Origin of the sequence: Roseibium aestuarii (assembly GCF_008477545.1) — a bacterium.
GTDB classification, from domain to species: domain Bacteria; phylum Pseudomonadota; class Alphaproteobacteria; order Rhizobiales; family Stappiaceae; genus Roseibium; species Roseibium aestuarii.
This window is the reverse complement of the sequence record NZ_VORA01000007.1, coordinates 1-55588: the sequence shown is the minus strand read 5'-3', so window position 1 is coordinate 55588 and position 55588 is coordinate 1. Positions and strand designations below refer to the sequence as shown.

Annotated in this window: 55 protein-coding genes and 3 tRNA genes (1 of these 58 cut by a window edge); 34 read left to right on the top strand and 24 right to left on the bottom strand. The window is 65.0% G+C overall.

Annotated features, from left to right (window positions below):
• Window positions 1-354 carry the 3' portion of a response regulator gene (locus FR728_RS17585; RefSeq protein ID WP_149894061.1) on the top strand. It extends 447 nt beyond the left edge of the window, so 354 of the gene's 801 nt are visible here — the last part of the coding sequence; its start codon lies off the left edge, out of view; its stop codon occupies window positions 352-354.
• Between the two features lie 125 nt (window positions 355-479).
• Here FR728_RS17585 and ccrA read toward each other — a convergent pair whose 3' ends face one another.
• Entirely contained in the window at window positions 480-1784 is a 1305-nt protein-coding gene (gene ccrA, locus FR728_RS17580; protein ID WP_149894060.1) for a crotonyl-CoA carboxylase/reductase, read from the bottom strand.
• A gap of 310 nt (window positions 1785-2094) precedes the next feature.
• Between ccrA and FR728_RS17575 the strand changes: the two genes are divergently transcribed.
• Both FR728_RS17575 and FR728_RS17570 read left to right on the top strand, forming a co-directional pair.
• The gene (locus FR728_RS17575) at window positions 2095-4107 is read left to right on the top strand and encodes a protein meaA (protein WP_149894059.1); all 2013 of its coding nucleotides are present in this window, start codon (window positions 2095-2097) and stop codon (window positions 4105-4107) included.
• 166 nt (window positions 4108-4273) lie between these two features.
• The gene (locus FR728_RS17570; protein ID WP_149894058.1) at window positions 4274-5326 is read left to right on the top strand and encodes a MaoC family dehydratase; all 1053 of its coding nucleotides are present in this window, start codon (window positions 4274-4276) and stop codon (window positions 5324-5326) included.
• Between the two features lie 224 nt (window positions 5327-5550).
• Here the strand turns inward: FR728_RS17570 and FR728_RS17565 are convergent, their stop codons facing one another.
• Window positions 5551-6438: a site-specific tyrosine recombinase XerD gene (locus FR728_RS17565; RefSeq protein ID WP_208998908.1), complete on the bottom strand. Its 888-nt coding sequence runs from the start codon at window positions 6436-6438 to the stop codon at window positions 5551-5553.
• 63 nt (window positions 6439-6501) lie between these two features.
• Window positions 6502-6645: a hypothetical protein gene (locus FR728_RS19380; RefSeq protein WP_188318945.1), complete on the bottom strand. Its 144-nt coding sequence runs from the start codon at window positions 6643-6645 to the stop codon at window positions 6502-6504.
• A 183-nt stretch (window positions 6646-6828) separates the two neighbouring features.
• On the opposite strand from FR728_RS19380, the gene FR728_RS17560 reads away from it, so the two are divergent.
• The 3 genes from FR728_RS17560 to FR728_RS17550 are packed head-to-tail and all read left to right on the top strand — an operon-like array spanning window position 6829 to window position 10024.
• Complete coding sequence (locus FR728_RS17560; protein WP_244304729.1) at window positions 6829-7476, top strand: shikimate kinase; 648 nt, start codon at window positions 6829-6831, stop codon at window positions 7474-7476.
• A 59-nt stretch (window positions 7477-7535) separates the two neighbouring features.
• A complete protein-coding gene (gene aroB / locus FR728_RS17555; RefSeq protein WP_149894055.1) occupies window positions 7536-8684 on the top strand; it encodes a 3-dehydroquinate synthase in 1149 nt (382 codons plus the stop codon).
• Window positions 8681-10024 carry an HlyC/CorC family transporter gene (locus FR728_RS17550; protein ID WP_149894054.1) on the top strand — a complete coding sequence of 448 codons (1344 nt, stop codon included), beginning with the start codon at window positions 8681-8683 and terminating at the stop codon, window positions 10022-10024. The genes aroB and FR728_RS17550 overlap by 4 nt, the downstream gene beginning before the upstream one ends.
• Window positions 10025-10048: 24 nt before the next feature.
• On the opposite strand, the gene FR728_RS17545 is transcribed toward FR728_RS17550, so the two are convergent.
• Window positions 10049-10351, bottom strand: coding sequence for a BolA family protein (locus FR728_RS17545; RefSeq protein WP_149894053.1), 303 nt, complete (start codon window positions 10349-10351; stop codon window positions 10049-10051).
• A gap of 286 nt (window positions 10352-10637) precedes the next feature.
• On the opposite strand from FR728_RS17545, the gene FR728_RS17540 reads away from it, so the two are divergent.
• The 6 genes from FR728_RS17540 (at window position 10638) to FR728_RS17515 (ending at window position 16460) form a co-directional block, all read left to right on the top strand.
• Window positions 10638-11228, top strand: a complete 591-nt coding sequence (locus FR728_RS17540; protein ID WP_149894052.1) for a DnaJ domain-containing protein — start codon at window positions 10638-10640, stop codon at window positions 11226-11228.
• 71 nt (window positions 11229-11299) lie between these two features.
• On the top strand, window positions 11300-12286 hold the full coding sequence (cobS, locus tag FR728_RS17535) for a cobaltochelatase subunit CobS (protein ID WP_149894051.1): 987 nt from the start codon (window positions 11300-11302) through the stop codon (window positions 12284-12286).
• Between the two features lies 1 nt (window position 12287).
• Complete coding sequence (locus FR728_RS17530) at window positions 12288-12782, top strand: hypothetical protein (RefSeq protein ID WP_149894050.1); 495 nt, start codon at window positions 12288-12290, stop codon at window positions 12780-12782.
• Between the two features lie 5 nt (window positions 12783-12787).
• Window positions 12788-14707: a cobaltochelatase subunit CobT gene (cobT, locus tag FR728_RS17525; protein WP_149894049.1), complete on the top strand. Its 1920-nt coding sequence runs from the start codon at window positions 12788-12790 to the stop codon at window positions 14705-14707.
• A gap of 10 nt (window positions 14708-14717) precedes the next feature.
• Window positions 14718-15800 (top strand): esterase-like activity of phytase family protein, encoded by a 1083-nt coding sequence (locus tag FR728_RS17520; protein ID WP_149894048.1) that lies wholly within the window; start codon window positions 14718-14720, stop codon window positions 15798-15800.
• Between the two features lie 33 nt (window positions 15801-15833).
• Complete coding sequence (locus FR728_RS17515) at window positions 15834-16460, top strand: LysE family translocator (RefSeq protein WP_149894047.1); 627 nt, start codon at window positions 15834-15836, stop codon at window positions 16458-16460.
• A 372-nt stretch (window positions 16461-16832) separates the two neighbouring features.
• Here the strand turns inward: FR728_RS17515 and FR728_RS17510 are convergent, their stop codons facing one another.
• Together FR728_RS17510 and rpmB are read right to left on the bottom strand one after the other, a co-directional pair.
• Complete coding sequence (locus FR728_RS17510) at window positions 16833-17468, bottom strand: VUT family protein (RefSeq protein WP_377175576.1); 636 nt, start codon at window positions 17466-17468, stop codon at window positions 16833-16835.
• Between the two features lie 46 nt (window positions 17469-17514).
• Window positions 17515-17805 carry a 50S ribosomal protein L28 gene (gene rpmB, locus FR728_RS17505; protein WP_149894045.1) on the bottom strand — a complete coding sequence of 97 codons (291 nt, stop codon included), beginning with the start codon at window positions 17803-17805 and terminating at the stop codon, window positions 17515-17517.
• A 420-nt stretch (window positions 17806-18225) separates the two neighbouring features.
• On the opposite strand from rpmB, the gene FR728_RS17500 reads away from it, so the two are divergent.
• From FR728_RS17500 to FR728_RS17490, 3 genes are all read left to right on the top strand, one after another.
• Window positions 18226-19080 carry a DUF3108 domain-containing protein gene (locus FR728_RS17500; protein ID WP_208998897.1) on the top strand — a complete coding sequence of 285 codons (855 nt, stop codon included), beginning with the start codon at window positions 18226-18228 and terminating at the stop codon, window positions 19078-19080.
• 188 nt (window positions 19081-19268) lie between these two features.
• Window positions 19269-20225: an acetyl-CoA carboxylase carboxyltransferase subunit alpha gene (locus tag FR728_RS17495; protein ID WP_149894044.1), complete on the top strand. Its 957-nt coding sequence runs from the start codon at window positions 19269-19271 to the stop codon at window positions 20223-20225.
• A 356-nt stretch (window positions 20226-20581) separates the two neighbouring features.
• On the top strand, window positions 20582-21835 hold the full coding sequence (locus tag FR728_RS17490) for a L,D-transpeptidase family protein (protein WP_149894043.1): 1254 nt from the start codon (window positions 20582-20584) through the stop codon (window positions 21833-21835).
• A gap of 57 nt (window positions 21836-21892) precedes the next feature.
• On the opposite strand, the gene FR728_RS17485 is transcribed toward FR728_RS17490, so the two are convergent.
• From FR728_RS17485 to ispG, 3 genes are all read right to left on the bottom strand, one after another.
• Complete coding sequence (locus FR728_RS17485; protein WP_149894042.1) at window positions 21893-22633, bottom strand: DUF429 domain-containing protein; 741 nt, start codon at window positions 22631-22633, stop codon at window positions 21893-21895.
• Window positions 22626-23525, bottom strand: a complete 900-nt coding sequence (gene pdxY / locus FR728_RS17480; RefSeq protein WP_149894041.1) for a pyridoxal kinase — start codon at window positions 23523-23525, stop codon at window positions 22626-22628. The genes FR728_RS17485 and pdxY overlap by 8 nt, the downstream gene beginning before the upstream one ends.
• A 98-nt stretch (window positions 23526-23623) precedes the next feature.
• Window positions 23624-24868: a flavodoxin-dependent (E)-4-hydroxy-3-methylbut-2-enyl-diphosphate synthase gene (gene ispG / locus FR728_RS17475; protein ID WP_149894040.1), complete on the bottom strand. Its 1245-nt coding sequence runs from the start codon at window positions 24866-24868 to the stop codon at window positions 23624-23626.
• Between the two features lie 239 nt (window positions 24869-25107).
• Here ispG and FR728_RS17470 point away from each other — a divergent pair, with 239 nt between their 5' ends.
• From FR728_RS17470 to FR728_RS17460, 3 genes are all read left to right on the top strand, one after another.
• Window positions 25108-25881: a hypothetical protein gene (locus FR728_RS17470; protein WP_149894039.1), complete on the top strand. Its 774-nt coding sequence runs from the start codon at window positions 25108-25110 to the stop codon at window positions 25879-25881.
• 154 nt (window positions 25882-26035) lie between these two features.
• Window positions 26036-26818 (top strand): 3-hydroxybutyrate dehydrogenase, encoded by a 783-nt coding sequence (locus FR728_RS17465; RefSeq protein ID WP_149894038.1) that lies wholly within the window; start codon window positions 26036-26038, stop codon window positions 26816-26818.
• A gap of 545 nt (window positions 26819-27363) precedes the next feature.
• On the top strand, window positions 27364-28200 hold the full coding sequence (locus FR728_RS17460) for a pentapeptide repeat-containing protein (protein WP_149894037.1): 837 nt from the start codon (window positions 27364-27366) through the stop codon (window positions 28198-28200).
• A 64-nt stretch (window positions 28201-28264) separates the two neighbouring features.
• Here FR728_RS17460 and FR728_RS17455 read toward each other — a convergent pair whose 3' ends face one another.
• Window positions 28265-29059, bottom strand: coding sequence for a MipA/OmpV family protein (locus FR728_RS17455; protein WP_149894036.1), 795 nt, complete (start codon window positions 29057-29059; stop codon window positions 28265-28267).
• A 264-nt stretch (window positions 29060-29323) separates the two neighbouring features.
• Here FR728_RS17455 and FR728_RS17450 point away from each other — a divergent pair, with 264 nt between their 5' ends.
• A complete protein-coding gene (locus tag FR728_RS17450) occupies window positions 29324-29614 on the top strand; it encodes a YggT family protein (protein ID WP_149894035.1) in 291 nt (96 codons plus the stop codon).
• Window positions 29615-29715: 101 nt separating this feature from the next.
• On the opposite strand, the gene FR728_RS17445 is transcribed toward FR728_RS17450, so the two are convergent.
• The 4 genes from FR728_RS17445 to FR728_RS17430 form a co-directional block, all read right to left on the bottom strand.
• Entirely contained in the window at window positions 29716-29919 is a 204-nt protein-coding gene (locus FR728_RS17445; protein ID WP_149894147.1) for a Trm112 family protein, read from the bottom strand.
• 37 nt (window positions 29920-29956) lie between these two features.
• On the bottom strand, window positions 29957-30637 hold the full coding sequence (locus FR728_RS17440; protein ID WP_149894034.1) for an LON peptidase substrate-binding domain-containing protein: 681 nt from the start codon (window positions 30635-30637) through the stop codon (window positions 29957-29959).
• 100 nt (window positions 30638-30737) lie between these two features.
• Entirely contained in the window at window positions 30738-31760 is a 1023-nt protein-coding gene (gene trxA / locus FR728_RS17435) for a thioredoxin (protein ID WP_149894033.1), read from the bottom strand.
• Window positions 31761-31861: 101 nt separating this feature from the next.
• Window positions 31862-32383, bottom strand: a complete 522-nt coding sequence (locus FR728_RS17430; RefSeq protein ID WP_149894032.1) for a prolyl-tRNA synthetase associated domain-containing protein — start codon at window positions 32381-32383, stop codon at window positions 31862-31864.
• 260 nt (window positions 32384-32643) lie between these two features.
• Between FR728_RS17430 and FR728_RS17425 the strand changes: the two genes are divergently transcribed.
• The 5 genes from FR728_RS17425 (at window position 32644) to FR728_RS17405 (ending at window position 37494) form a co-directional block, all read left to right on the top strand.
• Window positions 32644-32718 (top strand) — tRNA-Gly (locus FR728_RS17425).
• Window positions 32719-32856: 138 nt separating this feature from the next.
• Window positions 32857-32931, top strand: a tRNA-Gly gene (locus tag FR728_RS17420).
• Between the two features lie 317 nt (window positions 32932-33248).
• A complete protein-coding gene (locus FR728_RS17415; RefSeq protein ID WP_244304727.1) occupies window positions 33249-33713 on the top strand; it encodes a c-type cytochrome in 465 nt (154 codons plus the stop codon).
• 246 nt (window positions 33714-33959) lie between these two features.
• Entirely contained in the window at window positions 33960-34403 is a 444-nt protein-coding gene (locus tag FR728_RS17410; RefSeq protein ID WP_149894031.1) for a YchJ family protein, read from the top strand.
• 622 nt (window positions 34404-35025) lie between these two features.
• Window positions 35026-37494: a GNAT family N-acetyltransferase gene (locus tag FR728_RS17405; protein ID WP_149894030.1), complete on the top strand. Its 2469-nt coding sequence runs from the start codon at window positions 35026-35028 to the stop codon at window positions 37492-37494.
• On the opposite strand, the gene FR728_RS17400 is transcribed toward FR728_RS17405, so the two are convergent.
• On the bottom strand, window positions 37491-39152 hold the full coding sequence (locus tag FR728_RS17400; protein ID WP_149894029.1) for an AMP-binding protein: 1662 nt from the start codon (window positions 39150-39152) through the stop codon (window positions 37491-37493). The two genes, FR728_RS17405 and FR728_RS17400, sit on opposite strands and share 4 nt — an antisense overlap.
• A gap of 260 nt (window positions 39153-39412) precedes the next feature.
• Between FR728_RS17400 and queC the strand changes: the two genes are divergently transcribed.
• From queC to queF, 4 genes are read left to right on the top strand one after another with little or no spacing between them, the layout of a single operon-like run.
• Entirely contained in the window at window positions 39413-40102 is a 690-nt protein-coding gene (gene queC, locus FR728_RS17395) for a 7-cyano-7-deazaguanine synthase QueC (RefSeq protein WP_149894028.1), read from the top strand.
• Window positions 40095-40475 carry a 6-pyruvoyl trahydropterin synthase family protein gene (locus tag FR728_RS17390; protein WP_149894027.1) on the top strand — a complete coding sequence of 127 codons (381 nt, stop codon included), beginning with the start codon at window positions 40095-40097 and terminating at the stop codon, window positions 40473-40475. Before queC ends, FR728_RS17390 begins: the two co-directional genes overlap by 8 nt.
• Window positions 40472-41248, top strand: coding sequence for a 7-carboxy-7-deazaguanine synthase QueE (gene queE, locus FR728_RS17385; RefSeq protein ID WP_149894026.1), 777 nt, complete (start codon window positions 40472-40474; stop codon window positions 41246-41248). The genes FR728_RS17390 and queE overlap by 4 nt, the downstream gene beginning before the upstream one ends.
• A gap of 36 nt (window positions 41249-41284) precedes the next feature.
• Complete coding sequence (gene queF / locus FR728_RS17380) at window positions 41285-41752, top strand: preQ(1) synthase (RefSeq protein WP_149894025.1); 468 nt, start codon at window positions 41285-41287, stop codon at window positions 41750-41752.
• Here queF and FR728_RS17375 read toward each other — a convergent pair.
• Window positions 41734-42093: an ArsR/SmtB family transcription factor gene (locus FR728_RS17375; protein WP_149894024.1), complete on the bottom strand. Its 360-nt coding sequence runs from the start codon at window positions 42091-42093 to the stop codon at window positions 41734-41736. The two genes, queF and FR728_RS17375, sit on opposite strands and share 19 nt — an antisense overlap.
• 139 nt (window positions 42094-42232) lie before the next feature.
• Between FR728_RS17375 and FR728_RS17370 the strand changes: the two genes are divergently transcribed.
• Window positions 42233-42583 carry a carboxymuconolactone decarboxylase family protein gene (locus tag FR728_RS17370; RefSeq protein WP_149894023.1) on the top strand — a complete coding sequence of 117 codons (351 nt, stop codon included), beginning with the start codon at window positions 42233-42235 and terminating at the stop codon, window positions 42581-42583.
• Between the two features lie 17 nt (window positions 42584-42600).
• On the opposite strand, the gene FR728_RS17365 is transcribed toward FR728_RS17370, so the two are convergent.
• Window positions 42601-43254 (bottom strand): SGNH/GDSL hydrolase family protein, encoded by a 654-nt coding sequence (locus tag FR728_RS17365; protein ID WP_149894022.1) that lies wholly within the window; start codon window positions 43252-43254, stop codon window positions 42601-42603.
• A gap of 192 nt (window positions 43255-43446) precedes the next feature.
• Between FR728_RS17365 and FR728_RS17360 the strand changes: the two genes are divergently transcribed.
• The 4 genes from FR728_RS17360 to FR728_RS17345 all read left to right on the top strand — a co-directional run bounded on the left by FR728_RS17360 (window position 43447) and on the right by FR728_RS17345 (window position 49358).
• On the top strand, window positions 43447-44697 hold the full coding sequence (locus FR728_RS17360) for an aminotransferase class I/II-fold pyridoxal phosphate-dependent enzyme (protein ID WP_149894021.1): 1251 nt from the start codon (window positions 43447-43449) through the stop codon (window positions 44695-44697).
• A complete protein-coding gene (locus FR728_RS17355; protein WP_149894020.1) occupies window positions 44694-47561 on the top strand; it encodes an FtsK/SpoIIIE family DNA translocase in 2868 nt (955 codons plus the stop codon). Before FR728_RS17360 ends, FR728_RS17355 begins: the two co-directional genes overlap by 4 nt.
• 80 nt (window positions 47562-47641) lie before the next feature.
• Complete coding sequence (locus FR728_RS17350) at window positions 47642-48325, top strand: outer membrane lipoprotein carrier protein LolA (RefSeq protein ID WP_208998896.1); 684 nt, start codon at window positions 47642-47644, stop codon at window positions 48323-48325.
• A gap of 19 nt (window positions 48326-48344) precedes the next feature.
• Window positions 48345-49358, top strand: coding sequence for an ATP-grasp domain-containing protein (locus tag FR728_RS17345; RefSeq protein WP_149894019.1), 1014 nt, complete (start codon window positions 48345-48347; stop codon window positions 49356-49358).
• A gap of 22 nt (window positions 49359-49380) precedes the next feature.
• Here the strand turns inward: FR728_RS17345 and FR728_RS17340 are convergent, their stop codons facing one another.
• Together FR728_RS17340 and FR728_RS17335 are read right to left on the bottom strand one after the other, a co-directional pair.
• A complete protein-coding gene (locus tag FR728_RS17340) occupies window positions 49381-50100 on the bottom strand; it encodes an alpha/beta family hydrolase (protein ID WP_149894018.1) in 720 nt (239 codons plus the stop codon).
• Between the two features lie 71 nt (window positions 50101-50171).
• Window positions 50172-50564: an alpha/beta family hydrolase gene (locus FR728_RS17335; RefSeq protein ID WP_341872946.1), complete on the bottom strand. Its 393-nt coding sequence runs from the start codon at window positions 50562-50564 to the stop codon at window positions 50172-50174.
• 47 nt (window positions 50565-50611) lie between these two features.
• On the opposite strand from FR728_RS17335, the gene FR728_RS17330 reads away from it, so the two are divergent.
• Window positions 50612-50971, top strand: a complete 360-nt coding sequence (locus FR728_RS17330; protein WP_149894016.1) for a hypothetical protein — start codon at window positions 50612-50614, stop codon at window positions 50969-50971.
• A gap of 93 nt (window positions 50972-51064) precedes the next feature.
• Here FR728_RS17330 and FR728_RS17325 read toward each other — a convergent pair whose 3' ends face one another.
• The 5 genes from FR728_RS17325 to FR728_RS17305 all read right to left on the bottom strand — a co-directional run bounded on the left by FR728_RS17325 (window position 51065) and on the right by FR728_RS17305 (window position 55514).
• Window positions 51065-52060 carry an MDR family oxidoreductase gene (locus FR728_RS17325; protein ID WP_149894015.1) on the bottom strand — a complete coding sequence of 332 codons (996 nt, stop codon included), beginning with the start codon at window positions 52058-52060 and terminating at the stop codon, window positions 51065-51067.
• A gap of 228 nt (window positions 52061-52288) precedes the next feature.
• Window positions 52289-52432: a DUF3563 family protein gene (locus tag FR728_RS17320; RefSeq protein WP_149894144.1), complete on the bottom strand. Its 144-nt coding sequence runs from the start codon at window positions 52430-52432 to the stop codon at window positions 52289-52291.
• A 127-nt stretch (window positions 52433-52559) separates the two neighbouring features.
• On the bottom strand, window positions 52560-53108 hold the full coding sequence (locus FR728_RS17315; protein ID WP_149894014.1) for a D-sedoheptulose-7-phosphate isomerase: 549 nt from the start codon (window positions 53106-53108) through the stop codon (window positions 52560-52562).
• Window positions 53109-53263: 155 nt separating this feature from the next.
• The gene (locus FR728_RS17310) at window positions 53264-55057 is read right to left on the bottom strand and encodes a capsular polysaccharide export protein, LipB/KpsS family (RefSeq protein ID WP_149894013.1); all 1794 of its coding nucleotides are present in this window, start codon (window positions 55055-55057) and stop codon (window positions 53264-53266) included.
• A gap of 380 nt (window positions 55058-55437) precedes the next feature.
• A tRNA-Met gene (locus FR728_RS17305) sits at window positions 55438-55514 on the bottom strand.
• Window positions 55515-55588: the final 74 nt, after the last annotated feature.

Genomic DNA, 55588 nt, shown 5'->3' with positions numbered 1-55588 from the left:
GTCCTGCAGAAGAGCATCTTCAACCTGACAATCCATGAGGCCGAAGATGGCCGGGCGGCGATCGAGAGCGTGAAGGCGAACCGCTTCCGTATCGTCTTTACTGATTTCAACATGCCGGGAATGGACGGAATCGAGCTGGCCGAACGCCTTGCAGCCTACACCAGCGACGCCAATGTGATCCTGATGTCCACCGAGATGAATGCAACCCTTGACCAGGCGGCCGAGCGCGTTGGGGCGAAGGCGTTCCTGCGCAAGCCGTTCTACCCGGCGGATGTCGACACGATACTGCACCACGTCTTCGGCCTGCGGCATGCCCATTTCTCAAAGCAGGTGCGAACCTTCGCAATGACCTGACACCGCCCTGGCCTTGCGCAAAAAAGATCCGGCCTGCGAGGAGAGGCCGGATCTTCAGGGGGAAGCGTCGGGCAGGACGTTTCCGGGAGGTCCGGGCGGTCGGCTGCCGATCCGCCCGGGAAGTCTCAGCGCTTGCAGGCCGCAAGCACGTCTTCATAGGTGCGCAGACCCGTGCTCGGCGCGCAGACCAGCACGGACATGTTGCCCGGAGCGTGCTGGTTCTTCCACATCTTGGTATGGGCCTTGGGGATCTGGTCCCAGGGGAACACTTCCGACATGTAGGGGTCGATCCGCCGCTCGATCATCAGCTTGTTGGCCGCAGAGGCCTGCTTCAGATGAGCGAAATGCGAGCCCTGCAGACGCTTCTGGTGCATCCACATGTAGCGGACGTCGAAGGTGCAATTGAAGCCGGATGTACCCGCGCAAATGACGACCATGCCGCCCTTCTTGCAGACCAGCGTCGAGACCGGGAAGGTCGCCTCGCCGGGATGCTCGAAGACGATGTCGACGTTGTTGCCCTTGCCGGTGATGTCCCAGATCGCCTTGCCGAACTTGCGCGCCTCGGCGAACCACTCCTTGTATTCCGGCGTGTTCACCTTGGGCAGCTGACCCCAGCAATTGAAGTCCTTCCGGTTGATCACGCCCTTGGCGCCCAGCCCCAAGACGAAGTCGCGCTTGTCCTCGTCGGAGATCACGCCGATGGCATTGGCCCCGGCCGTGGTGATCAGCTGGATCGCATAGGAGCCCAGCCCCCCGGAGGCGCCCCAGACCAGCACGTTCTGGCCCGGCTTCAGCTCATGGGGATGGTGCCCAAACAGCATGCGATAGGCGGTGGCCAGCGTCAGCGTGTAGCAGGCGCTTTCCTCCCAGGTCAGGTGCTTGGGTCGCGGCATGAGCTGCTGGGCCTGAACGCGGGTGAACTGGGCAAAGGACCCGTCCGGCGTCTCGTAGCCCCAGATGCGCTGGGAGGTGGAGAACATCGGATCACCGCCGTTGCACTCCTCGTCGTCGCCGTCATCCTGGTTGCAGTGAACCACGACCTCGTCGCCGACCTTCCAGCGCTTCACCTTGTCACCCACGGCCCAGACGATGCCCGAGGCATCGGAGCCGGCGATGTGATAGGGCGCGCCATGACCGTCGAAGGGGCTGATCGGCTCGCCGAGGCCGGCCCAGATGCCGTTGTAGTTGACCCCGGCCGCCATGACGAGAACCAGCACTTCGTTGCTGTCCAGCGTCCAGGTCGGCACGACTTCCAGCTGCATGGCCTGCTCCGGCGGGCCATGACGCTCGCGCCGGATGGTCCAGGCATACATGTTCTTCGGCACATGGCCGAGCGGGGGAATTTCCCCCAGTTCATAGAGGTCCTTCACCGGCGCCGTCTCCGCCGGGACAGGGGTGTTTTCGTTCGATGCGGCCGCGTCCACGGACATGGTCTTGATCTCCTCCCTTGAGGGCGGACCCCTGACGTTTACGTCAAGTGCCTGATACTGCAACGCAAAATGCAATTCGGCTCATGGGCCGCCTTTGCGCAACTATCCTGCGAAAAACGCGGCGCATCTATACGACTATTGCTTAACTTGCCTTTGCCGTCATTATTCTTTTTGCATCGCATATAAAAAGCCTTTGCCAAAAGGCGCGACCGGCAACACTCTTTGAGGAGAGGAGCAAGGCCGGAAACGCGACGCGGCTCCCCCGGCGGCCGGGAGGATTGCCGAGAGGCTGCATGGAGGAGAACGAGACATGACCGCATCCGATCAGACCGGATCCGCCCCCGCAAAGGCCCAGCGCGACAAGCCCTGGATCTTCCGCACCTATGCAGGTCACTCGACCGCCGCCGATTCCAACGCGCTCTACCGGTCCAACCTGGCCAAGGGTCAGACCGGCCTCTCCGTCGCCTTCGACCTTCCCACCCAGACCGGCTATGACCCGGACGATGGGCTGGCCCGCGGCGAAGTCGGCAAGGTCGGCGTGCCGGTCTCCCATCTGGGCGACATGCGCACCCTCTTCAGCGACATTCCGCTCGAGCGGATGAACACCTCCATGACCATCAACGCCACGGCCCCCTGGCTGCTGGCGCTCTATGTGGCCGCCGCCGATGAACAAGGCGCCGACCGTGCCCTGCTGTCGGGGACCACCCAGAACGACATCATCAAGGAATATCTGTCGCGCGGGACCTATGTCTTCCCGCCCGCGCCCTCCCTGCGGCTCACCACCGATGTGATCGCCTGGACCTACACGAACATGCCCAAGTGGAACCCCATGAACGTGTGCTCCTATCACCTGCAGGAGGCCGGTGCGACGCCGGTTCAGGAACTGTCCTTCGCGCTGGCCACCGCCATCGCCATCCTCGACGGGCTGAAGGCCGGCGGCGCGATTCCGGAGGCAGACTTCCCCGTCGCCGTCGGCCGCATCTCCTTCTTCGTCAATGCGGGCCTCAAGTTCATAACCGAGATGTGCAAGATGCGCGCCTTCACCGAGCTGTGGGACGAGATCTGCCGCGAGCGCTATGGGGTGGAAGACGAGAAATACCGCCGCTTCCGCTATGGGGTTCAGGTCAACTCTCTCGGCCTGACCGAGCCGCAGCCGGAAAACAACGTCTACCGCATCCTGATCGAGATGCTGGCCGTCGTCCTGTCGAAGAACGCCCGCGCCCGCGCCGTGCAGCTGCCCGCCTGGAACGAGGCGCTCGGCCTGCCGCGCCCCTTCGACCAGCAGTGGTCCCTGCGCATGCAGCAGATCCTCGCCTATGAGACCGACCTGCTCGACTATGGCGACATCTTCGAGGGTTCGAGCGAGATCGCGGCCCGTGTGGAAGAGCTCAAGACCCAGGCGCGCGAAGAGCTGGCCCGCATCGATGCCATGGGCGGCGCCGTGGCGGCCATCGACAGCAGCTACATGAAGCGTCAGCTCGTGGAAGCCAATTCGACCCGCCTGGCCGGGATCGAAAGCGGCGAACAGATCGTCGTCGGCGTGAACCGCTGGACCGAAAGCGAACCCTCGCCCCTGGCTGCCGGTGAAGATGGCGGCATCCTCACCGTGCCCGAGCATGTGGAGGAAGAGGCGGTCGAGCGGATCAAGGCCTGGCGCGCCCAGCGCGACAGTGCCGCAGTCGAAGCCGCACTGATCGATCTGGAAGCTGCCGCCCGCGAAGGCCGCAACATCATGGAACCCTCCATCGCCGCCGCAAAGGCTGGGGTGACGACCGGCGAATGGGGCACCGTGCTGCGCCGGGTCTTTGGCGAATATCGCGCCCCCACCGGTGTCGGCCAGGCGGTTCGCGACGACGCGGACGACCTCGCTCCCATCCGCGCCGAGGTGAACGCGCTGTCGACCCGTCTGGGCCGCCGCCTGAAATTCCTCGTCGGCAAGCCGGGACTGGACGGACACTCCAACGGCGCCGAGCAGATCGCCGTACGCGCCCGCGACTGCGGCATGGAGGTTGTCTACGAAGGCATTCGCCTGACCCCGGCCCAGATCGTCAATGCGGCGATCGAGGAAGACGTCCACGTCATCGGACTGTCGATCCTGTCTGGCTCCCACCTCGCTCTCGTGCGCGACGTGATGGATCGCCTGCGCAAGGACAAGGCCGACGACATTCCCGTCGTGGTCGGTGGCATCATCCCGACCGAGGACGCTGCTACCCTGAAGGCCATGGGCGTCGCCGCCGTCTACACGCCGAAGGACTTCCAGCTCACCGACATCATGGCCGACGTGGTCCGGATTGTCGGCGACCGGGCAGAACAGGCGGCGTGACGGCACTTTAAAACCAGGCGCACATCGTTTCCGTCGTCATTCCCGCGCCGGCGGGAATCCTGCACCCCGATGATGACGGCTTGAGCACAACGCCAGCGTCACGGTTTACTGGATGCTCGGGACAGGCCCGAGGATGACGATCGAGAGCCAGAGAATCGAGAAAAGCATGACCAAGACCAACACCGGCAATTTCTTTGAAGACTTCGAGGTCGGCCAGGTGATCCGCCATGCCACGCCGCGCACGGTGACCACCGGCGACGTGGCGCTCTACACCGCGCTCTACGGGCCACGCTTCGCCGTCCAGTCCTCCGATGCCTTCGCCGAGGGCCTGGGCTATGATCGCGCGCCAATCGACGACCTGCTGACCTTCCACATCGTCTTCGGCAAGACCGTCCCCGACATCTCCCTCAACGCGGTCGCCAATCTGGGCTATGCCGGCGGGCGCTTCCTCAGCCCCGTCTATCCGGGCGACACGCTCTCTGCCGTCTCCGAGGTCATTGGCAAGAAGGAAAACTCCAACGGCAAGACCGGCGTCGTCTATGTCCGCTCCACCGGCTACACGGCAGAAGGCACCGAGGTGCTGGACTACGTGCGCTGGGTCATGGTGAAGAAGCGCGACGAAAGCTCGCCGACCCCCGAAGCGGTGGTGCCCGAACTGCCCGAGAGCCTTGCCCCCGCGTCTCTCGGCAATGCGGTGCCGCTCCTCGACATGGACGGCTGGGACGCGGATCTTTCCGGCAGCCCCTTCCGTTTCGGCGACTATGAGGTTGGCGAAAGGATCGACCATGTGGACGGCATGACGGTGGAGGAGGCCGAGCATCAGCTTGCCACCCGCCTCTACCAGAACACCGCCAAGGTGCACTTCAACCTGCACACGGAAGGCCAGGGCCGTTTCGGCAAGCGCCTGATCTACGGCGGCCATGTCATCTCGCTGGCGCGCGCCCTCTCCTTCAACGGACTGGCCAGCGCATTCCACGTCACCGCGATCAACGGCGGGCGCCATGTGGCGCCGCTCTTCTCCGGGGACACGGTCTATGCCTGGTCACAGGTGCTCGACACTGCGGAGATCGAGGGGCGCGACGACGTGGGCGCCCTGCGCCTGCGCCTCGTGGCCACCAAGAACCGCCCCTGTGCGGACTTCCCCCTCTTCAAGGACGACGGCTCCTACGCTGAAGGCGTGATCCTCGACTTCGACTACTGGGCGCTGATGCCGAAATGACAGGGGCGGGGAGCCACGCAATTTCCTGAACCCGGAGCCGTCCCGGCCCTGAGCCGGGACCTCGTCCCTCACCCACTCCCCCAGCACCCCGCACAAAGGACTCCGGATCTGCGCTCACGCTCCGTCCGGGGAGGCCCGGGGGTCAGACGAGAGGGCAAGAGACCTGTGGACACCGAGTGCCCTTCCCCGACGGCCGTCCCGGCCCTGAGCCGGGACCTCGCCCCTCACCCCTTCGCCAGCGGATGGGCGCTCTGCACCAGTTCCGCCAGCCGTTCGTCCAGCACATGGGTGTAGATCTGCGTGGTGGAAATATCGGCGTGCCCCAGCAATTGCTGCACCACCCGGAGATCCGCACCGTTCTGCAACAGGTGGGAGGCGAAGGCGTGACGCAGCACGTGCGGCGACACCTTTGCCGGCTCAAGACCCGCCGAGATCGCCAGATCCTTCAGATCGCGACCAAAGGCCTGCCGGGTGAAATGACCGCTCGCGCCATAGGACGGGAAGAGCCAGGGACTTGTCGCAAAGGCCCCTTCCCGCGCCCGCAGCGCCACATAGTCGCGCATGGCCTGCTGCGCCGCACGCGACAGGGGCACGAGCCGTTCCTTGTTGCCCTTGCCGGTGATGGCGATCAGCCGCTCGTCGCGCCGTGCGGCGGAGACCGGCAGCGCGATCAGCTCGGACACCCGCAGGCCGGTGGCATAAAGAACCTCCAGCAGCGTGTAGGTGCGGCTGGCCTTGAGCGCAGCCCCCACACTCTCGTGCTCGACGCGGGCCGCCGCTTCCGCTCGGCCGATCAGCAGGTCGACCTCCGCAAGGCTCAGGACCTTGGGAAGGGCCTGCCGCTTCTTCGGGGCCGAGACGGTGCGCGTCGGGTCATCCTCGCGCACCCCATCCGCATAGAGAAACTTGAAATACTGCTTGAGAGCGGAGAGCCGCCTTGCCTGGGAAGTCGCAGCGAAGCCGCGCCCGGTCAGGTCGCCGAGATAGCCCGTCACATCGTCCCGGGTGGCCTTCGAAGGAGCCGTGCGGCCGAGAAACTCCGAAAAGTCTTCCAGATCCCGGCGATAGCTCGACAGGGTGTTTTCCGCCGCGCCGCGCTCGGCCGCCAGCATTTCCAGAAAGGCTTCGACCGTATGATCCACGCCTAAGGGACCTCCTGCAGGGATCCGGACGCCCTAGCGGCCGAACCCGTCCTTCTTCACGCGCACGACGATCTCCCGCTCGCCCGGATCGACCAGGTTGGCGAGAGTGAAGACCGCGCCGAAGCCCAGCCCTGCCAGAAGGGCAATCACCACGATCAGTCGTGTCAGCGTCGGCACGGTGCGCCTCGAAGGAAAAGAATCATCTGGGCGCAGTGTCCCGGCTTGGCAGCGAAGACGCAAGCGCCGGTCGCCCGCGACCGGGCAGGTCGCCTGAAACGCCACAGGGCCGAGAGTGAAATTCCCTCAAACTTTGCATGGCCTCCCCCGTGTGTTTTCGACGGAATATGTTACAAAGCCGCCATGATGACGGATAACCAAATTCTCCCTGCGGAACCGGCCGCTCAGGAGACGGGCGACCGCGCCGATGGGCCGCGCCTGTCCCGGGCCGAACTGCTTGAACGGCTCGGCACCCGCTCGATCGTGCTGGTGGGCATCATGGGCTGCGGCAAGTCCACGGTGGGGCGCCGCCTCGCCCAGCGCCTCAACCTGCGTTTCGTCGATGCGGACACGGAAATTCAGGAAGCCGCCAACATGACGATCCAGGAAATCTTCGCCGCCCATGGCGAAGCCTATTTCCGCTCCGGCGAGGAGCGCGTGATCGCCCGCCTGCTTCAGGAAGGCCCGCAGGTGCTGGCCACCGGCGGCGGCGCCTTCATGAGTGGCGCGACCCGCGACGCCATTGCCGAAAACGGCATTTCGGTCTGGCTCAACGCGGATTTCGACACGGTGATGGCCCGGGTGCGCAAGCGGTCCAACCGGCCGCTGCTGCAGACCCCCGATCCAGAAGGCACCATGCGCGAGCTGATGGCCAAGCGCTATCCGGTCTATGCCCGGGCAGACGCCGAGGTCCATTCGCGCGACGTGCCCCACGAAACCGTCGCCGAGGAGATCCAGGCTGCGGTCGAACAGGTGCTTCTCGCCGAAAGCCTTGCCCCGGCCGAGAGCTGAACGGCGCCCCGCACTCCCGAAGCCTCTCCCTGAACGCATTCTCCCGACAGGACCGTCCCATGAGCGACACCCTTGCCCCTGAAGCTGCCTCGTCCCAAGACCGCCGCACCGTGCGGGTGGAGCTGGGAGAGCGCAGCTACGACATCCTCATCGGGTGCGGCCTGCTGGCGGAGGCTGGCGCGCACATCGCCGCCGTCCTGCCCAAGGCACGCGTGGCCATCATCACCGACGAAACGGTTGCCGGCCTTCACCTGAAGCCGCTTCAGGCGAGCCTCGATGCGGCAGGCATCGGCCATGTGACCTTCACCGTTCCGGCGGGGGAAAGCACCAAGCGCTTCGAGATCTTCGAACGCCTCGTCGACGATGTGCTGGCCGCCAGGCTGGAACGGGGAGACGCCATCGTCGCCCTCGGCGGCGGCGTGGTCGGTGACCTGTCGGGCTTTGTCGCGGCCTCCGTGCGCCGGGGCATGAAGTTCATCCAGATCCCCACCACCCTGCTGGCCCAGGTCGACAGTTCCGTGGGCGGCAAGACCGGCATCAATTCGCGCCACGGCAAGAACCTGATCGGCGCCTTCTATCAGCCGTCCCTCGTGCTGGCGGATACGGCAGTGCTCGACACCCTGCCCTTGCGCGATTTCCGCGCCGGCTATGCGGAAGTGGCCAAATATGGTCTGCTGGGGGACGAGCCCTTCTTCTCCTGGCTGGAAACCAACTGGCAGGCCGTCTTCGTCGGCGGTCCGGAGCGGGACGAGGCGGTTGCCCGGTCCTGCCAGGCCAAGGCGGACGTGGTTGCCGCTGACGAATTCGAGGGCGGACGCCGCGCCCTGCTCAATCTTGGCCACACCTTCGGCCATGCGCTGGAAAGCGCCGTCGACTATGCGACCGAGCGGCTGGTGCACGGAGAGGGCGTCTCCATCGGCATGATGCTCGCCCACGAGTTCTCCCATCGCCTCGGCCTTCTGCCGCAGGACGCGGTGGACCGTGTGGAAGCCCATCTGACCGAGGTCGGCCTGCCGATCCGCATCCAGGCCATTCCGGGCCAGATGCCGCCGGCGGAAACCCTCTTGGACATCATTGCCCAGGACAAGAAGGTGAGCCGGGGACAGCTGACCTTCATTCTGGTGCGCGCCATCGGCGACAGCTTCGTTGAAAAGGGCATCGACCGTACCCAAGTGCTGGAGTTCCTGAAGGAGAAACTCGACGCATGAGCGACGCAACCATCTGGCTGGCGATTGCCGCCATCTTCATCCTGCTAATCCTGTCCGGATTCTTTTCCGGATCCGAGACCGCGCTGACGGCGGCCTCGCGGGCCCGCATGCACCAGATGGAAAAGAACGGCGACAAGCGCGCGAGCCTCGTCTCCAGGCTCATTCTCGCCCGTGAAAGGCTGATCGGCGCCCTGCTGCTGGGCAACAACCTGGTCAACATCCTGGCTTCCGCGCTGGCGACCACGGTCTTCCTCGAACTCTTCGGCGACGCTGGCGTCGCCATGGCGACCCTGGTGATGACGGCCCTGGTGCTGATCTTCTCGGAAGTGCTGCCCAAGACCTGGGCCATCTCCAATCCGGAAAAATTTGCGCTGGTCGTTGCGCCGATCGTGCGCACCGTCGTGGCCCTCTTCGGCCCGATCATGGCGGCCGTCGAGGTTGTCGTGCGCCTTCTGCTGCGCATGGTCGGCGTGAATGTGGACGACGACACCTCCGTTCTCTCTGCCCATGAGGAACTGCGCGGCGCCGTGGACCTGCAGCACATGGAAGGCGGGCTGGCCAAGGGCGAGCGCGACCGTATCGGCGGCCTGCTGGATCTTGCAGAGCTGGAAGTCTCCGACGTCATGGTCCACCGGACCAACATGGTGGCGCTCAACGCCGACGAGGATCTGGAGAAGCTGGTGGATGCCGCCCTGGCGTCCCCCTACACCCGCCTGCCGCTCTGGCGCGGCGAGAGCGACAATTTCGTCGGCATCCTGCACGCCAAGGATCTTCTGCGCGCGCTCCATGCCGCCGGTGGCGACAGCGAGAAGCTGAAGATCGCCGACATCATCTCCGCTCCCTGGTTCGTGCCCGACACCACCAGCCTGCAGGATCAGCTCAACGCCTTTCTCAAGCACAAGGCCCACATCGCCCTCGTCGTCGACGAATATGGCGAGGTGATGGGTCTGGTAACGCTGGAGGACATTCTGGAAGAAATCGTCGGCGAGATTGCCGACGAGCATGACGTGGAACTGGAAGGCGTGCGCCCTCAGGCCGATGGGTCGGTGATCGTCGATGGCTCCGTGCCGATCCGCGATCTCAATCGCGCCACCGACTGGAACCTGCCCGACGACGAGGCGACCACGATCGCCGGTCTGGTCATCCACGAGGCGCGGATGATCCCGGAAGAGCGGCAGATCTTCACCTTCCACAACTTCCGCTTCACTGTCCTGCGGCGCGAGCGCAACCGCATCACCCGGCTGCGCATCCTGCCGCTCGATCAGGCCCATGCGGCCGCAGCGCGCGCCGCATCCGTGCCGCCGCCGGCAGCCGCACCCGCCATCGCGCCAAAAGCGTGACAGGGCGCAGCCCGAGCTTTACCCTCAGCCCTGATCGGCCACGCGGGCGGCGCGGGGATCCGGCTCTTCCGGTGCGCGGGCCTCGATGGCCAGCGCGTGCACGCCTCCTTCCAGCTCTGCAGCCAGAAGCTCGTTGACGGCCCGGTGCCGGTTCACCCGGCTCATGCCTGAGAAGGCACCGGCCACGATGCGGACGCGGAAGTGGGTTTCCCCGCCTTCGCGCCAGCCGCCATGGCCCTTGTGCCGATCGGATTCGTCGATCACCTCCAGCAGGGTCGGCTGGAAGGCGTCGGCGAGTTTGGTCTGGATGATGTGCTTGGTGCTCATGCGCCTGTTTTGGGCATCGCCTCGCAACCCGTCAAGCGGTCTTGCGACGGGCTCACCCACTCCGCTGCCATGTTGATGCCATATGGATCTCCCATGAAGACCGTCTGGCGCGCGAGGGACCTGTTCCTTCCGGGCCATTCAGGTCTTTTTCGCCGCAGCGGCCTTGCCCTCTTCGGCCTTCCGCCCCAAAACCCTGCCAACGCCTGAGCGTGCGGCATCCAAAAACTTCCGGGATAGGACAAGTCCCGGCTTGTCCCTCCCCCATGAGCGAACGATATTGAGCGCCATGAAACTGGACTCCAAAATCTTCGACAGCATTCGCGTGAAGCCGAACCGGGAACGGATCGAGGAAGATCTGCATCCGACGTGCGACCACCCGGGCTGCGATCGCCCCGCGCCGCACCGTGCGCCGAAGGGCCGCAACCGCGAGGGCCAGTATTTCCAGTTCTGCGTCGATCACGTGCGCGAATACAACAAGTCGTACAACTACTTCGCCGGAATGGGCGATGACGACGTGCGCGCCTATCAAAAGGATTCCCTCACCGGCCATCGTCCCACCTGGAAGATGGGCGTGAACCGGGATGCCGCAGAAGGCCCCGACGGATACGATCCGCGCGAACAGATGCGTCAGAATGCACACCAGCGTGCATCTTCCGCACGCCGACCGCGTCAACGGAAGGTACTTGCGCTTGAAAAGCGTTCGCTAGATGTGCTCAATCTACCGGAGACGGCTCGTGGCGACGAAATCAAGGCGCGCTACAAGGAGCTGGTAAAGCTGAACCACCCGGATGCCAACGGCGGTGATCGTTCCTTCGAGGACCGCCTGCGGGAAATCATTCAGGCCTACAATGTCCTGAAGAAAGCCGGTTTCTGTTAGCCCGCAGGGTCCTTGCGGGCATTCCCATGAAGACGTTCCTTGAGGCGCTGGCCTGAGGCAGCGGAGGATAGATGACTGAGATGACGCCCGTGGCTGAGAGCATGCCCGACACCAAGGTTTCCGTGGAAGAGGTGTTCGGCTTCAAGACGGACCTGATGGTTCCCGCGTTCTCAGCACCGTCCGAACACGTGCCGGAACGCGACCCGGACTACCTGTTCGACCGTGCCACGACCCTCGCCATTCTGGCGGGCTTTGCCCACAATCGCCGCGTGATGGTCACCGGCTATCACGGGACGGGCAAGTCCACCCACATCGAACAGGTCGCAGCACGCCTGAACTGGCCGTGCATCCGCATCAACCTGGACAGCCACGTCTCCCGTATCGATCTCGTCGGCAAGGATGCGATCGTGCTCAAGGACGGACTCCAGGTCACCGAATTCCGCGATGGCATCCTGCCCTGGGCCTATCAGCACAACGTGGCGCTGGTCTTCGACGAATATGACGCCGGCCGCCCGGACGTGATGTTCGTGATCCAGCGTATTCTGGAAAGCTCCGGTCGGCTGACCCTGCTCGACCAGTCCCGCGTGATCCGTCCTCACCCGGCCTTCCGCCTGTTCGCCACCGCCAACACCGTGGGCCTCGGCGACACCTCCGGCCTCTATCATGGCACCCAGCAGATCAACCAGGCCCAGATGGACCGCTGGTCGATCGTCACCACGCTGAACTACCTGCCCCATGACAACGAGGTGGACATTGTCCTGTCCAAGGCCAAGCACTATCAGGGTGCCGAGGGCCGCGCGACCGTCTCCAAGATGGTTCGCCTCGCCGACATGACCCGGAACGCATTCATCAACGGCGATCTGTCCACCGTGATGAGCCCGCGTACGGTGATCACCTGGGCGGAGAATGCGGAGATCTTCGGCGACACCGGCTTTGCCTTCCGCCTGACCTTCCTCAACAAGTGCGACGACATGGAACAGGCGCTGGTCGCCGAGTTCTATCAGCGCTGCTTCGGCGAGGAACTGCCCGAATCCGCCGCAAACATCGTGGTCAGCTGACATGAGGCCGGGGTCGGGATCCTGGCTTCGTTCGGCGGCATCCGCCGCGGTCCTGCTTCTGGCGGGCACCCTGGCGGCTCCCGCTGCCGACGTGACCCTGTACCGGATCAACGGTGCGGTGGACACGGCCAGCTATCCCGGCTTCGCCCGCGCCCTCGACGAGGCGGTCGACAGCATCATCGGGCTGAAGGTCTCCTTCGAACAGGTGGACAGCGGCCAGGACGACACGCTTCAGGCCTATGAGGACGGCGATCTCTTCGTCGCCTTCCTCCCCAGCCAGGACGAAGGCACGCAGGTCAGCAGCACCGGCGGATATGCCTATCAGCATGGCTTTTTCGTTTTCGATGGCTTTTTCCTCGTCAAGTACGGCGGCTTCAACCAGGGCATCAGCGCCCTCGTTCTTGAGCCCGTCGACGAGGCACAGGTCATTCTTTCGGGGGCACGGATCACCGACGTGACCGTGGACACCCTCGACCCGTCTGTTTTCAAGAGGTAAGCGCCATGGCCGGGCCGGGCAGCAACTCCAATCCGGGTGGACGGTCCACCCCGCCGAACGAACCCTTCAAGCAGTCTGTCGGGGGCACGGTGCGCGCCATCGCCGGCGACGGCGAGCTGGAGGTGATCTTCTCCGGTGACCGTCCGGGCCTGTCCGGAAACACCGTCCGCCTGCCCGAACCGTCCCGCAAGGTCACGGCCCGCGAGATCGCGATCACCCGCGGCCTCGGCGACAGCATGGCCCTGCGCAAGGCCTGCCATGATGCCAAGGTGCACGCCCGTCGCGCGCCGTCGGGCCCGGAAGCCCGCGCCATCTTCGAAGCCGTCGAACAGGCCCGCTGCGATGCCGTCGGCGCGAACCGCATGCCCGGGGTCGCCAGCAATCTGGCGGCAATGCTCGACGACAAGTACATGAAGGCCAACGCAGGCGCGGTTGTCAGCCGCGAGGAAGCCCCGCTGCACGAGGCCATTGCCCTGATGGTCCGCGAGCGCCTCACCGGCTCTCCGCCCCCGGAGGCTGCCACCAACCTGGTCAACCTGTGGCGCGACTGGATCGAGGAAAAGGCCGGCGAGGATCTCGACCGCCTCATTCCCCGCATTGAGGATCAGGATGCCTTCGCCCGGCAGATGCACAAACTGCTGAGCTCGCTGGACATGGGTGACGACCTGAGCGGCGAGGACGAGCACGACCAGCCGGATCAGTCCGAGGACAACGGCAACAACGACGAGTCCGAAACCGGCGCCGACAACGAGGAAAACGCCGGCGAGCAGGAAGCCTCTCCCCAGGACATGGAAATGACCGGCGAGGAGCAGGACGCCGGCGAACAGGACGGCGCAGACGCGGACATGGACGACCTCTCCGAGGAAGACATGGCCGACGGCTCCGAGGAAGCAGGCGAGATGGACCGGCGCGACATGCCGCTCTCCAATCGCCCCGCCGGACCGGACTACCGGGTCTTCACCACGAAGTTCGATGAGACCGTGGGCGCTGAAGAGCTCTGCGATTCCGCCGAACTGGACCGGCTGCGCGGGTTCCTCGACAAGCAGCTCGCCAATCTGGGCGGCGCGGTCGCCCGCCTTGCCAACCGGCTTCAGCGCAAGCTCATGGCCCAGCAGAACCGCTCCTGGGACTTCGATCTCGAGGAGGGCATCCTCGATACGGCACGGCTCACCCGCGCCATCACCGATCCCATGTCGCCGCTGGCCTTCAAGCAGGAGCAGGACACCAATTTCCGCGACACGGTGGTGACCCTGCTGCTCGACAATTCCGGCTCCATGCGCGGCCGCCCGATCACCGTGGCAGCCACCTGTGCCGACATTCTGGCGCGCACGCTGGAGCGTTGCGGCGTGAAGGTCGAGATCCTCGGCTTCACCACCAAGGCCTGGAAGGGCGGTCAGTCCCGCGAGGCCTGGCTGGCGGAAAACAAGCCCGCGTCCCCCGGACGCCTGAACGACCTGCGCCACATCATCTACAAGTCGGCGGATGCGCCCTGGCGCCGCGCCCGGCGCAACCTCGGCCTGATGATGCGCGAAGGCCTGCTGAAGGAGAACATCGACGGCGAGGCGCTGAAATGGGCCCACGACCGGCTGATGGCCCGGCCCGAGCAGCGCCGCATCCTGATGATGATCTCCGATGGCGCGCCGGTGGATGACTGCACCCTGTCGGTCAACCCGGGCAACTATCTGGAGCGTCACCTGCGTTATGTCATCGAGGACATCGAGACCCGCTCGCCGGTCGAACTCATTGCCATCGGAATCGGTCACGACGTGACCCGCTACTATCGCCGGGCCGTGACCATCGTGGATGCGGAAGAGCTTGCAGGCGCCATGACCGACCAGCTCGCCGATCTCTTCGACGATCAGGTTCAGGCAGCTCAGGCCGGACGCGGCAGACGCCGCGCAGGCGGCCGGCGCGCGGGCCGATAGCCCGGTGGCGATGAAGACCAGGCGACGCAGAGAGCGGCGCGCCAGAGCCCGTTGGGTCACGGCACTTGCCTCGCTCGCCCTCACCGGCGGCCTCGTGGGCGGGAGTTTCCTCGCCCATGGCACGGACGCTCCGCCCCCATCCGCCAAGCCAGACCGGTTCGTGCAGGCCACCTGCACCCCCATCGACAGCTTCGAGCGGGGGAGCGACAGCACCCGCTTCGGCCAGCTTACTTTCCTTGGCGGCTGCGTTCTGGGCACCAACTCGGCCCGCTTCGGAGGGTTGTCCGGCGTCGAGGTGACCGATCAGGGTAGCCGGCTTGTCGCCATCACCGACCGGGGCGTGCTGGTTCGCGCCAATCTGGTTCGCGATGGCGCGGGCCGGATCACAGCCCTCACCCGCCTGCGTCTGGACACGCTGCGCACGCCGGACGGCCGTCTGCTCGAACCCTCGGATCATCATGATCTGGAAGGGCTGGCCCTGTCGCCAACGCAGGCCTTCGTCTCGTCCGAGCGCAACCATGCCATCATGCCCCTGATCTGGCCCGCAGGCGAAGGGCGCGATGGGGCGGCACCGGCCGTCGGACCTGCCATCGGGCTTCCCCCGAGCCTGTCCCGTCTCGGCTACAACAAGGGACTGGAGGCGCTGGCGCTTGCCCCCGCATCAGGCCCGCTCGGACCGGTGCTTCTGGCGGTCGCCGAACAGGACCCCAAGGATCCGGGTATCCTTCCCGGCGCCTATCTGCAGGAAGGCCTGTGGAATCCGTTTCGCCTGCGCCGCAGCGATCGCTATGACGCCACCGACGCCGCCTTCCTGCCGAACGGCGACCTGCTGCTGCTGGAGCGCCGCTTCAACCTTCTCGATCTGATCGGCATGCGCCTGCGCCGTTTCCCGGCCGAAACCCTGAAGTCCGGCGGCGTCATCGAAGGCGACGTGCTGATCGAGGCCAATGCCAATTTCCAGATCGACAACATGGAAGGCCTGAGCGTCCATCAGGATGCCCAGGGCCGCACCATACTGACCCTCGTCAGCGACAACAATTTCAACGGCATCCAGCGCAGCCTCTTGCTGGAGTTCCGCCTGAACACCCGATAAGCTGGAAAAAGCGCAATCCTTCGGGAGATGTCCATGCTGACAGACATGAACCTGCCGCTCATCCTTCTGGCCTTCTTTCTCGCAGCCGGAAGCCCGGGCCCGGCCACCATGGCTGTTGCAGGAACCTCCATGGCCTCCGGCCGCAAGATGGGCATGACTCTGGCTCTCGGCGTTTTCTGCGGCTCGCTGACATGGTCCTTTTCCGCAGCCTTCGGCTTGGCCGCCATCATGATGGCCCATGCCTGGATCTTCGAGATCCTGCGCTATGTCGGGGCTGCCTACCTGCTTTATCTGGCCTTCGTGTCCGGCCGGGCAGCCTTCCTGAGCTCTGGCGTGGGCCTGTCTCCAGTGGTGATCACTGCTCCCGCAAAGGCCTTTCGCAAGGGGCTGGCGCTGCATTTGACCAACCCCAAGGCCATCCTGTTTTACGGCTCGGTCTACTCGGTCGGCCTTCCGCCGGAAACCACACCAGTCCAACTGGCCGTTGTCATGGGCTCTCTGGCCTTTTGCAGCTTCACGGTCTTCCTCGGCTACGGCTATCTCTTTTCCATCGACCGGGTGCGCCGGGGCTATGCCAAAACCGCCCGCGTCTTCAACGGCCTCTTCGCCATGCTCTTTGGCTTCGTCGGGGTGAGACTGCTGACGGCGCGGCTGGTCTGAGTTCGGGGCGAGAATCCTGAAAACTGAACCACCTCGGCTCACCGCCCCCGGATCTCCGCTTCGCTGCGTCCGGGGTGACGAAAGTTCAGGAAGTTCACCAGAACCGACGCCGCCCTCCACAAAATCCATCCGTCGTCATCCCGGCCAAGCGTTAGCGAGACCCGGGAATCCATTAAACAACGCCACTTGCCGGGAAAAAGACCGTCCCTACGGATACTGGATCCTCGGGTCAAGACCGAGGACGACGATAGCGAGCTCGGAGAGTGCGACCGCTTGAGCGCGAGCCGGAGCCCCGGGGTTCGGTGTCCCCGACCACAACAAAAAAAGGCGTCCCGGAGGACGCCTTTTTTCGAAACTCTGAAAGGATCCGGATCACGCCGTCCGGGCTGCGGGCAGCGGCGCGATCAGCGCCATCAGCACCCTGTAGGGGGCCAGCAGCAGCAGGGACACGAGGATCTTCACGCTGAAGTCACCCAGCGCCCAGGAGATCCAGCGCGGCGCTTCCGAGGCGAGGACACCGAAGAGGGGCGCAACTTCCGTCGCAAACTCATCGTGATATCCGAGCGTCGCGGAGAACACCGCCGCAAACGCGAGCCCGAAGAACAGCACCGTATCCACGACCGACCCGATCAGCGACGACACGATCGGCGCCTTCCACCAGGTTGCCCGGCGCAGGCGATCGAAGATCGTCACATCGAGCAGCTGTGCGACCAGGAAGGCCGAGCCGGAGGCAATCGCGATGCGCGGCGTGGCCAGCCAGACAGACAGCACCACAGCGACCACAAAGCCGGACAGCACCACCAGGCGCGCGGCATTCACCCCGAACCGGCGGTTCGTCAGATCCGTGACCAGAAAGGCCGCCGGATAGGTGAAGGCACCCCAGGTGAGGAGATCGGCCAGGTTGATGCCACCGAGCACCCCGTGCACGGGAAACTGCACAAGATAATTGGAGGCCACAACGACAGACGCCATCGCGAGGATCGCGATGGCGAGTCTGGCCACGGAAATGTTCCGAGAACCGTTCATTAATTCAAGTCCTTGTCGGGACCAGGCCTCAAGCGGCAGCAGCCTGCTGCTTCTTGATGGAAGCCTTGATCTGACGGGCCTTCGTGGAGAGGCCATCGTCGGAAGCCTTCATCAGATAGGCGTCCAGACCACCGCGGTGCTCGACCGAACGCAGAGCATGGGCAGAGATGCGCAGCTGGAAGGTTTCACCCAGCGATTCGCTCATCAGAGAGACCACGCACAGGTTCGGCAGGAAACGGCGGCGGGTCTTGTTGTTGGCGTGCGAGACGTTGTTACCCGTCATCACGTCCTTGCCGGAGAGTTCGCAACGGCGTGCCATGTTATCACCTTTTGTCTTCTGGCCGACCCGGAAACGGGAACGGCTGTTACAACCGGAAGGGAGCGGACCAAGGCCCGGCTACGGCATCTCCGGCTTTTGTACGGAAAAAGTTGGCCTGCTATACTGATCGCGAACGCCCCCGTCAAGGCTTGTTGGGCCAGGGAAGACGATTCCGCGAATTTCCTTCAAGCCGGCCCCGGCGTTAACGGGAGAGTTACCATAACAGCAAACAATTGCGGTGAAATCCGCGGGCTGATTTGCTGCCGGACCCTGTCGACACCGACCGGAACGAGCCGGCAATCTGACCGCAAGCAACCATTTTTTCAAGCGGACGCGTGCTTTTTTGCTAGAAGCGTCGGATGCGGGGGCGCATCGGCCGGCCGGGCCCTTGGGGCGGCGGCAGCCTGGAGGTAGGTATACGTGTCTGGATTCAAACCCTTTGGGAAGCGCCTGACGGCCACCCTCGCGACGCTGGCAACCCTGTGCGGTCTCGCCACCCTGGTCTCGCCGACACCTGCTCTTGCCAAGAAGGCCAGCGTGGGTGGTCTATATAATGTCTCCCTCGCCGGCTTCACCATCGGCCGGGCAAGCCTCGCGCTCGTGCTGCAGGGCAATGCCTACTCCGCCAAGGTCGGCCTGGAGCCTGCCGGCATCGGCACGCTCTTTTCCACCGGCAAGGGCAGCGCGACGGCCTCCGGCTGGCTGGTGGGCGACAAGGTTGTCCCCTCCAAGTATCAGATGGCGTCCCGCGCAGCCGACATCGACTTCTATGTGGCGCTCACCCAGGGCTCCGGCCACATTCGCTCCTTTGATGTCGCCCCCCAGTTCCGCCCCAACAAGGAACGCATCGAGGTCACCAACAAGCACCGCCGCAACGCGATGGATCCGCTGAGTGCCGCCCTTATGCCCGTCAGCGTCGGCAAGAGCGGGTTGAGCGAGCAGGCCTGCAAGCGCACCCTGCCGATCTTCGACGGCTGGACCCGGTTCGACATCAAGCTTTCCTTCAAGGAAATAAAGGACGTCTCCGGTCACGGCTACAATGGCCCGGTCGTCGTGTGCTCGGCCCGCTGGACCCCTGTCGCGGGTCATCGCCCCTCCAAGGATTCCGTCAAGCAGCTGACCCAGGCCAAGATGGAAACCTGGCTGGCCCCCGCCGGCCGCGAGGATGTGCTCATTCCCTATCGCATCTCGGTCGAAACCGAGACCGGCGAACTGGTTCTGGAAGCCAGCAAGCTGAACATCGAAGGTGCCTCGAGCGACCGCGCCGAGAACTGATCGACGGCGAATCATCCCGGCCTGATCCCTCTCGGAGGCAAGCTCACCCTTGCGTGGACAGGCGTCTCTTGCTAGAGCCCTGCGAAAGTCCGATTGTTTTGCTCGTTTCCCGCCGCGGAAACGGGCAGGATGCCAGAAGGCCGCCAGACGGCCTCGCCGCACGCGGTCTGTTCCAGGTATACGAGTACATGCACAGCTATTTGGATTTCGAAAAACCCGTCGCCGACATCGAAGGCAAGATCCAGGAACTCCGGGCGCTCGCCTCGGGTGGGGAAGCCGTTAATGTGGAAGACGAGATCGAGCGGCTGAAGGTCAAGTCCTCGCAAACCCTCAAGGACATCTACGCCAAGCTCACGCCCTGGCAGAAGACCCAGGTCGCCCGTCACCCGGACCGGCCCCACGCGCTGGACTATATCTCCGGCCTGATCGAGGACTTCACCCCGCTCGCCGGTGACCGCAAGTTCTCCGAGGACCATGCCCTGATCGCCGGCCTTGGCCGTTTCCGCGGTCAGTCGGTCGCGATCCTGGCCCAGGAAAAGGGACACGACACCCAGTCCCGCCTGAAACACAACTTCGGCATGGTGCGCCCTGAAGGCTATCGCAAGGCCGTGCGCATCATGGAAATGGCGGAACGCTTCGGCCTTCCGGTCATCACCCTGGTCGACACCGCCGGAGCCTATCCGGGCAAGGGCGCGGAAGAACGCGGCCAGTCCGAAGCCATCGCGCGCTCCACCGACAAGGGCCTTGGCCTCAGCACCCCGAACGTCTCCCTGGTCATCGGGGAAGGCGGCTCCGGCGGCGCCATTGCAATTGCGGCCAGCAACAAGGTCCTGATGCTGGAACACGCCATCTATTCGGTCATCTCGCCGGAAGGCGCAGCCTCCATCCTGTGGCGCGACAGCGCCCGGTCTCAGGACGCGGCCACCAACATGAAGATCACCGCTCAGGATCTGCGCCAGCTCGGCGTGATCGACGGCATCGTCGAGGAGCCGATCGGCGGCGCCCATCGGGCACGCGAGACGGTCATCTCCCGCGCCGGTGACGTGATCGAGAGCACCTTGGCCGAGCTGAGCAAGCTGGACGCGGCAGGCCTGCGCAAGCAGCGTCGCGAGAAGTTCCTCAAGATCGGCCGTTCGCTCGCCTGATCCGAAGACTCCCGCACCGCGGACATCACCGAAATGTGCAACGGGCCGTGTCCGGAAGGGCGCGGCCCCTTTGCCGTTCCGGGCCGTCTTGCCGTTCTTATGCCCCAATCGCGGCGCATGAGCCTGCGAACGAGGGGAGAACGCCAGACCGGCAGCGTGATGACCGGGAGACCTTGCCGGATCAACGAGATGCCGGCAGGCCGCGAACCGGACACGTCCTTGTCCCCCCCTCGTGCGTGCGGTAACCTCGCATCAACCATGACGTCCCTAAGCTGATCCGGTTTCGAACCCATGAGAAATCCGATGAGCTCACGGCCGGCCGGCGTTGGAGCAGAAGTCGGAACAGATTGATCGACATGAAGCAGATGCGTCCCTTCCAGAGCTTCCCCTTCCGCAGGATGGCAGCGGCCCTTGCCCTCGTGACGATGCTGGCCGGCTGCCAGGTGGATGAACTCGGCTATGGCCCCAAGGCCCAGCGCCCGGTGTCCCAAGAAATCGTCACCAAGATGAAGGCCCGCGACATGTCGGCGACGTCGCCGATCATGATCCGCATCTTCAAGGAAGAATCCGCTCTCGAAGTCTGGAAGCAGAAGCGCAACGGCCGCTACGAGCTGCTGGAAGAATTCGAGATCTGCAAGTGGTCCGGCGATCTGGGGCCGAAGTTCAAGGAAGGCGACCGTCAGGCCCCGGAAGGGTTCTACGAGATCACCCCCGGCCTGATGAACCCGAACTCCAACTATCACCTGGCCTTCAACCTGGGCTATCCGAATGCCTATGACCGGTCCCACGGGCGGACGGGTTCGCATCTGATGGTCCACGGCGCCTGCTCGTCCCGCGGCTGCTATGCCATGACCGACGAACAGGTTCAGGACATCTATGCCCTTGCCCGCGACAGCTTCAAGGGCGGCCAGCGCTCCTTCCAGGTGCAGGCCTTCCCCTTCCGCATGACGGCGGAGAACATGGCCCGTCACCGCGACAGCGAGCACCTGGAGTTCTGGAACATGCTCAAGGTCGGTTACGACCATTTCGAGCTGACCAAGGTGCCGCCGAAGGTCGATGTGTGCGAGAAGAAATATGTCTTCGACGCCACGCCGGTTCTCGCCAACGTGCCCTTCCAGGCCTCCGCGAAATGCCCGACCTATGAAGTGCCCCAGGCGCTTGCCTCGCTGCTCGCCGAAAAGCAGAGCAAGGACGAGGAGACCTATCAGGAGCTCGTCGCGAAGCTGGAAGCCCGAGAAGAGCGCCAGAAGCGCCGCGCCGAGCGCGAGACGGCCATTGCCCGCGCCTTTGGCGGCGGTCAGCCGGCCACAGAGGCAACCGCAACGGCATCAACCGAAACCTCGGTCGCAGCAACCACGGCGCCGGCTCCCGGACAGATCGCCGTGCCCGGCCCGACGGCCACCGGCCAGTCGCCGATCCAGGCGCCGACCGCCTCTCCGGTGGCAACCGCCTTTGCGGCTCAGCCCTCGGCAGCGAGCGGCAACACCCCGACCGGGTTCCTGAAGAAGTTCCTGCCCTTCGGCGCCGGTGCCAGCGCCGCCGAACCGGAAGCCCAGTTGACGGTCGATCCGGCAACCCTGACCGGCGTGCCGGAATCCAAGCCCCAATAAAAATCGGCGACACGCACCCGCAACTGTCAGGCCTGACCAGAGCGCTCCATGCGCAGGTCAGGCCCAGATCGCCATGCGCAGGCCCTTGCCGTCCCGCTCAAAGGGATCGGGGAAGGGTAGCGCCTCTCCTTTGACGATCCGCTGCGCCACCAGCCCGTTCACCGCCGCATCGAGCAGATCGTCGCGCCCCACGCCCTTCGGCCGGGCCGCGTCCAGGAACGCCTGACTGTAGCCGTGGGAAACCAGCAGCGCCGCGCGCTGGTCAAGACCCGGCCCATTGGCCGCACCCTTCACCTTCTTCGGCAGGCTCATGGGCGCGTCCCCGTTCAGCCGCCAGAAGGCCACCTCCGGATGCGCCTCATAGATCTGGGCCTCGCGCTGAGGCGTCATCAGCGCGTCGAGCTCCCGGATCTTCGGAAAGAGGTGAAAGCACTGCTTCGAGACCTTGCGCGGCGGCTCGGACGTGGCCAGCGCCACATCGCAGGCCGCACGGTAGTCGTCGCAGAAGACGGCGCCACGGGAGGGAACGGTGAAGACCGAGGATTGACGCGCACCGAGCAGCGGCCGCACGGCCTGTTCCGGCCCCCGGCCCTTCGGCGTCAGCCGGTCGGGCAGGCCGATGGGCATGTCGACGGCGATCACGGCCGGCGCCGGGTCCAGCTCCAGAAGATCCCGAAAATGCTCGACCCGCAGGGAGCGGGCCTCGGCAGGCCGGTCGAGGGGAAAGACAACGCAGATCCAGCCTTCCTTGCAGCCGTCGACACCGGCGACGAGGAGGGGCGGACCGCTGTCAGCCACGGCCCACCAGCTCCATCACCCGCCGGGTGGAAACCAGCGCCATGGGCTTGGCGACGGAGCCCTGCTCCTCGGCGAAGAGCAACTCGTCAGCCCCCTTCTTCACGCTGCGCGCCACCAGCTCGAAGGTGCTCGCCGCCGCGCGCACCAGCGCGGTCTCGTCGCTGGCCCCGGCCAGCAGCCAGGCCAGAAGCAGCCCGGACATGAGATCGCCCGTACCGTTGGGCGGATTGGGGACGGCGGCGTGCTCGGCCACGATGGCATGGCGACCGGTCACCAGAAGATTGGCAATGGAATTGCGCCGCAGCGCGGGCGAGGACGTCACCAGCACCCGGTCGGCCTTGAGCGAACGGGCCGCCGCAAGAGCCTGGGTCTCGCTGTCGATGGTACGTCCCGTCAGCCAGCCCAGCTCGAAGCTGTTGGGGGTCACGATGTCGGCCAGCGGCACCAGATGATCCCGGATCGCCTCCGCGGTCGCCTTGGGCACGTAAAGCCGGCCGGTTTCGCCCATGTGGTCGCCCATCACCGGGTCGCACACATGCAGCGCCTTCGGGTTGGCCTGTTTCACCGCACGGATCAGGGCAGCGACCGGTTCCGCCTGCGCCGGATCGCCCAGATAACCGGTCACGATGCCGCCGATCTCGCCCAGCTTCGGCGAGGCGATCAGATCCTCGACCAGCGCGGAGAATGTCTTCACATCCGCCGTGATCCGTGTGCCCGGCCCCTGCCCCGGATGCCAGGGCAGAAGAACGGTCGGCAGAAACCAGACCGGATGCCCCAGCCGCTCCAGCGCAAAGGTGATGCCGCGTCCGCTGATGCCCCCGCGCACGACCTGGGAGGTGATCACCAGGATCGCCGGTTTGGGTTCGGTGCCTGCCTGCTGGCCCGTCGTCATGTTGTCTGCCATCCCCGCTTGAAGACCCGGCCCGAAATCGGCCTCAGGCCACGTCGCTCGGCGAACCGCTGGCGGAAGCCCCCGCCCCGGTTGCCCCCTTAGCCCTGGGCTCCCTGGCCGAAGCGCTTCTCGATGTAGTCGAGGACCATCTGCTTGAACTCGTCGGCAATGCCCTCACCGCGCAGGGTGGTCACCTTCTCGCCGTCGATGAAGACCGGCGCGGACGGTGTCTCGCCCGTCCCCGGCAGGGAGATGCCGATGTCCGCGTGCTTGGATTCCCCCGGACCATTCACGATGCAGCCCATCACGGCCACGTTCAGCCCCTCGACGCCGGGATACTGTTCGCGCCACACCGGCATGGAGGTGCGGATGTGATCCTGAATGTCGCTGGCCAGTTCCTGGAACACGGTGGAGGTAGTGCGGCCGCAGCCCGGGCAGGCGGCGACCACGGGCACGAAGGCCCGGAAGCCCATGACCTGCAGCAGCTCCTGCGCCACCTGAACCTCGCGGGTACGATCCCCGCCCGGCTCCGGCGTCAGCGAGACGCGGATCGTGTCGCCGATGCCCTGCTGCAACAGGATGCCCATGGAGGCAGCCGAGGAAACGATGCCCTTGGTGCCCATGCCGGCCTCGGTCAGCCCCAGATGCAGCGCATAGTCGCAACGCCGCGCCAGATCCGCATAGACCGCGATCAGATCCTGCACCTGGCTGACCTTGGCCGAGAGGATGATCTTGTCCTTGCCCATGCCCAGGTCATGGGCCCGCTGGGCCGACAGCAGCCCGGACTGGATGATCGCCTCGCGCATGACCGCCGCCGCAGAGACCGGAGTGGCGCTGGCCGAATTCTCGTCCATGAGCTTGGTCAGAAGCTCCTGATCGAGCGACCCCCAGTTGACGCCGATCCGCACCGGCTTGTCGTGCTTGAGCGCCAGATCGATGATCTGGGAGAACTGGGTGTCCCGCTTGGCCTTGAAGCCCACGTTGCCCGGATTGATCCGGTACTTGTCGAGCGCCGCCGCGCAGTCGGGATAGTCGGTCAGCAGCTTGTGGCCGATGTAATGGAAATCGCCCACCAGCGGCACCGTCACGCCGATGCGGTCCAGACGCTCGCGGATGCGCGCCACCTGGGCAGCTGCCTCCGGCCGGTCCACGGTGATGCGGACGATCTCCGACCCGGCTCGCGCCAGCGCCGCCACCTGGGCGACGGTCGCATCCGCGTCGGCGGTATCCGTATTGGTCATGGATTGCACCACGATGGGAGCATCGCCCCCCACCGTCACCGAGCCAACCTTCACCGGCACGGAAACCCGGCGCGGCATCTGCTTTGCAAAATTGTCGATCATGAGGTGTGTCGGTCCACTGGAGATCCGCTGACGGTCCTTGGAGGGGCAGGACGCTTGTCCGCCCGGCCTGTCCTGCTTGATTAGAGCCCTTGCGCCCGATGGGCAATGGGGAAGGCCTCGAAGAGACAGAGGCGCGGCAACGCTGCCCTGCGGCAACGATCGGCCTACCGCCTCTGGACTTCCCTGAAAAGACTGTGATTATTTAGGATCTCTCGCAGTGATTGTCAGGATGACCCTTCGTGTTCAAGCGCATTTTTTTAGCCAGTTTCTATCTCGTGTTCCGCAATCTCGATGCGGTCTTCCGCGTCTGCGGCGCCTGGTTTGCCCTGCAGTTTGTGTTCATGCTGATGTTCGTCCTGTCCCTGCAGGGATTGGAGCCAGATCAGGGGCACACCGCCAATCCCCTGCTGTCGCTTGTCTTCATGGTGCTGACCCTCATTTCCTCGGCGTCCATCTCGGTCGCCTGGCACCGCTTCGCCCTGCTGGGTGAGGTTCCCGGGCTGATCCACCTGAAGCTCGGACGCATCGAGCTGAAGTTCATGGGCAAGATGCTGCTGATCGGCCTCATCGCCGTGGGCTTCCTCCTTCCGGCGATCACGATCTTCGTTCTGCTCTCAAGCTCGATGGAGAGCTTCTACGTCACAATCCCGCTTCTCCTCGCGGCCAGCTTCATCCTCAGCACCCTGCTCATGCGCTTCAACATCATTCTTCCTGCCACGGCAGTGGAACAGCCTCTTGGCCTCGGCGAAGCCTTTGCCATGGCAAAGGGCCTGGGCTGTCGAATGGCCCTCGCCCTGATCGCGCTGACGCTGCCGATTGCCCTCATCGGTGCCGGCATCGAGATCATCGCGGCCCTGGGAAGCGGCGGCGTCATCGGCCTCGGCATGCAGATCAAGTCGCTGATCCTCAATCTGCTGCTTCAGGTCATCACCACCGTGCTCGGAATTTCCGTCATCACCAACGGCTACCGGATCGCCCTCGAGCGCCAGTCTGGCGCCGGTGCCGGGGCCTGACCCCTTTCCGCACTGCAAAATCGTCTGGAACAAATCCGGGCCGCTTCCTAAAGTGAGGTCCGGATGCGCGCGCCGAACCTGGCGCGCGCCTTGAAGGTCCGGGAAGCCACAGGCTGCACCCGTCCGTTTCTTTGCTCTGCCTGGAGGAGGCATCATGCTGAAATCGAAAACCGCTCTCGTCACCGGCTCCACATCGGGCATCGGCCTCGCCTATGCCCGTGCCCTCGCCGAACAGGGCGCCAACGTGGTGATCAATGGCTTGGGTGATCCGGACCAGATCGAGGCCACCCGCGCCGGCATCGAGAAGGACTTCGGCGTGCGCTGCGTCTATTCCGCCGCCAACATGCTGAAGCCCGACGAGATCGCCACCATGGTGGCCAATGCGGAGAACGAATTCGACGGTCTGGACATCCTGATCAACAACGCCGGCATCCAGCATGTCTCCCCGGTCGAGGAGTTTCCGATCGAGAAGTGGGACCAGATCATCGCGATCAACCTCACCTCCGCCTTCCATTCCATCCGCGCTGCCGTGCCGGGCATGAAGAAGCGCCGCTGGGGCCGCATCATCAACACGGCCTCGGCCCATGCGCTGGTCGCCTCGCCCTACAAGTCCGCCTACGTCGCCGCCAAGCACGGCATCGCCGGCCTGACCAAGACGGTTGCGCTGGAACTGGCCGAGCACGGCGTGACCGTCAACGCGATCTGCCCGGCCTATGTCTGGACGCCCCTCGTCGAGGCGCAGATCCCCGACACCATGAAGGCGCGCAACATGACCGCCGAGGAGGTCAAGCGCGACGTCATGCTCCGCGCCCAGCCCACGAAGGAATTCGTGACCGTGGAACAGGTGGCAGCGCTCGCGATCTTCCTCTGCTCCGATGCCGCTTCGGCCATGACCGGCTCCATCCTGCCCGTCGACGGCGGCTGGACCGCCCAGTAAGCCGCCAGTGCCAGACCTTGACCTGCACCTCTGGAGGCCGCCCATCGGGCGGCCTCTCTTGCTTCCGATCATTAACCGCTTCCTAACCACGCCTCGCAGGCCGCCTTGCAGATTGCGAGGCAGGATTGGTTACTGAAGCCTGAAGAATTTCAATATATTGCGACAGATCGGCGGAAACGCCCCAAGCGCTGGTATCCGTGATCTGGCACACGAGTTGGCAAGGCTTTTGCGAGAGAGTAGGCACGCTGATTGTCAGGTTGTGCGTCGTCAGCGTTTGTGGATGGAAGGGGCGGACACCTGCGACCCCGTTCGCTCCTTCCCCTCCACTTGAGCGCCGCTTCCGCCGCGCCGCGCCAACCCTCCTCTCTCCAAAAACTCTGCGTGCCGATGGCCTGCAATCACGAAACGGTAAACCCGGCTTGTTAGGGTGCGACCTTGCGGTGATCCGTCGGCCCTTGACGCTGACCATCCACCGACCGACATCATGAGTGTGGCCTGGCGCAAGAGTCCGGGCCTATTACGCCCCGTGGCGCGAGGAGGAGAACATGGCAGACCGGTTCGCAGGAAACACCGCGTCCCGCATCGGGCTCGCGGTCGCACTGATCGGGCTCGCATGGCCCCTCACCGCCCGGGCGGGTGATGACGTGGCGATCGTCGACCGGATCATCGAGACCAACGGCTGCCCGTCCTGTGATCTGCGCTTGCTGCAATTGCGCGGTCTGGATCTGGACAAGGCGGACTTTTCCGGCGCCGTGCTGCGGGAAACCGATCTCAAGGAAACCGTCATCGTCAACAGTCGCTTTGTCGATGCCGACCTGCGGCGCGCCGAAATGGAGCGCGCCCGGCTGGATGGCAGCATCTTCTCCGGCGCCTCCATGCGCGGCACGGATCTCGAAAAGTCCAGCGCTCTGGGCGCGGACTTCTCCAATGCGGACATGCGCAACACCGACCTGAACGAGACGACCCTGACCGGCAGCCGCTTCGTGCGCTGCGACCTTCGCTGGGCCTCCCTGATCCGCTCGCAGATCGACGGATCGGACTTTTCCGGGGCCAAGATGGACGGGATCGACCTGGAACGCGCCAAGGCGGATGGCGCAAGGTTCACCGAAGCGCGACTGCGCAACGCCGATCTGGACCGGTTGTCGGCGCGCGGGGCGGATTTTCAGGGTGCTGACCTGACCGAGACGCGTCTCTCGAGCGCGGATCTCACGGACGCCAATCTCTCCGGCGCGGACCTGACGGGCGCGCTGCTGCGTCATACCCGTCTGGCGGGAGCGGATCTGACGGGCGTGAAGGGGCTCGACCCGTCGCGGGTGATCGGCGCCTGCGGCGATGCCTCCACGAAGATCGCCAAGGAAATCAGCCTCATGCCCTGCGAATGACCCGGCCAGACGCCTCATCCCCGGTCATACCCATGGGCTTGACCGGTCGACGCGGGCCTGATCGTCAGTCGAACAGGTTGAACGAGAACTTGTAGGACACGCCCAGACCGACGTGGAACTGGTTCTTCGACCCTGCATCCGCGATCGGGCTGTCCGCCGCATCACCGACGAGACGGTCGTAGCCCGCCTTCATGTGCAGGCGGGTCCGGTCCGTCAGGTCATAGCTGACCTGCGTTTCCAGACCGACAGACTTGAAGCCGCCCGACGGATCATAGGCCGAAAGCGCCCCGCCGCTGGCCGCAGCCTCGGCCGAAGTCACACCGAAATAGGTGTCCATGTAGCTGTCGGATGCCAGACCGATGCGCGGACCGGCACTCACTTCCAGCTTGTCGACCGGATAGAAGATCCCGTCAAAGCCAAGTTCACCCACCTGACCCGTATGACCGTTGAGCCCCTGTCGCGCCTGCGCGAAGACACGCAGGTGATCGGTGCGGAAGCCAGCACCCAAACCCAGTTCCAGCGCCCAGTCGACGGTCTTGGTACCGGCGAGATCCCGGTTGTCGGAGGCACTGCGTTCCCCCTGGAAGCCAAAGGACGGGTAGAAATAGATGCCCGTCTTGCGATTGCCTTCGACCACCTGCCCGACGCCGGGAAGATAAAACCGGCCGAAGGAAATGATCGGGAACGGCGAAAACGCATAGCTGTCGGAACCGTCATACCGGGGCGCCACTGCGCCGCCGATGCCCAGCTCGATCTCATACTGCTTGCGCTCCTGCGCTGCGGCAGGAGTGGCCAGCACGGTTGCAACGGCCACGGAGGCCAGCAAGGTGCGACCCGAGAGAAGGCAGGCATATGACATGACGGAAGGATCCCTGATCAGAAAGCGTTTTCTGCACTTGCGCGAGGGAGCCTATCACGGATCTGGCAAGCAATGGTTGCCTGGGACGACTTTTTGGCACCTGTTGCCGGGATGCATCAGCGCCGGAACACATCCTCTCACTGCCCCTCTTTTACCATGTCGTCAGACAGTTTCACCCCAATCGGCAACGCGGTTCTTGCGCATGACAGCGGCGAAAGCTACATCAGGACAACGAAAGACAGTCACTCACGCGGATAGGGTCTTATGCTTGCAATTCTCTCTGTCGTCCTGACGATTCTGGACCTCTATTCCTTCGTCATCATCGCCAGCGCCATCTTCTCCTGGCTTTATGCATTCAACGTCGTGAATCCGAGCAACCCGGTTGTCGCCACCATCGGCCAGACGCTCTACAATCTGACCGAACCGGTCCTGCGCCCCATTCGCCGCCGCATGCCGAACCTCGGCGGGGTCGACATCTCCCCCATCGTGCTGCTGCTGGCCATCATGCTGCTGAAAAACGTGATCCAGCTCTACATCATGCCTTACGTCTTCTGAGACGGCGACCAGATCCAGGGTAGCGGACATGAAAAAAGGACGGCGCGAGCCGTCCTTTCGTGTTTCTGGCCTTTCGCGCTTCTGGCGTGCCGGCAAGCCGATCAGGGCTCGAGGAGCCGCGCCTCTTCCGGCAGCATGATCGGAATGCCGTTGCGGATCGGATAGGCGAGCTTCGCCGCCCGGGAAATCAGCTCCTGCCGGCTGGCGTCATATTCGAGGGTCGTCTTTGTCAGCGGACAGACAAGAAGCTCCAGCAGCTTCCGGTCGATCTGACGCTGCGCCGGTTCGGCTTCGCCTTCGGTCATCATTTCTGCTCCAGATAAACGTGTCGCCCGGCGCCCCTCACTGGAGCGTCGTGCCGCCCTCTCCATTTTCATGGCGGGCCAGATCCATTTCCGTGATTGCAATGAGGGTTTCTGCCCGGGTGCGCAAGTCCCGCGCTTCCAGCAGAGCCTGCTTTTCCTGCGGTCCGTAGGGGCACATCATGCAGAGCGCGTTGACGAGAACTTCCGTTTCCGCCTCGGTCACGCTCTGCCAGTCCGCTTCCAACCCATTCGCATCCAGATAGGCGCGCAGCGCCCGCAGCAGACCCGTGCGATCGACCTCTTCCTCGCCCAGACCGGACTGAAGATCATGGGCGAAGGACACGTAATCGCATTCGACTTGACGAAAGGAGGTGATCGCCTCCATTTCGCGCGCCACGGCAAAGCGGGTCACCCCCTGAAGGGAGATGAGATAACGGCCGTCGCCCGTTTCCTGGAAGCTGGTGAGCCGTCCCACGCACCCGACAGGGCTGAGCGGCGGCTTTTCCATATCCATTGCCTGACGGGAAAACTGGGGCTGGATCATCCCGATCAGCCGATTTCCCGCCAGCGCCGCATCGATCATCGCGATATAGCGCGGCTCGAAGATGTTGAGCGGCAACTGGGTCCGCGGCAGCAGCAAGGCCCCCGACAGCGGGAACACGGGCAGGACCGGCGGAAGATCCGCGATGGTTTCGTAAATGGCGTTTCCTGCCTGCATGGTGCTCCTGTCCTGCGCTGGCGTCCCGACACATCCGGAACCGGTCAGGGGCCGGTTCCTCCGGCCCCATCTGGTCTATGTGTCGCCCGGATCGCGCGCGTCAAGAAAACAGGACGGCGGAAAGTTTCCGGCGCCCATAGGCACTGGCCGGATCCTTGAAGCCCCAGGCCTCGAAGAACTGCAGAAGCTGCTTGCGGCCGCCATCCTCGTTCCAGGTGCGGTCGCGGCGCACGATCTCGATCAGCTGGTCGACCGCAGCTTCCTTCTGATCCGCATCCGCCAGACCCAGGGCCAGATCCAGACGGGCCTGATGGTCGTCGGGATTCTGATCGACATGGTGCTGAAGTTCGATGAGCTTGCCGGAAACCCCGGCGGCCTGTTCGGCCAGCTCCAGCGCCGCCTTTGCGGCCAGATACTGCGCTCCACTGCGATTTTCCTCCGGGATCATGTCCAGCACTTCACGTGCCTTGGCCACTTCCTTCGCACCGAGGAAACACTGGGCATAGCCGGCCAGAGCCCGGGTGTTGTCCGGCTCCATCTGCATGGCCGCGCCGAAGAACTGGGAGGCATTGCCATAGTCGCGCTCGGCAAGCAGCGCCTCGCCTTCGTCTAGCATCTGGTCGAGCTGATTGACCGGGGCCGGTCCCGCCACCCGCTCGATGAAAGCCTTGATCTGGCCTTCCGGCAGGGCGCCCATGAACCCATCGACCGGCTGGCCGTCCTTGAAGGCGACCACGGCCGGGATGGACTGGATGCCCATCTGCCCGGCCACTTCCGGGCTTTCGTCGATGTTCATCTTGGCGAGCTTCACCGCGCCACCGGCGGCCTTCACCGCCCCTTCCAGCGCAGGCGTCAGCTGCCGACACGGGCCGCACCAGGGAGCCCAGAAGTCCACGAGGATGACCTGAGAGCGTGAGGCCTCCATGACATCCTTCATGAAGGTCTGGGTGGTCACATCAAAGACGAGGCCCTCGCCGGCCGACGCGGACCCGTTGCCGCCCTGCCCGCCTGCATTGCCGCCGCCCATCGCACCGCCCCCCATGGAGCCCCCGACGGACCCTCCGAGGCTGCCGCCGAAGCCGCCTCCAAGGGAACCGCCCATCGAATACCCGCCGTTGCTCATGCCATTGCCTCAAACTTGCAAAACCGGGACATTTCACCACGCGCGACCGGGCCGGAAATATCCCCTCTCTTGTCCCCTAACATGGCGATCGCGCTTGCCAATTACAAACCGCTTTCCCGTGACTGCTGGCTGACGGGCAAAATTTCCGGTTGATGACCGCAGGCCCGGATGAAGGCGAGGAGATCATCGCGCCGGATCGAGGTGGTCGCGTCATTCTGCAGCGGGTGATAGTTCAGGATCTCGTGGGTCATCATGGCCGCGTCGAGAACCGGCGTGACGGCGAGCGCCTCCCGGTCATTGATCAGCGAGAAGGGCGTGACCGACCCCGGCGTGACGCCCAGGGTCTCCATCAGCTGCTCCGCCTTGCCGAAGGACACCCGGCCCTGCGCCCCGATCACCTGATGGATCTGCTTCAGGTCGATCTCCGCATCCTGCAGCGCCACCACAAGGAAGAGCCGTCCCTTCTTGTCCTTGAGAAACAGATTCTTGGTGTGGCCGCCGGGAATGCGCTCGTGCAGGTCACCGCTTTCGGCAACGGTAAAGACCGGATCGTGGTCCACGGTGGTGACCGGGATGTCCAGATCGGCCAGAAACTGCAGGAGCTGTGCACGGGTCGCAGGCATGTCGGATCCTCCTGATGCCGGGAATTCGAAGGTGGCTCATCACCTCTCGTATCGCCTTTCGATGCTCTCCGAAAGGCTGCAAGCCTCGGAAAATGCCCGGAATTTCGCGGCACGCGCGGGGCATGCTCCAATCGATATCCACAAGGGTTCGAGATTTTTTCAAGCCTCGAAAATGCCAGTTGCAATCCGTCTCCGCATGGTCCATATACTGCGCACCTCGCTGAGGCGGGCGGCTTCCGGGCCGGCTGCGGATCAGCAATGCGGGTGTAGCTCAGGGGTAGAGCACAACCTTGCCAAGGTTGGGGTCGTGGGTTCGAATCCCATCGCCCGCTCCAATTTCCGCCGAAAGGCGAACCTTCCGAGGGTCTTCGGGACCCGCACCGGAAGCGCTTCTTCAAGAGAAGCAGATTTGGCAAGCCGCCGGTCACCCACTGGCGCTTCCGTTCTGAAACAGGGACAGCCGGATCACCCAAGCGGGTGTAGCTCAGGGGTAGAGCACAACCTTGCCAAGGTTGGGGTCGTGGGTTCGAATCCCATCGCCCGCTCCAGTTAAGCCGAAAGGCCTTGAAAGCCGAGCATCTCACGATGCTCGGCTTTTTCGTTTTGCGCTTCACTTTCCTCCGCCAGCACAGCAACGGTCTCTGGCCCTGCCTGACCGGTGCCGGTACCCCAATGCCTTCACACACGGGTTGCCTGGCCGCCCCGAGCCTCAAACCGACCGGACGACCGGACCGCCGGACAATCAGAGGACGATGGAGAGTTTGACAGCAGCCCCTCGCAGCGCCCATCCTCTCCGCGGAGGGCATGACAGGGGAGACCGGACGCGGCGGCTCTTCCCCGTTCCGCTGCGAGGAGAGACCCCGACATGCACAACGAGCATCGACTGACAGGTTCCGCAATCGACCCGCGTCCGGCGTACACCATCTTATCCGTGCATGAGGCGGCGCATGGACCTGCCCATGCAAAAGATCCGGCGTCCCAGTCCAGATCCAAGACGCTGCGCCGCAGTATCCTGTCTCTCGCCATCGTCGCTCCGGCCCTGCTCGCGGCCAGCCTCCTCCTCGCTACAAAGAGCGACGCGGCCGATGCGGCGGCCGGCAAGGCGCTTGCCCTGCAGTGGTGCGCCGCCTGCCATCTGGTGGCGGATGATCAGCCCCGCCAGAGCGACGCAAACCTTCCCGCCTTCCGCGACATCGCGGCCCGCGACGGTTTCAGCGAGGCGGCCCTCGCCGCGTTTCTGGGCGATCCCCATCCGAAAATGCCCGCCATGTCTCTGGGTAACCGGGAGATCGGTGATCTGGCCCGTTACATCGCCTCGCTTGCCCCCTGACGCCAAGCCCACACCAGGCCGGATCGTCTGGAGAACGTAAGCCGCCACCCTCCGGCTTGCGGGTCTGCACGACGCCCCCTAGAACAGGCCGCAAGCTCCACGCGCAAGCCGCATCTTGCCGACCCTCAGCCCAACCCGGTTCCGGGCTCCGCTGCGGCCCGTTCCGGAAAACCTGTGCCAGACCTTGCCCAGCCGCCCCAGGGCACGACCATGACCCAGCCCAAGCCTCACCCGGTGTCCCGATCGATGTCCACTTCTCAATCCGGCAGCCCCATTGCCTCGTCGGCCCCCTGCCCCTGCGGCTCGGGCAAAACATTTGCCGCATGCTGCGGCCCGCGCCTCGATGGCTCGGCCCCGGCCCCCACGGCGGAGGCCCTGATGCGGTCCCGCTACACGGCCTATGTCTGTCAGCGGATCGACTACCTGAAGGACACCCTTTGGCCGCGCCATCAGCCGGGCTTCGACCACGAGGCGACCGCCCGCTGGGCCGCGGAGAACCATTGGGCCGGCCTCACCGTCCTTCAGACGCAGGCCGGAACCGCCTCTGACCGGGACGGCCTCGTGCTCTTCGAGGCGCGCTTCCTCTCGGGCGGCAAGCTGGAGACTCACCGCGAACTCAGCCGCTTCCGCAAGAAGGCCGGGCGCTGGTTCTATGTGGAGGCGCTCGACGAAGCGGGCACCCCGGCCTGAGGCCCCAAACCGGTCTCCTGTTCGGCCCAGGCAGACCTGAATGAAAATCCGGCCCCCGCATGGGATTGGCGGACGCAGGGGCCGGGACAGGTCGGCGCGCTCCTCAAGCTGCGCAGGGGAGGCTCCCTCCGCACCACGCGCGGCCGACGCAAGAAGCACCATCGAAAGATGTTCGCTCTTTGTTCCATTGATTCCGCAAGTTCCCGCCCCTGTCAAGCTTCCTTTGGCGGCCTTTGAATGACCCTCGCGCTTTTGCGAATTCCCCTCACGCTCACGGCAGGATAGGGAGGTGAGGACCCTGCCCGCCGGCATGAAATCCTGCCGGCACGCTCCGCTTGCGGCTTATGCAGCCGCCAAAGCGCGACGCAACGTCAGGTCATCGACCATTTCTTAAGGCCCTCATGTCATAAATACGGGGTCCTTCACCCTGGAAACCACCCTTTTGCCCAGCCAGGCCCACTCCCCCTCCGGCAAGACCAGCGCCCCGCCGCCGCGCGACACCGGCGCCCCCATGCGGGCCGGGCGTGCGGCCCGTCTTTTCGCGCTCCTCAAGGGTGCAGGCCGAAACAGTGCAGGCCGAAGTAATGCAGGGACAGGTCAGGAGAGCTCCGGCGCGCCACGCATGGCCCTGGTGACCTTCGGCGTGCGTGTAGCGGGCGCCTTCCTCGCCTATCTGTCGCAGATCCTTCTGGCGCGCTGGATGGGCGCCCATGACTACGGCATCTACTCCCTTGCCTGGACCTGGATCATCGTGCTCGGGATCATGGCCTCGGCCGGGTTCTCCACCTCCGCCAACCGCTTCATTCCCGCCTATGACAAGGCCGGTGACCATGCGGGGCTGAAGGGCTTTCTGCGCGCCTCCTATCTGGTCTCCTTCGGGGTGGGCACGCTGATCGCGGCGGTGGGTGCAGCCGGCGTCTGGCTGGCCCGCGACCTGATCGAGCCCTATTACGTCGCGCCGATGATCCTGATCCTGGCGGCCCTGCCCCTGTTTTCCCTCGGCAACGTGCTGGACGGGGTGGCGCGCAGCTATGACTGGTCGCAACTGGCCATGTTCCCGACCTATATCTGGCGCCCCCTGCTGGTGCTGGCGCTGGTCGGGTTGCTGATTGTCGCAGGCCTCCCGGCCACGGCCTTCTGGGCGGCCGCCGTGGCCGTGGCTGCTACATGGGTGGTCGCGCTCTATCAGCTCGTCGTCATCGACCGGCGCCTGCGCCCGCGCATGACCTCGGTCACGCCGCGAGCAGAAATGCGCCTGTGGGTGGCGGTCTCCTTCCCCATGTTCCTGGTGGAAGGCATCCTCCAGCTCATCACCAGCGCCGATGTCATCATGGTGAGCTTCTGGCAGGATCCGCACGAAGTCGGCATCTACTTTGCCGCCTCAAGAACGCTTGCGCTGGTGCATTTCGTCTATTTCGCCGTGCGCGCCGCCTCCGCCCATCGCTATGCGGCCTTCATGCAAGATCCCCAGCCCCACCGGCTGGCAACCTATGTGCGCCAGACGAGCCACTGGACCTTCTGGCCATCGCTCGTCGTCGCCCTTGGCCTGCTGGCAACGGCCCCGCTGCTGCTGCGGCTCTTCGGCTCCGACTTTGCCTCCGGCTACCCGGTGCTGGCCGTGCTCGTGCTGGGTGTGCTGGCGCGTGCCTCCGTCGGCCCGGTCGATGCCCTGCTCACCATGAGCGGCCATCAGAAGGCCTGCGCCTGGATCTACGCGGCCACCTTCCTCATCAACGTGTGCTTCAATTTCCTGCTGATCCCGATGATCGGGCTCGTAGGCGCGGCCCTGGCCACCACGCTCTCCATCCTCTTCGAGGCCTTCTGCCTTGCTCTTGTCGCCAAGCGGCGGCTCGGCCTCGACACCTTCGTCTTCCACCTCATGCGCGCGCCCGCCTGCGCCTCGGTGACGATCGACCCGGCAACCGCCGTTTCGCTGGAAAATGCTGACGCGCTTCACGCCACCTCCATGGCGTTGGCCAACGACCCCGACGGCTCCGGCCTGAAGACCCTGGTGCTCGATCCGCAATCCCTGACGCCCGCGCAGATCGAGGCCTGGGAAGACCTTGCGGCCCGCGCCACGACCCCCAATCCCTTCTTCGGGCCGGACTTCGTGCCCGCGCTTCTCAACGGTCTCGCGCCGAAGGGGTCCCGCCTGGTCGTTGTCACGGATCGCGACGGAAAATGGCTGATGGCAGCCCCAGTCGGGCGGGTCAAGGCCGGGTTCCTGCTGCCCAGCGCCACGACGCTGGCCACCAACTACGGCCCCTTCGGCGCTCCTCTGACAGCCCCCGGCGCAAGCGCCGACACCGCCAGGGCCTTCCTTGACGGCGCCCGTCGCCTTGGCCCCTGCTCCGTGGTCACCCTGCCCTTCCTGCCCAGCGCCAGCCACCCCTGGCGGCTCTTCCACGCGCTGACAAGCTGGCGCGCGGAGGCCGATCCCCTGCAGGCCCGCGCGGCCCATGCGGCCGGTGCCGACGCGCCTGAAATGACAGGCCCTCAGGGCAAGAAGGCCAAGGAACTGCGCCGTCAGCTCCGCCGCCTGGAGGATCTGGGTCCCGTGCGCTTCGACAGCGTGGAGGGGGCGGAAGCCGCCGAACTCTTCGAGACCTTCCTGGATCTGGAAAGCGGCGGCTGGAAGGGGCGCCGTCAGTCGGCCATGGCCAGCCGGCCACCGCTGCACGCCTTTGCCCGGCGGATGATCGCCGGCCTCGCGGCACGCGGCGACCTGCGCATCGACACCCTCTCGCTTGCCGACCGACCCATCGCCATGATGGTCGTTCTCAAGCAGGGCCACGCGGCCTTCTCCTGGAAGATCGCCTATGACGAGGACTACGCCCGCTTCTCTCCCGGCGTTCACCTGACCCTCTACACCCGAGACCGCAATCTGGCGGATCCGGCGCTGCGGGCCGTGGACTCTCTCGCCATCCCGGGACATCCGATGATCGAGCCGCTCTGGCACGGACGGATGACCTATGCGCTGGTGCAGATGGAAGCCGGAGCCCTCTCGCGCCTCTATGGGGTCGCGCTGCGGGCCGACCGGGCGCTCTATGGCCTGGTCCGGAGCATTGCCCTCAAGCTGTTGAACCGTTAGGCGCTTTCGGCCGCCGCTTCACGCTCGGCGCGCGCCCGCAATTCCCGGCGGATGACCTTGCCGCTCGTCGTCAGCGGCAGGGCCTCCACAAACTCGATCTCGCGCGGATACTCGTGAGCCGACAGGCGGTTGCGCACATAGTCACGAATGTCGCCTTTCAGCTCTTCGCTCGCCACCTGCTCCGGCCCGAGCACCAGATAGGCCTTCACCACCTCGGTGCGGACCGGATCCGGCTTGCCGATCACCGCCGCCAGCGCCACCGCCGGATGGGTCAGAAGGCAATCCTCGATCTCGCCAGGCCCGATGCGATAGCCCGCCGAGGTGATCACGTCATCGTCGCGACCGACAAAGAAGACGTAGCCGTCCTCGTCCATCACGCCCTGATCGCCGGTGATCATCCAGTCACCGATGAACTTCTCCGCAGTCGCCTTGGGGTTGTTCCAGTATTCAAGGAACATCACCGGATCCGGACGCCGGATCGCGATCTGACCCTGTTCCCCCGCCGGCACGGGCCGGCCTTCCCCGTCGATCACCGCGACCTGGTGACCGGGGATGGCACGACCGATCGCCCCTGACCGGCTGACCCCGGCCGCACGACAGGACCCGAGCACCGCATTGCATTCGGTCTGGCCGTAGAACTCGTTGACCTCGAAGCCGAATTCGGCGGCGAACCAGTCATAGGCCTCGCGCCCAAGCATCTCTCCGGCCGAACCCACGCTGCGCCAGGTGAGATCGAACCGCTTCGCCGGATTGGGCACGGCGCGCATCATCTTGAGCGCAGTCGGGGGAATGAAAGCATTGCGCACACCCTGGCGCTCCAGGAAGCGGAAGGCCCATTCCGGATCGAACTTCTGCGCATCGCTCGACAGGACGGGAACCCCAAGGTGCAGCGCGGGAAACAGCGCATTCAGCAGCCCGCCGGCCCAGGCCCAGTCGGAAGGGGTCCACAGCAGGTCGCCCGCTTGCGGCATGAAATTCTGGGACATCTGGATGCCCGGAAGGTGGCCGAGCAGAACCCGGTGCCCATGGAGAACCCCTTTCGGATTTCCCGTGGTGCCGGAGGTATAGATCATCAGCGCGGGATCATCCGGCGTGCTGGGGCGGGTCTCGAACCGGTCGGAGCCGGCAGCCATCAGCTCCTCCAGTCCCGTTCGGCGCAACCCGCCTTCGCGGCCGACGCCACCGGGCCCGGCGACTAGCACCAACTCCAGCGCCGTCGCGCCCTCGCCCAGATCCGCGACCTTGGCAAGGCCCGCCTCGTCGCAGATCAGCACCCTTGCACCGGAATCCGCGAGCCGATAACGCAGGGCCTCAGGCCCGAAGAGAGCCGCCAGCGGCACGGCAATTGCGCCGGTCTTGTAGACAGCCAGATGGGCAATTGCCGTCTGCGGCGACTGGGGCAGCAGAAGCGCCACCCGGTCACCCACCTGCACCCCTTGCGCCACCAGCCCGTTGGCCAGCCGGTTGACGGCACGATTCAGCGCCCGATGGCTCCAGTCCGCCAGGCGCCCGTCGCCATGCACATGGCGGATGGCAAGGCGGTCCGGATCTTCGGCGGCCCAGCGGTCGCTGACGCTCGCCGCCATGTTGTACTGCACCGGCACCTTCCAGCGGAAGGTTGTCAGGAGATCGTCGTAGGTCGCGGCAGGCTGAAGCATGTCTGAAGCAGGGATCCGTTGATCGGGCGGGACGCGAGCCTATCCCCTCCCATGCTGCAGTGCAATGCAGGCGCTGCATCCCGCACGACGCAGCACCTTTGCCCGGGCGCGGGCTCCGTGGCCCCGCCGCTCCCAAACGGCCTTAACGGAAATTTGGGCTTCCCTTTTGCTCTCCGACTGAATAGAAGGCGGCCCGTTCGCTCCGCGAGGGCGAAAACCGGTCGCAGCCTACCCGGTTCCAGCGAAAACAAGGGTCACATATGAAAACACTCGTCATCTGCTCCGGCGGACTGGATTCCGTCACGCTTGCGCACAAGATCGCGCGTGAGCAGGAGCTCATCGGGCTCGTCTCCTTCGACTATGGCCAGCGCCACAGGAAGGAGCTGGAAAGCGCCCGAGCCTGCGCCGAAAGTCTCGGCGTTCCCTTCGATCTCGTCGACATTTCCAGTGTCGGCCGGCTGCTGTCCGGCTCGGCCCTGACCGACGACGTCACCGTGCCTGACGGCCACTATCAGGAAGAAACCATGCGCATCACCGTGGTGCCGAACCGCAATGCCATCATGATGAGCATCGCCTTCGGCATTGCAGCGTCCCGGGGCGCCGAAGCGGTGGCCGCCGCCGTTCACGGTGGCGACCACTTCATCTATCCCGATTGCCGCCCCGGCTTCGTCGATGCCTTCGAGACCATGCAGCGCCATGCGCTCGACGGCATGGGCGAGATCCGCTTCCTGGCGCCCTTCGTCTATCGCTCCAAGGCCGATATCGCCGCAGAAGCCGTGCGGCTGGGCGTCGACGTCGCAAGCACCTGGTCCTGCTACAAGGGCGGCGAGGTCCACTGCGGGCGCTGCGGCACCTGCGTGGAACGCCGCGAAGCCTTCCATCTGGCCCAGGCTCCGGATCCCACGCCCTATGCGGATCCGGATTACTGGAAGGAGGCCTGCCATGTTTAGGATCTGGAAGGAGTTCCATTTCTCGGCCTCCCATCAGCTCTTCGGCCTGGCCGAGGATCACCCCTGCGGCCGCCTGCATGGCCACAATTATGTGGTCGAGGTGGAGCTGGAGGCCGATGATCTGGATGACACCGGCTTTGTCCGCGACTATCGCGATCTCGGTCCCTTCAAGGCCTATCTCGATGACAGCCTCGATCATCGCCATCTCAATGATGTGCTGGGCGACGACGGGGTGACCGCCGAACGCATGGCCCGCCACTTTCACGACTGGTGCAAGACGCGCTGGCCGGAGGTGACCGCCGTGCGGGTGCGCGAGACCCCGAAGACCTGCGCCGAGTACCGTCCGCGCCAGTCCGCCGGAGCAGCCGCATGACCGCCCACACCCGCCCCGAGACCCTGATCCGCATCAGCGAGATCTTCGGCCCCACGATCCAGGGCGAAGGCGCCCTCATCGGCAAGCCGACCGTCTTCGTCCGCACCGGCGGCTGCGACTACCGCTGCGCCTGGTGCGACACGCTGCATGCGGTCGACAGCAGCCATCGCGACGAGTGGGAACCCATGTCGGCCGAGGCCATCCTCGCGCGCGTCCGCCAGCTTTCTGATGGCATCCCGCTCACCGTGTCGCTCTCCGGCGGCAACCCGGCGATCCAGCCCCTCGACACGCTCATCGAGCTGGGCAACCGGGCCGGCTACGAGTTCTGTCTCGAGACGCAGGGCTCGATTGCACGGGACTGGTTCGCCCGGCTCAACGTGCTGACCCTTAGCCCCAAGCCGCCCTCCAGCGGCATGGAGACCGACTGGTCCGAGCTGCGGCACTGCATCACGGCGGCCCGGTCCGGCGACACCCGCAGCCGTGGCCCCCTGATCGTGCTGAAGATGGTCGTGTTTGACGAGCAGGACTATCTCTTCGCCCGCAAGGTCGCGACGCTCTATCCCGATCTGCCAGTCTACCTGCAGCCGGGCAATCACACGCCGCCGCCCCTGAGCAAGGACGTGCCGGACGCGGACGCCCAGCCCCTCGACATGGCCGGCATCCTCGACCGCATGCGCTGGCTGGTCGAGCGGACCCTGCGCGACGGATGGCACGGCGCCACCGTTCTGCCGCAGCTTCACACCCTTCTCTGGGGCAATCTGCGCGGCATCTGAGCGCGCGCCTCACGCCCTGACCGGAGACACCACATCATGTCCGACAAGAGCATCTACGAAAACCTGACCCAGCTGGGCGCCAGCACTGCCCTGCCCCAGTCGCCGGGAGAAGCGATCCTGGAACGGGTTCCCAATCCGCAGGCCGGAACCGGCTATCTGGTGCGCTTCACGGCACCGGAATTCACCTCGCTTTGCCCGATCACCGGAGCGCCCGACTTCGCCCATCTGATGATCGACTATGTGCCCGGCGAGTGGCTGGTGGAAAGCAAGTCCCTGAAGCTGTTCCTCGGCTCCTTCCGCAACCACGGCGCCTTCCACGAGGATTGCACCGTGTCCATCGGCAAGCGGCTGGCGGATCTGCTGGAGCCCACCTGGTTGCGCATCGGCGGCTACTGGTATCCGCGCGGCGGCATTCCGATCGACGTTTTCTGGCAGACCGGCCCCCAACCGGCTGAGGTCTGGATTCCGGAACAGAACGTGCCGAATTACCGCGGGCGCGGCTGACCGCCCGAAGCCTCCACGGGCGGGACTTCGCAAAAGGTCCGGTGCAAGAGATCCATGATGGCGGACGCGCCATCATGGCTGATCCGGTAGAAGAGCACCCGATGCTCGCGCCGGGCCGAAACGATGCCCTCTTCCTTGAGGCGGGCCAGATGCTGGGACATGGACGTCTGGGAAATTCCCGTCGCGGCCACCAGCTCGCCCACGTTCATCTCTCCTTCGATAAGCCGGCAAAGGATCATCAGACGTTGCGGGTTCGCCAGCCCCTTGAGAAACCGGGCCGCCGCATCCGCATGAAGGGTCAGCTCGCCGGGTTCCGGCGTCTTTCCGTCTGTCTCGCTCATCTCGGATCCTTGTTGCACAGGAGGGGGGGCCGGGCCCGCCCCGGATGCGGCAGCACGTCGCGGCCGATCCCGCAGGCCCCCGCTTTTCATTTCAGATTTTCCTCATATGATAAAAACATGAAATGAAGAGGGGGTCCAGATGACCAAGGACTATCAGCAGATCATCAAGGATATCGGCGCCTACACCGGCGAACTGCGCAAGGCACAGCCTGAGGCCATTACCGGCTTCTATTCCATGGCCAAGGCAGCCACCGCCGACGGCGCCCTGTCGAAGAAGACAAAGGAACTCATGGCCCTGGCGATCGGCATCAGCCAGCGTTGCGACGGCTGCATCGGCTTTCACGTCAAGGCGCTGATCCAGCTCGGCACCACCCGCGAGGAACTGGCGGAAGCCCTGTCGCTTTGCGTCTACATGGGTGGCGGCCCCTCGCTGATGTATGCCGCCGACGCTCTGCGCGCCTACGATCAGTTTACCGAAGGCCAGGACTGAGCGAAGCGTCTGGCCTCTCAGACCAGCTTGAGCACTTCGGCCGCCACCACACGCGCCAGCACCGGCTGGGTGTCCGGGTCCAGATGGATCGCATCCACGGCGCTGGTGGCCACATGGCGGCCGGTGTCGAGGAAACCCGTGCCATAGGCGGCTGCGATCTGCGCATAGACAGGCGCGAGGCGACGCGAGATCTCGCGGGTCGTCTCGCCCAGGAACTGGTCTTCGAAGCCTGTGCCGGTGAAGTCATTCGCCGGCGGCGGCGCCATCAGCAGGACCTTGGGCGCCGCGCCGTCCGGTCCGGCATCGCTGCGCGTCGCCAGCGCAATCAGCCGCTCCATGGAAAGGCCGATCTCCGTCGCCGACATGTTGAAGCGGCGCTTAAGATTGTTGGTCCCCAGCATGATCACCAGAATATCGATGGGCTTGTGGCTCTGCAGCACCGTCGCCAGATGCGCCAGCCCGTTCTTGTCGCCCATGACCGGATCCTCGAAGACCGTTGTCCGGCTGTTGAGCCCCTCCTCGACCACGTGAAATGCCGCGCCGAGCTCCTTCTGCAAAAGCCGGGTCCAGCGCACCTGATGCCCGTAGCGGCTCCGGTCCACCGGATTGAATCCCCAGGTGAGGCTGTCGCCGAAACAGACCACGGTCACCGGTTCTTTTTCATCGCGCATCTCGCTCTCCCTTTCGAGGCCAGACCCGACCCTTAGGCCGAAAGAGCCTGTGCGAAAAGCTCTTTTCCCGCCCAGCGCTGCGGAAAAGCCGGAAACGGGAAAGACCCTTGGTTAACAGGCGCTTTACCAAGGCCGCGCTACTGTGGTGGCCAATCTGCGTCTACCCACGCGTATCGAGTACCCGGGACTTTCATGACTGGCCTTTCCACGGACTACAAGCGCGGCGCCGCTCTGCCGAGCTCCAACCCCTTCCAGCGCCTCGCAAGCCTGCTCGACGGCATCACCCCGGCGCAGGCTCCGATCATCATGACCATCGGCGAGCCCCAGCACGACCTGCCCGGTTTCGTGAAGGAGATCCTCGCCGCGAATATTGCCGATTTCCGCCGCTATCCGCCGATCAACGGCACCCCGGACTTCCGCGCTGCCGTCGCCGACTGGCTCGAGCGCCGTTACGACCTGACCGGACTGGTTGACCGCGAGAACGGCATCCTGCCCCTGAACGGCTCGCGCGAAGGCCTGTCCTTCGGCGCCATTGCCGCCCGCGACCAGCTCAAGCCGGACGAAGCCGCTCCGGTCGTCCTGCTGCCCAACCCGTTCTATCAGACCTATGCGGCCGCCGCGCACATCGCCGATGCCCAGGCCGTGCTCCTCGACGCGAGGGCTGAGGACAATTTCCTGCCCCGTCTGGAAGATCTGGACCCCGCACTGCTCGACCAGGCCGTCGCCTTCTATGTGGCCTCGCCCACCAATCCGGAAGGCCATGTGGCGAGCCTCGACTACTGGACCCAGCTGATCCTTCTGGCCCGCAAGCACAACTTCATGCTCTTCGCCGACGAGTGCTATTCGGAGATCTACCGCGAGACCCCGCCCGCCGGTGCGCTGGAAGCCGCAAAGGCCCTCGCCGAACGCACGGGCAACGTGGACCCGGCCACGGTCTTCGACCGGATCGTCGTGCTCAACTCCCTGTCCAAGCGCTCGAACCTTGCCGGTCTGCGCTGCGGCTTTGCCGCCGGCGATCCGGCGTTCCTGTCGAAATGGGTCAAGTTCCGCGGGCTTGCCGCCCCTCAGGTTCCCATGCCGCATCAGGCGGTTGCCGCCCACGCCTATCGGGACGAGGCGCATGTCGAGGAAAACCGCCGCCTCTACAACGAGAAATACGCCATTGCGGAAGAGCTGCTCGGCCCGATCCTCGGAGCGGTGACCCCGGAGGCCGGCTTTTTCCTCTGGCTCGACACGTCCCGCTGGGGATCGTCTGAAGAGGTGGCTAGCTCGCTTTGGGCAGACACGGGCGTGAAGGTGCTGCCCGGTGCGTATCTCGCCTCCACCCAGGCGGACGGCACCAACCCGGGCCGAAACTACATTCGCATCGGGCTCTGTGCCCCGAAGGAGACCACCCGGACGGCCCTGACCCGTCTGGCCACTTGGCTGGGAGAGCGTGCATGAGACGAGCTTCGGTCGCAAACGACGGCAACCGCCGCACCACCGTCGATCTGCTCGATACCCAGAGCCCCCTGAAGCGCTTCCTCAAGCGCAATCTGGTGGGTCTCTGCGGTCTGAGCGTGATCGCGCTGGCGGCAGCACTCGCCGCGAGCCTTGCCACCTGGTCCGTGGAGGATCCGAGCTTCAACCACGCAACCGACGAAGCGGCCCGCAACGCCCTGGGCTGGCCCGGTGCTGCCATCGCCGACGTGTTGATGCAGTCCGTCGGCCTGGCCACCTCCGTCTTCCTGGTCCCCGTCGTCTTCTGGGGCTGGCGTCTGCTGTCCGGCCACAGCCTGAACCTGCGCCGCAAGCGCCTGGGCTACTGGATCGCCGGCACGCTGCTCGCCTCCGGCGCGCTCGCCGCCCTGCCGGTTCCCGAAAGCTGGCCCCTGCCCACCGGGCTCGGCGGCTTCATGGGCGACGGCATCCACACGGTCCCGGCGCTCCTGACCGGCAACCTGACCGAAGGGGCTGCGACCATCCTCGGCGCGCTGGGCCTCGGCCTGCCCGCAATCTTCTGCCTTGTGGTCGCCACCGGTGTCTTCGGACGTGCCGACCGGTCCGACGAAGTGGAACTGGCCAGCGCCAAGGCCGGCACCCGGATGCGTCCCTCCGGACACGGCTACACTCTTGACGACGATCTGGGCGACGATGACGAGGAAAGCGAGTCCCGTCTGGCACTCCTGGCGAGCGCCGGCCTCGGTCTGGCGGCCCACTGGTCCCTCATGGGTCTGTCGACCCTGCGCCGGGTCACCGGCCTCGGCGGCCGCAAGTCCCGCGACGACGAGTGGGACGAGGACGACGACGCCTACGAACTGGAAGACGAGCGCCACGCCTCCGCGCTCCAGAGCTTCCGCAAGACCCTTGCCCGCAAGCTCATGCCCGAGGATGACGACGGCCTGTCCGATTTCGTCGATCAGGGCCGCCGCCCCTCGCCGGCCTCCGTTCCCGCCACCCGCACCCGGGCGCGCCCTGCGGCCGCCCCGATCGCGGCCCCGCATGAAGACGAGGTCCCCTTTGGCGACGACGAGCCGCCCTTCGAGACCGATGCCTATGCGGACGCCGATGCGGACGAGTGGGACGAGGACGGACAGGAATTCGCGCCCGACGAGCTGATGAGCTCCAAGGGACGGGTTCCGAACCAGCCGCGCCAGCCCATCGGCATCGCGGCCCCGAGCGCCGGCCCGGCAGCTCATCTGGGTCAGCCCCAGAACGGCCGTGTCATTCCTCAGGCCCCGCGGCCGAAGGAAGGCAAGCGCGTTCAGGAAGAAAGCCAGCCGTCCCTGCTCGGTGCGCCGGAAGACTACGAGCTGCCGCCGCTGCGGCTGTTGGAAGAACCGAAGGTGGCCGGCAAGACCCCGGGCCTTTCCGCCGACGCCCTGGAACAGAATGCCCGCATTCTGGAAGGGGTTCTGGAAGACTTCGGCGTGCGCGGCGAGATCATCGAAGTGCGCCCCGGTCCGGTCGTGACGCTCTATGAACTGGAGCCCGCACCCGGCATCAAGTCTTCCCGCGTCATCGGTCTGGCCGACGACATCGCCCGTTCCATGAGCGCAATCTCCGCCCGCGTGGCCGTGATCCCGGGCAAGAACGCTATCGGCATCGAACTGCCCAACGCCCGCCGCGAGACGGTGTATCTGCGCGAGCTTCTGGCCGCCCAGGACTTCGAGAAGTCCAAGGCCAAGCTGGCGCTGGCGCTCGGCAAGACGATCAACGGCGAAAGCGTCGTGGCCGATCTGGCCCGCATGCCGCACCTGCTGGTCGCCGGCACCACCGGCTCGGGCAAGTCCGTGTCGATCAACACCATGATCCTGTCGCTGCTCTACCGGCTCACCCCGGACGAGTGCAAGATGATCATGATCGACCCGAAGATGCTCGAACTCTCCATCTATGACGGCATTCCCCACCTGCTGACCCCGGTCGTGACCGACCCGAAGAAGGCTGTGGTGGCGCTCAAGTGGACCGTCCGCGAGATGGAAGAGCGCTACAAGAAGATGTCGAAGATGGGCGTGCGCAACATCGACGGCTACAACACCCGCATCAAGCAGGCGATCGAGAAGGGCGAGAGCTTCTCCCGCACCGTCCAGACCGGCTTCGACCGCGAGACCGGCCAGCCGGTCTACGAGGAAGAGGAAATGCCGCTGGAAAAGATGCCCTTCATCGTCGTCATCGTCGACGAGATGGCCGACCTGATGATGGTGGCCGGCAAGGACATCGAAGGCGCCATCCAGCGTCTGGCCCAGATGGCCCGTGCCGCCGGCATCCACATCATCATGGCGACCCAGCGTCCGTCGGTGGACGTGATCACCGGTACGATCAAGGCCAACTTCCCGACCCGCATCTCCTTCCAGGTGACGTCGAAGATCGACAGCCGCACCATCCTGGGCGAAATGGGCGCCGAACAGCTGCTCGGCATGGGCGACATGCTCTACATGGCCGGCGGCGGCCGCACCCAGCGTGTCCACGGTCCCTTCGTCTCCGACGGCGAGGTCGAGGACATCGTCTCGCACCTGAAGGTCCAGGGCACGCCGCAGTATCTGGAGGCCGTGACCGAAGAGGATGAAGGCGGGGACAGCCCCTATGACGAGGGCGGCATGGGCGGCGGCGATGGCGACGACGGGAACGATCTCTACTATCGGGCCGTTGCCATAGTCCTGAGAGACAAGAAGGCCTCGACCTCCTATGTGCAGCGTCGCCTGTCGATCGGCTACAACCGCGCCGCTTCGCTCATCGAGCGGATGGAGCGGGAAGGCCTGATCAGCAGCGCGAACCATGCGGGCAAGCGCGAGATCCTCGTGCAGAACGGCAATGACGACGACCTGTGAGGGCCGTCGTCAAAGCTTTGCCACAAGCAGCGCCTAGGCAGAACGACATGTTGAGCGCCAAACCGGAGCGGAACGCATCCATGCGGAACAAGACCAAGCCGATGACCTTCCTGAAATCGACCTGGACGGCGGGTTCCCTCGCCCTTGCCATGACCCTCGCGGGCCTGACCCTCACCGGCGCGCCGGCGCCCGTTCGCGCCGAGACCGTCGCCCTGACCATGGAAGAGGCGGAGACCCTCGGCAGCGTCAACAAGTACTTCAACTCGATCAAGACCCTGGACGGGGACTTCATCCAGTTCGGCCCCGATGGCAGCCAGGCGGAAGGCAAGTTCTTCATGGCGCGTCCGGGCAAGGTGCGGTTCCACTACGCCGCCCCCTCCCCTCTCGACATCATCGCCGACGGAAAGTCCGTTTCGGTGCGCGACCGCAAGCTCGCCACCCAGGACATCTGGCCGCTGAGCCAGACGCCCCTGCGCTTCCTCCTGTCCGACGACCTGGATCTGCGCCGCGACACCAAGGTGACCGGCGTCACCGTGGAGCCGGACCTGATCACCGTGACGATCTCCGACACCACGACCTTCAACTCCGGCATCCTGACCCTGATCTTCGACGCCAATTCCTACGAGCTGAAGCAGTGGACCGTGAAGGACGCCCAGGGCTATGACACCACCGTCGCGATCTACAACGTGAAGCAGAACGGTCCGACGGACCCGTCCTGGTTCAAGATCGATTACCGCGAGAACGACCGCAAGGGTCCGCAGTGATCCCGGGAGCGGCACGTCCGTGAGAGACCAGCCGCTCTCCCTCGTCGCCAGGCTTCTGAGCGGGTTCTGCGCGCGCCACGGGCTGCGGCTTCATCTTGTCAGCGGCCTCGGCCAGGCCGGCATCATCGAGGGCCCGACCGGCCGCCGCCATGCCTTCGTCGGCACCCGCTTTGACCTGAACCCGCAAGGGGCCTGCGAACTGGCCCGCGACAAGGCCTATGCGGCCGAGTTCCTGAGCGATGCGGGCCTGCCCGTTCCCGCCCATCATCTCGTGCTGGCCACCGCCTATCGGCAGCATCTCTCCCGCACCCGCCCGGAGTACCAGTCCACCCTCTGGCAAGGCTTCGACGAGGCAAGGGCCTTCGCACGCGGCATCGGGTTTCCGGTTTATGTGAAGCCCAACACCGGCAGCGGCGGCCAGGATGTGGAATGCATCGGCTCGGAGACCGCGCTGACCCTTGCCCTCGCCCGCCTGTCCGAACACCACAGGACGCTGATGGTCCAGAAGGCTGTCGAGGGTCACGACCTCCGCCTTCTGTGCCTCGATGAGCGCATCCTCTGCGCCCTGATCCGCCGCCCGGCGACCGTGACCGGTGACGGGGAGAGCAGTCTGGCCACCCTGATCCGGCTGCATGCGGTCGAAGACGCAGATCGCGCCGACATGGAACGGCACCTGAGCGCGGCCGGTCTTCGCCCGGATCATGTGCCCCTCGCCGGCGAGCTCGTCCCCGTCCTGCCCATGGCCAACCTGTCGCGTGGTGGGCACGCCAGCTTCCGGCCCCTCGACCAGATCGCCATTCCGCTGCAAGAGGCAGCCCTCAGCGCCGGCCGGGTGCTGGGCCTGCGCTATTTCGCCGTAGACATGATCGCAGCGGATCCCGGCGATCCGCAGGCTGCCTTCCATCTGCTCGAGGTCAACGGAGCCCCCGGACTGGCAGAGCTGCACCGTCAGGACGAAACCGCGGCGGCCATGGTGAAAGAAATCTACGAGAGCGTGTTCACCGCGATCCTGAGGGACCTCGGGTCGCCCTGACGAGCACATCTCGCATCCGACTTCAGGAAATCGGGACGAGTCCCAACATTTCCTCGAGCCGGTTCCGGACGATCTTCTGCTCCTCCCCGGAGACCCGATCAAAACCGTGCCCTGTCGTCAGGCCCACCAGCGCCACCCGCTTGCTCAGCCGGTAGCGCGAGGCCGCATCCTCTGCGCATCCGTATTCGTCCCGTGACCCCTGGAACACGAGACAGGGTACCCTGAGGAATGCCAGATGGCGCGTGCGGCTGCATTGGGGTCCGTTGAGAGGGTGCTGAAACGGATAACCGAAACACGCGACACCCTTGAGCCCCTCAAAGGTCGGGACAAGCGTCGCGATCCGCGCCCCGCGCGAGTGACCAAGCAGCGCCACCTCACGACCCCGCCGGATTTGACGACACATCCGGCGCAGCTCGCGCGCATTGCGCCGCACGTCCTGATGCTCCGGACTGATCAGATCCAGAACCCCGGGATAGGACGGGCAGATCCGCCGCAAGATCGAATGAAGCCGCCGCCGCCACCAGCGGGCACGACGCAAGGGTTTCGGCACCGGGCGCACCGCGTCCGGATGAAACTGCAGGACCTCCACCCCGAGACCCGCAAGACGCTCCACCTCTTCTTGGACAAAACCGGGAAGAACCTGCGCCGACATGCGACTGGCGATCACAAGCACCCGTGTGCTGTCAGCGCCCCCATGAAGCCGCACCAGCGACGAGCCACCCGAACGGCAGACCTCTTCCATGAACGATCACCAAAACAATTATTAAAGCAAAGACTTGAACCAGAATTTCAGCCCCATCTCTGCGACGTGGCTCAAGCGACGTCAAGGGCCTCTCGATCATCATCCCAGGCCTGCGACCCGGCTGGCCTGGGTTGAGCGGCATCCTCGGACACGAAGTCCTGCACCAGCGGCGGACCAGCGGGTTGCATAGGTTGCGTGAAGAGCCCGAGCAGCAACATGCGCACCCACTCCAGCTCCGCAGGCTCGAGCTCTTCGAAGTCATGGGTGGTTGCCACCGGGACAAGCCGCATGGTCCGGGCAAGCGCATAGCGCGTGGAGACCTCGCCGGCGGGGCCATAGACATCCCGGCAGCCCTGCACCAGAACGGAAGGAACGGTCATCTTCGGCAAATGCCGCGTCCGGCTGATCTGCGGGCCGTTCTCCGGATTCTGAAAGGGATAGCCGAAGCCCATGAGCCCCGCCAGGCGCCGGGAAAAGGCCGGCCCCGCGAAACGATGCGCGCCCCGCGGGAATGGCCGAAGAGAATGACCTCCCGGTCGCCACGAATGCGAAGCACGGCCTTCCGCAGCTCGCGGGCATTGCGCTGGACGTCCAGCGCGTCGCGGCTCACCAGATCGAGAGGGCCCGGAAATTTCGGCGCCACCAGCTTGATGGGGAGATGCAGGGCCTTGCGCAGGTGCATTTTCAACCGCAAAGCCAGCGGCACGGGCCGCACCCGGTCCGGCTGGAAGAGAAGGATCTCATGGCCCGCCACGGCCAGATCTCCCAGAAGTCCGGCGAGAACATCTGGGAGTTCCCGCCGGGACTGGCGATGTGCGACGATGATCAACCGGCGGCTGCCCGGACAGGCATGCAGGACGCTGAGCGCTGAACCGCCGCTGCGGCAAGTTTCTTCCATGAGGGTGGCAACCGAAAGCTGTTAAAGGTCAATGGCTTGACCTTTATCTCGGGCCACTCTCTGCGCCTATTCCGCGCGCACGTCAACCACCACGCGTCCCTTCACCTGACCTTTCAGGATGGCCGCTCCGAGCTCTGGAAGCTCGGAAAGCGTTGCGGGCTGGATCATGGCTTCCAGGGTCGCCTTCGGCAGGTCCCGCGCGAGGCGGTCCCAGGCGCGCACCCGGTCCGCATGGGGCTTCAGCACGCTGTCGATTCCCAGAAGATTGACCCCGCGCAGAAGGAAGGGCACCACCGAGGCAGGCAAGCCCGCCCCGCCAGCCAGACCGACCGCCGCAACCGACGCGCCATATTTCATCTGGCCGAGCACTCGGGCCAGCATCGCGCCCCCCACCGCATCCACGCAGCCCGCCCAGGTCTCGCTTTCCAGCGGCCGCTTGACGGTTTCCGCCAGCTCCTCGCGCGCCACGATGCGGCGTGCCCCCAGGCCCCGCAGATAGGCTTCCGTGTCCGGCCGACCGGTCACCGCCGCCACCTCGTGACCCAGATGAGCCAGAATGGCGGTTGCGACCGAGCCCACCCCACCCGCAGCCCCCGTGACCAGGACAGGTCCGTGTCCGGGCGCGAGACCGTGGTCTTCAAGCGCCTGAATCGCAAGCATGGCGGTGAAGCCCGCCGTCCCGATGGCCATGGCCTCACGAGTGCTCAGTCCCTCGGGCAGTTTCACCAGCCAGTCGGCCATGACCCGCGCGGTTTCCGCATAGCCGCCCCAGCGGATTTCGCCCACCCGCCAACCGGTGAGCACGACCCGGTCACCCGGCTGATAGCGCGGGTCGCTCGACTGCTCCACGGTTCCGGCAAAATCGATCCCCGGCACATGAGGATAGGTCTTCACCAGCCCCCCGCCGGAGGTCAGACACAGGCCGTCCTTGTAATTGAGGTTCGAATATTCGACGCGGACGGTGACATCCCCCTCCGGGAGGCTCGCCTCCTCCAGCGTCCGCACCCGGGCCCGGGTCGAGCCATCTTCCAGCTTGTCGACGACAACCGCGCGAAATCCCATCAGATCCTCCCAACGTCTTGCGGCACCATGCTCACATCCTAGTGCGCTTGAGCTCAGGTTCCAGAGGCACGGCCTGCTCCTTTGGTCGGACTTTGCCACGCGCACACCACCGACGCTGGCCCAAACGCAAAGAAGCCGTTCTGGCGCACCAGAACGGCTTCTTTGGGAGGACCCGCGCCTCACCATTCGGGAGGTCTGCGGCGAGGTCTTTAAGATGCGTGTGACGGCTTACCGGAAGGAGCCGCGGTCGACCTGACGCATGCGGTATTCCAGATCGAAGCGATCGGTTGCCTGATTGAGATAGGCCGCCACGCGCTCCTGTTCGGTCGGGATATGGAAGGCGCTGCGCAGGCGCTTGAGCTGCTGAAACATGGTGTTGCCCTCTTCGGTCATTCTTGATGGACCTAACGTAATGGTGCGCCGCAACAAGAACAATTGTGCAATTGCGATATCAGCCCTGCAGCCGTTGCATGGGTTCCCGTCCCGCTGCCCGCAATCGTCAGCCCTCCTCAGCTCCGGCAAAGAGACAGGCTTCCACCAGGCCGCAAATCATATGACCCATCATGAGATGCAGTTCCTGGATATGCGGCGTATGCTGGGTCGGCGCCACGAGACAGAGATCGCAAGCCTCGGCAAGTGTCTGCCCGCCCTCTCCGGTGAACCCGATCACGGTCATCCCCAGCGCCTTGGCTCGGCCAACGGCCTTGAGGATGTTCGGAGAACGCCCCGAGGTGGAATAGACCATCAGGACATCGCCCGGTTTCCCAAGCGTTTCCACCTGCCGGGAGAACACCGTCTCGAAGCCGTAGTCGTTGCCCAGGGCTGTCAGGATCGAGCTGTCAGTGGTCAGGGCGATGGCGGGCAATCCGGGACGATCCGCGAGGAAACGTCCGACATATTCGGCGGCCATGTGCTGAGCTTCGGCGGAGCTCCCCCCGTTTCCCGCCAGAAGAAGCTTTCCACCGCCCCGAAGCGCCGCGCAGAGCACCTGCACGACTTCTGACATCCTGCCGCGCAAGGCAGGCTCCGCCTCCAGCGCCTCGACCATCCGGCGTCTCTGCCGAAGCTCCGACGCAATCCGTTCCTCAAGCTCCTGGTGCAAATCTCCCTCCCGCATGCCCGGGCCTGCTGGCCCGGTCCCTCGCCCCAGAAGATCTCGTTACGGCACGCGACGCAAGCCGGGAAATGCCCCCTGCCCGTGGCTCACAACCCGAGCTTCCGCCCCAGCCAGGAGATTTCGCGCCGAGCCCGCGCAACGAGCCTGTGGCGGAAGCTGGCTCTCTGAGCCGACAGACGCTCAATCAGGAACTCCGGACTGCACGGCAGAAGGCTGACCGGGTCGACGCAGCGCGTGTAGACGACAAGTGCAAGAAAGAGCAGCTCATCCACCGACCGGACCCTCGTGCGCTCGGGCGTCGGTGTCAGGTCCGTCGTCAGCCCCCAACCCGCATAGAATGGCGTCCCGTGCACGGTGACCGGCCGCCCCCGGATCAGCGCCTCGAACCCAGCCAGAGACGAGAAGGTCTCCACCCGGTCGCAGGCCTCGATGAGAGAGAGGATATCCGCATCACGGGCGACAAAATCCGCCAGCCCCGAGAGCTTCCGAGCGGAGAGCTTGCCCTTGCGCAGGCGACTTTCCACATCCGGATGGGGCTTGAAGACGATGAAGGCATCCGGCGCCTTGGCGCGCGCAGCCCGCAGCAGATCGAGATTGACGTTGGGGGTGGTGGCACAGGCAATCGTCGCCGAGCGCGACTTGCGGATGGCCGCGTCATCGGCAACCTGCCCCGGAACGAGAACGATCTCCCGGCCCTCAGGAAAGCGATAGGCCTGCCGGCGTCCCTGATTGTATTTCGTCACCCGGCTCGCGACCAATTGCTGCCTCAGGGCCGCCCCTCTCGCCCTGTCCTCTTCCGTGACCCGTGCCGACTGGAGCAGACGCTCCAGGTCGCAGCGAGCGGAGGGATCGTAGTAGATCCCCCTCCGGTCCACGGCGAGTGAAGCGCCGGGCGCAAGCCCGGCACCCAGCCCGACAGAGCGGATGAAGCCGTCCTCGATACGCAGAAGCGGGACACCGACCGCATCGCAGGTCGCCGCGACCGCCGCCGTCGCCTGGCTGGCCCAGACAAGCACCTGCCCATCTGACGCCTCTGCCCCGGAAACCGCCTGCTCCAGGGTGTCGCAAAACACCGCCGCGCCGCGAGGGCCCGCAAAATTGGCGGCAATGGAACGATGGTTCCAGTATTTGGCCCCGAAGACGAAGCTCTTGCGGTCATTGCGCCGGTAGGCTGCTTCCAGCAGACAGGCGATGTCCAGCGTCTCATGCGCCTCCAGTACTGCCCCGTCATAGGGCGAGATGGCACGGCCGTGGCGGACCATGATCCGGGCAAGTGCCTGACCGGAGAGAGTTGGAAGGTCGGAGAGGCCGGAGAGGTCGGACAACGTGGTGGGATCGAGCCCCTTGTCCGGCTCAGAAAAATCGATGCTAACGCGCAGACTGCGGCCCCACCTCTTCAACCTGTCGAACAGGGTCTCCCACCGCTGCGCATCGGCTTGCTCAGCAAGGCTGAACGGTTCATCGACGACCGATGCAACGATTCCCTTGAAGAACGCGCCGAGGCCCGCCCCACTATCGGCGACTGCCCGCTCAGAAACGGGCAAGACCAGCAGAAGCTGCGGCAGGCGCAAACAGGATACGCCGCACTCAGCAGCCCCGGCACTCGCCTCTGCAGCATCTTCACCGAGCCTGATCTGCTCATCAGAGACGCCAAGCAAAAGACTGACAGATTGACCAGACCTTTCGGCTCGCAGCAGAATCCGCCGCAACCGCGAAGGCCTTGTATGGACAACATCCCAACCCACCGGCGGTGCAGCGCCTGGGTGGGCCCCTGTCGTCGCTGCTGCCATCTTTGCTGCGAGCTTTCGGGTCGCGCCCAGCAGCCTCCGGTCCAGGCACATCAGCACACCGCCTGCCTCAGCCGCATCCGTCGTGCTCATGCTTGTGTGTCCGGGCAAACTCGTCTCGCGCAAGGCGCCTCATGGAAAGGGGTTCTGGCATCAGGCCAGGGCGGGACACTCAGCCTATCGCATCCGGACAAGCACACAAGTCCTGCGCAGGACACGGACGCACACCAGAGCACACCCCATACCGCAACGCTCCGACCCGCTTCCTCTTTTACTTCCCAGAAACGCAAGACAGCCCCGCTTTTGGCGAGGCTGATGGTATTCTTCTATATGGATTTTGGTTTGTGTCGCAGGATTTGTCATTTTTGCCCTTCTGCGTCGGGCTTTGCCCTCCTTGAGGGGGCCGGCGTGAGGATCTCGGCTGGATCCCGTTACCAAACAAAAAACCCGCCTTTTGGGCGGGTATTTTTGATTGGTTGCGGGAGCAGGATTTGAACCTGCGACCTTCAGGTTATGAGCCTGACGAGCTACCGGGCTGCTCCATCCCGCGTTATGTCGGAGGATTTGTTGAAGAGAATTGATTGCGTTTAGCAGGCCTGGCGGCGACCTACTCTCCCACACCTT

Excerpts from the sequence above, each read along its gene's own strand:
- ccrA (WP_149894060.1), bottom strand. The coding sequence starts at position 1,784 with ATGTCCGTGGACGCGGCCGCATCGAACGAAAACACCCCTGTCCCGGCG.
- FR728_RS17575 (WP_149894059.1), top strand. The coding sequence starts at position 2,095 with ATGACCGCATCCGATCAGACCGGATCCGCCCCCGCAAAGGCCCAGCGC.
- FR728_RS17570 (WP_149894058.1), top strand. The coding sequence starts at position 4,274 with ATGACCAAGACCAACACCGGCAATTTCTTTGAAGACTTCGAGGTCGGC.
- FR728_RS17565 (WP_208998908.1), bottom strand. The coding sequence starts at position 6,438 with ATGCTGGCGGCCGAGCGCGGCGCGGCGGAAAACACCCTGTCGAGCTAT.
- FR728_RS17560 (WP_244304729.1), top strand. The coding sequence starts at position 6,829 with ATGATGACGGATAACCAAATTCTCCCTGCGGAACCGGCCGCTCAGGAG.
- aroB (WP_149894055.1), top strand. The coding sequence starts at position 7,536 with ATGAGCGACACCCTTGCCCCTGAAGCTGCCTCGTCCCAAGACCGCCGC.
- FR728_RS17550 (WP_149894054.1), top strand. The coding sequence starts at position 8,681 with ATGAGCGACGCAACCATCTGGCTGGCGATTGCCGCCATCTTCATCCTG.
- FR728_RS17545 (WP_149894053.1), bottom strand. The coding sequence starts at position 10,351 with ATGAGCACCAAGCACATCATCCAGACCAAACTCGCCGACGCCTTCCAG.
- FR728_RS17540 (WP_149894052.1), top strand. The coding sequence starts at position 10,638 with ATGAAACTGGACTCCAAAATCTTCGACAGCATTCGCGTGAAGCCGAAC.
- cobS (WP_149894051.1), top strand. The coding sequence starts at position 11,300 with ATGACTGAGATGACGCCCGTGGCTGAGAGCATGCCCGACACCAAGGTT.
- FR728_RS17530 (WP_149894050.1), top strand. The coding sequence starts at position 12,288 with ATGAGGCCGGGGTCGGGATCCTGGCTTCGTTCGGCGGCATCCGCCGCG.
- cobT (WP_149894049.1), top strand. The coding sequence starts at position 12,788 with ATGGCCGGGCCGGGCAGCAACTCCAATCCGGGTGGACGGTCCACCCCG.
- FR728_RS17520 (WP_149894048.1), top strand. The coding sequence starts at position 14,718 with ATGAAGACCAGGCGACGCAGAGAGCGGCGCGCCAGAGCCCGTTGGGTC.
- FR728_RS17515 (WP_149894047.1), top strand. The coding sequence starts at position 15,834 with ATGCTGACAGACATGAACCTGCCGCTCATCCTTCTGGCCTTCTTTCTC.
- rpmB (WP_149894045.1), bottom strand. The coding sequence starts at position 17,805 with ATGGCACGCCGTTGCGAACTCTCCGGCAAGGACGTGATGACGGGTAAC.
- FR728_RS17495 (WP_149894044.1), top strand. The coding sequence starts at position 19,269 with ATGCACAGCTATTTGGATTTCGAAAAACCCGTCGCCGACATCGAAGGC.
- FR728_RS17490 (WP_149894043.1), top strand. The coding sequence starts at position 20,582 with ATGAAGCAGATGCGTCCCTTCCAGAGCTTCCCCTTCCGCAGGATGGCA.
- pdxY (WP_149894041.1), bottom strand. The coding sequence starts at position 23,525 with ATGACGACGGGCCAGCAGGCAGGCACCGAACCCAAACCGGCGATCCTG.
- ispG (WP_149894040.1), bottom strand. The coding sequence starts at position 24,868 with ATGATCGACAATTTTGCAAAGCAGATGCCGCGCCGGGTTTCCGTGCCG.
- FR728_RS17465 (WP_149894038.1), top strand. The coding sequence starts at position 26,036 with ATGCTGAAATCGAAAACCGCTCTCGTCACCGGCTCCACATCGGGCATC.
- FR728_RS17460 (WP_149894037.1), top strand. The coding sequence starts at position 27,364 with ATGGCAGACCGGTTCGCAGGAAACACCGCGTCCCGCATCGGGCTCGCG.
- FR728_RS17455 (WP_149894036.1), bottom strand. The coding sequence starts at position 29,059 with ATGTCATATGCCTGCCTTCTCTCGGGTCGCACCTTGCTGGCCTCCGTG.
- FR728_RS17450 (WP_149894035.1), top strand. The coding sequence starts at position 29,324 with ATGCTTGCAATTCTCTCTGTCGTCCTGACGATTCTGGACCTCTATTCC.
- FR728_RS17445 (WP_149894147.1), bottom strand. The coding sequence starts at position 29,919 with ATGACCGAAGGCGAAGCCGAACCGGCGCAGCGTCAGATCGACCGGAAG.
- FR728_RS17440 (WP_149894034.1), bottom strand. The coding sequence starts at position 30,637 with ATGCAGGCAGGAAACGCCATTTACGAAACCATCGCGGATCTTCCGCCG.
- trxA (WP_149894033.1), bottom strand. The coding sequence starts at position 31,760 with ATGAGCAACGGCGGGTATTCGATGGGCGGTTCCCTTGGAGGCGGCTTC.
- FR728_RS17430 (WP_149894032.1), bottom strand. The coding sequence starts at position 32,383 with ATGCCTGCGACCCGTGCACAGCTCCTGCAGTTTCTGGCCGATCTGGAC.
- FR728_RS17415 (WP_244304727.1), top strand. The coding sequence starts at position 33,249 with ATGCACAACGAGCATCGACTGACAGGTTCCGCAATCGACCCGCGTCCG.
- FR728_RS17410 (WP_149894031.1), top strand. The coding sequence starts at position 33,960 with ATGTCCACTTCTCAATCCGGCAGCCCCATTGCCTCGTCGGCCCCCTGC.
- FR728_RS17405 (WP_149894030.1), top strand. The coding sequence starts at position 35,026 with ATGGCCCTGGTGACCTTCGGCGTGCGTGTAGCGGGCGCCTTCCTCGCC.
- FR728_RS17400 (WP_149894029.1), bottom strand. The coding sequence starts at position 39,152 with ATGCTTCAGCCTGCCGCGACCTACGACGATCTCCTGACAACCTTCCGC.
- queC (WP_149894028.1), top strand. The coding sequence starts at position 39,413 with ATGAAAACACTCGTCATCTGCTCCGGCGGACTGGATTCCGTCACGCTT.
- FR728_RS17390 (WP_149894027.1), top strand. The coding sequence starts at position 40,095 with ATGTTTAGGATCTGGAAGGAGTTCCATTTCTCGGCCTCCCATCAGCTC.
- queE (WP_149894026.1), top strand. The coding sequence starts at position 40,472 with ATGACCGCCCACACCCGCCCCGAGACCCTGATCCGCATCAGCGAGATC.
- queF (WP_149894025.1), top strand. The coding sequence starts at position 41,285 with ATGTCCGACAAGAGCATCTACGAAAACCTGACCCAGCTGGGCGCCAGC.
- FR728_RS17375 (WP_149894024.1), bottom strand. The coding sequence starts at position 42,093 with ATGAGCGAGACAGACGGAAAGACGCCGGAACCCGGCGAGCTGACCCTT.
- FR728_RS17370 (WP_149894023.1), top strand. The coding sequence starts at position 42,233 with ATGACCAAGGACTATCAGCAGATCATCAAGGATATCGGCGCCTACACC.
- FR728_RS17365 (WP_149894022.1), bottom strand. The coding sequence starts at position 43,254 with ATGCGCGATGAAAAAGAACCGGTGACCGTGGTCTGTTTCGGCGACAGC.
- FR728_RS17360 (WP_149894021.1), top strand. The coding sequence starts at position 43,447 with ATGACTGGCCTTTCCACGGACTACAAGCGCGGCGCCGCTCTGCCGAGC.
- FR728_RS17355 (WP_149894020.1), top strand. The coding sequence starts at position 44,694 with ATGAGACGAGCTTCGGTCGCAAACGACGGCAACCGCCGCACCACCGTC.
- FR728_RS17350 (WP_208998896.1), top strand. The coding sequence starts at position 47,642 with ATGCGGAACAAGACCAAGCCGATGACCTTCCTGAAATCGACCTGGACG.
- FR728_RS17340 (WP_149894018.1), bottom strand. The coding sequence starts at position 50,100 with ATGGAAGAGGTCTGCCGTTCGGGTGGCTCGTCGCTGGTGCGGCTTCAT.
- FR728_RS17330 (WP_149894016.1), top strand. The coding sequence starts at position 50,612 with ATGGCCGAAGAGAATGACCTCCCGGTCGCCACGAATGCGAAGCACGGC.
- FR728_RS17325 (WP_149894015.1), bottom strand. The coding sequence starts at position 52,060 with ATGGGATTTCGCGCGGTTGTCGTCGACAAGCTGGAAGATGGCTCGACC.
- FR728_RS17320 (WP_149894144.1), bottom strand. The coding sequence starts at position 52,432 with ATGTTTCAGCAGCTCAAGCGCCTGCGCAGCGCCTTCCATATCCCGACC.
- FR728_RS17315 (WP_149894014.1), bottom strand. The coding sequence starts at position 53,108 with ATGGTCGAGGCGCTGGAGGCGGAGCCTGCCTTGCGCGGCAGGATGTCA.
- FR728_RS17310 (WP_149894013.1), bottom strand. The coding sequence starts at position 55,057 with ATGAGCACGACGGATGCGGCTGAGGCAGGCGGTGTGCTGATGTGCCTG.